We start from the raw sequence: 43,686 nt of genomic DNA on the forward strand, positions 1-43,686 counted from the left end.
GTATGTGGAGAATCATTATTCAATGATGAACCCATACAAAAACACCATAAAATACCTTTTTGTGATGGGGGTAACGAAAGTTACGCTAATTTAGAACTAGTGCATTATTACTGTCATCAACAAATACATTCTCATGCACAGAATCACCTTTCTGAAATTGAGAATGAATTGAGTCCTTGGTAGCTCTAGGATTTGCTAAAGCCGGATGCAGGGTGAACTTGCTTGTCCGGTTTGTCGGGGGGAAAGGGATAGCAATATCCCTGCCCTACCCAGTAAACAGTGATTACATACGATTTTCGAGAATCAAGCGGCAAAGTGGTTTTCAATTCACTTCCCCTCACGGGGATGAAAACTTACATAAAAAATCCCCTGCTAGAGGGGATGTGATGGGATGTGATGAAGATAAATTATCCGTTCAGTAAACCTATCACTTTCTCCAGCGCTACTTCCGCTCCATAAAGGTTGAGAAATTTCTCTTGTTCATATCTATCGGGGATCGCCATCCTCTTACCTTCCAGTGAGATTCTAATCAGCGCTATCTGTTCATCAGTAGGAGTCTCCATCTCATCAATTGCTTTATTGATATTCTGGAAACTTTGAAATGATAGTTGCCTTAATCCTCTACCTTCATGAAACTGCTGCAAGGCTAATATCGGGAATGCCATTAAAGTGGTGATATAGCTTGTTTTGTAACCACGATTTCCGGTCGGTTTTACACCATACCTCTGACACAATTGGCTGAGTTCCTGAATGGTTTTGATTTCCAGTTCTGACCTTGTAAACATAAAATAGAGTTACCCATTTTTAAAAAAGTGGTATCAGTGGTGAACCGTTTCCGAGACTGGAGTCACCACTGATTTAAAACTCTATTTCGCTGTGTACACCGAAATAAAGTTATATTCATAGTTCTCAACAATGCCTAACCCTAAGGGTAATCCTCAGAATTTTGACAATCAACCGAGCAAGGAATTAACAACTACCATCAGTTTTAGATGTACTGAAGAGATGAAAGAGGCAGTGAAAGCACAAGACGATCCTCCGGAATTCTGTCGTCAAGCTATCCAAGAGAAGTTGGATAGACAAAAGACGTAGTTAAAAGTTTTCTCAGTAAATTACCGCCAATAAGCTATTACGCTTTGAAATTGCACGATTGTTCATCAGCCTCCAACGAAGGTGCACCTACAGGAAGGGTGAAACAAACAAGTCAAATCCTCTTTCCTTCTGGAGACACTTGCGTGGGCGGGTTTCCCACGCAAGTCCGCACAACGGGGGGAACCCCCGCAAGCGGCTGGCTCGACTTGAGCAAAGTGTCGTCCTTCTACCTCCTGCCTCCTGCCTTATTTCTTAGGAGGTTCATTGACCGCTGACAGTCAACAGTCAACACGAAAAGATGTGCAAATTAAATGCGCGACAGCTTAACAGCGATATTGCTTCTCGATTCAGCATTCGTCTTTGGCTTGATGCAAAATCAGACGATTGCCATCGGGATCGTAGGCGTAAATTTCTTTACCGTGGGAAGCAATTGAGATTTCTCCAGGTGGGGGATAGCCTAGATTAGTGAGGTGGGCGATCGCATCTGATAAATTACTTACCTCTAAACACAAACTTAGCTGACTTTTAGCTGAGTTTTCAAATTCAGACTCGTGGCTTTTTTGAGGTTGAAAAATCCCCAACTTCAGACCAGTAAGTTGAAATTCCGCATACACATTCGGGATAAAGCTAGCTGGTTTTTGTCCGAATAACTTGGTATAGAAATTCACTAAATCGTCGAGATTGATAGTTGCTAAAGTAACAATAGCATCCGTATATTGGAAAACCATGTTTACCAGATATTAACTTTGATAAGATGTTCGGTCATTTGCTGATAATGCGAAATCTGTATAAGATGTTTCAATAAATTCGGCTCTTTTGTATGTCTGCATTAGTAAGCGCGATCGCTCAGTCGGCAAGTCAATTAGGATAACTATCTAGCCAGCTGCTTCTAGCGATAGTTCCATTTTGACGGCTATATCTTATACTTATTGTAGAAATAGGGTAACTGTATTAGAAAAATAATTATAGCGCAAACGCTTCTTTGTGTGCGATCGTGGTTGGGGTAGAGTTAAACCGTACTTCATCCAAACAAGAACCGCTATATTACCTGATTTTTATCCAAATCGCCACTAAAAGCATATTTATATACAGAAAAACTTAAGTAAAATACCAAATTTTTCACAATAACGCTACACCTTCGTAACAAAACTGCCATAAACGCTGTCTACATTAGTAATACATTTAAATATCTTTCCAGACGGCGATGAAAAACCAAATACGCGACGAAAATCAACCTTTAATTAATGCCAAACATCATAAAAATGCACCTTTGAAAAAAGCAGCGGCTTCTCTATCTTTGGTGCTGTTGGGATCGGGTATGACATTGGCTGGTGGTTATTTAGCCGGACATCAGCAGCAATTATCTGAGAATGCTTCTAATTTAGCAGTAAGTCGAGTCAGTGCCGCTCCCCCAATACCAGCCGCCACAGATCCTAACTTTGTGATCCAAGTGGTGCAAAGGGTCGGCCCGGCTGTAGTCAGAATTGACTCTTCTCGAACAGTCAAAAGCAAGCTACCAGAGGAATTTAGCGATCCGTTTTTCCGTCAGTTCTTTGGTTCTCAAATACCAGAACAACAGGATCGAATAGAGCGGGGTACTGGTTCGGGTTTTATTATCAGTGGTGATGGACGTATTCTTACCAACGCCCACGTTGTTGATGGTGCTGATACAGTAACAGTTACCTTGAAAGATGGGCGTACCATGCAAGGTAAGGTATTGGGGAAAGACGAGTTAACAGATGTCGCCGTTGTTAAAATTCAGGCAGACAACTTACCTACGGTGGCTTTGGGTAACTCAGACCAACTGCAACCGGGAGAATGGGCGATCGCGATCGGTAATCCCCTCGGTTTAGATAATACTGTTACAACAGGCATCATCAGTGCTACCGGACGCACTAGCAATCAAATCGGTGCTCCTGATAAACGAGTAGAATATCTTCAAACTGATGCAGCTATTAATCCTGGTAACTCCGGCGGGCCTTTGCTAAATTCCCGTGGACAAGTAATTGGTATGAATACAGCTATTATTCAAGGCGCACAAGGATTAGGCTTTGCTATTCCCATTAACACAGCACAACGCATTTCCAGTCAATTGATAGCCACAGGGAAAGTGCAGCATCCTTATCTGGGAATTCAAATGGTTGGGTTAACGCCTCAGTTAAAACAAAGTCTTAACTCTGACCCCAACAGTGGTTTGAGTGTGAGTGAAGATAAAGGCGTTTTAGTAGTGAAAGTTATGCCTAATTCACCAGCCGCCAAAGCAGGAGTGCGTGCTGGTGATGTGATTGCCAAGCTAAATGGCGAAGTAGTTACAGATGCTAGTGGTGTCCAAAGAGCGGTAGAAAATAGCCAAGTTGGCTCGGAGTTACGCATAGAATTGCGTCGCAATGGGCAAAATCTCAACTTACCTGTAAAACCTGGTGCTTTTCCCACTCAACAAGTGCAATAGACTTTCTTGAACAAGAAACTGAGGACTGAGGATTAAGAAGAATTTCTTCTTGTATAGCTCCTCAGTCCTTCTGCATTTTTTAACGTCCTACTAAATACCGTAGACCGATTAATAATAAAAAGATTCCGTATAATTTCTTCATTGTTTCACTGCTAATAAATGGCTGATTAGCAAACAGCGCTCCAAATAAATTACCAATCACCAGACCAACAGCAATTAGTACAGCATATTTAATATTAATATTGCCATTACGATAGTAAACAGCCGCTCCTAAAATCCCAATTGGTAAAACTTGTGCCGCAAGAGAAGTGCCAGTAGCAAACTTCTGATCCAAACCAACTAGCAGCACCATTGCTGGAACCATAATTGCACCGCCACCAATCCCGAACATCCCACCGGCAACGCCAGCAACAAGACCGATGAGCAACATTTGAATAAGTATATTAGACATAAAAAACTGTTATTTTCCTGCTAACTATAGACTAATTTGATTTGGCAATATTGCCTTTGGTAGCATACCATGAACCCCTTTTTGGGGACTATTAACAACTTGGGTGATGCGAAAGTTCACAGCTAAACTACACAAAACATAAGCCTCTTCCGCAGATAAATTTGTGAACTGTTTCAGAAAGTCGATTGTGTTTTTGACAGCTATTTCTAAGGCTTCATCTAAAGTTTGAGCAAAGCCCATTGTGATAATATCAGTAGATGTTTCGGCAATGGGTGTTGTTAGTTGTAAATCCTTGCGAAGTTTGAGCATAATTCTACCGTTCATCGAAGTTTCAATGGCGGTGACATTAACTTCGCCATCTCCTTGGGCTGAATGCCCATCGCCGATAGAAAACAACGCACCTGGAACGAAAATTGGCAAAAAGATGCGAGAACCTGTTTGGAGTTCGCGGTTATCGATGTTACCACCATAAGAGCCGGGCGGAATAGAAATTCGGTCATTTTCTGGCGTAGCGACACCAAGAATCCCAAAAAAAGGTTTGAGGGGAATTTTAATGCCACTATTTTGGGGAAATTCGGCGATATTGTTGGCTAAATCCAAAGGAATGAATTTTAGCGCAGGTTGCACAAATAAGTGTGGTAAAGCACCCCAACCTGTCCGAATGGCATTGAAGCCGACGGGTAAACTAGGTGCGATCGCTTCTAATCTTACTTCCAAAACATCCCCAGGTTCCGCATCCCGCACATAAATTGGCCCTGTCAGTAAATGCGGCCCCGCTGCAATTTGGCGTTCTGCTGCAAGATTTTGGCAGATATCGAGAAATTCTGGTGTCAGAAACTCTGGCGGTGCTTTGTCGTAAACGTAATAACCACTGTAAGTTTCTACATCAATTGTGTCCCCCGAATCAATAGTGAGAGCTGGTTCTAGGAGGTGCGAGAAACCACCTAGATGCACGGTTTTTGAAGTAGCTTTTAATATGTGATGAGTCATTATGCAGTAAAATTTAAAATGAATTTAAAGTACGGTGAATTCGATATATTGGAGCTAGAACTAGAAGCTCTTGCGCCTATGCATCGAGTGGCGTTTGCGGCAGCTTGTTGCGAGAGATTGTATCCACACTATGATATTTACTTGCGAGCAGCTAGAGAAGAAGGCTGGGATGGAGAAGATTTATTTAGAGTAGCACTCGATGAAATCTGGCACTTTTTGGCAGGAAAAAAGATTGATGTGGCAAGATTTCGTCAACTGTATTCTGATTGCGACCAAAGCTACCCCGACCATGAAAACGTAGAAACTCCACAAGCACAGAGAGCCGCAGATGCAATTCTCAATACTTTAGAACTTTGTTTAGATCCAAGCGTACAATAGACTATTTCAGTAGCAGAAGAAATACACGAAACTCTTTTTGAGTATATAGATTATTTATGCCAGTGTGAAGACGAATACTCAGAAGATATGTCCCACGAAGAACTAGTAGAAATAGTTTCCAACCATCCGTTTACAGTACGAGAAATGGCAAAACAAAGCGAAGACTTGCAGCGCTTGCGAGAAACTCCTACGTTAACTGCTGAGTTTTTACAGTGGCTGCGCACTTCTTCTGAAAATGGTGGTAAAAGTCTGCTAGATTTAAGCTGAAAAAACTCGTTCCAACGACTATTGACCTTTGACTTCTGCTGTAGGATGGAAGTGTGAGATTTTAATAGCTTGAAGAGAGAGAGCGCGCCCATGTCCTATCCCACTCTCGACGACGAAGAAATTGCTCGACGTGGCAAAGAGGTTTACGAGACTCAAATCCGCGCCCAAGTGGAAATAGCAGAAAACATTGGAAAAATCATTTCAATTGATATTGAATCAGGTGATTACGAGATTAATGACGATCTGCTTACAACCTGTCGTCGTTTGCAGATGCGGCACAATAATCCAATTCTCTGGACAGAAAGGATTGGATTTAACGCGGTTTATGCAGTCGGAGGAACGTTGACAAGGACTGCATTGTGATAAATGGGTTTGTCGTTGGGCTTCAAGCTAGAGTTAATATTGTTCTTTGCCTTGCGGGGCGACCCGATGTAGAAATAGAGTGTGTCGTCGATACAGGGTTTGAAGGGACTTTAACCTTGCCCCTTGATATTGTTGATGCTCTCGATTTACCGTATATCACTCGCATCAGAGCTAATCTCGCTGATGACTCCAATGTAATGACGCGAATTCATCTTGCGACAATAGTTTGGCATGGAATAGAGCGTGAGGTTGTGGTGCTAGCGATGGGTCGTCGTCCACTACTAGGAACTGCACTAATCGAAGATTATCACCTCAGTGTAGATTTCTATGAAGGTGGTTCAGTTGTGATTGATGAGATTTTGTAAGTCCACTAACGTTAAATTCTCACAGGCTTGTTTAATTCTCTACGTAATCTTGTCCTGTCAGCTTGAGGACTGGTTTTCGTAGAGCTTTGACTACTCCTAAATCTTGATTCTCTTTGGCAGCAAAGTATTTAATTGGGCGATAAGTGTTGCCTATGACAAAGGCAACACTAAAATAATAATGACCTCGATAAATCATCTCTAAAGAAATGCTGCTCAAGTACCGTCAATTCCATATATTGGAACGAGAAATAGAAGCTCTTGCGCCTATGCATCGAGTGGCGTTTGCGGCAGCTTGTTGCGAGAGATTGTATCCGAACTATGGTATTTTCTTGCGAGAAATAAAAGAACAAGGCTGGAATGAAAAAGATCCTATAAGAGAAGCACTTGACGAAATCTGTGAATTTTTGGCAGGTAAAAAAATCGATGCGGCTAGATTTCGTGAGTTATTGTCTAATTGTGAAGAATATCCCTACGAGTATGAGAACGAAGAAACTCCGGAAGGACAGAGAGGCGCGTGGATTGTCTGTGAGACTATAGAACTTTGTTTAGATCCAAGTGTACGACAGACTATTTCAGTAGTAAAACAAATACATGAAACTCTTTTTGAGTATATAGATTATTTATGCCAGTGTGAAGACGAATACTCAGAAGATATGTCCCACGAAGAACTAGTAGAAATAGTTTCCAACCATCCGTTTACAGTACGAGAAATGGCAAAACAAAGCGAAGACTTGCAGCGCTTGCGATAAACTCCCACGTTAACCCCTGAGTTTTTACAATGGTTGCGTACTTCTTCTAAAAATGATGGTAAAAGTCTACTAGATTTAAGTTGAGAAAACAATCGTGAAGGGTGCGACTAAAGAACCTCAAGAAAACGCAGCGTCAAATTTGGATGCCGCAAAAATTAAATGGTTTCGCCACCAACTCTCTACATGGGGAACGCAAAATTTACGCGATTTTCCTTGGCGGCAGACTTGCGATTCTTACGCAATTATTGTTGCAGAATATCTGCTACAAAAAACAGACGCAGCTACGGTTGTTCCTATTTACAAAGCATTTCTCTTGAGGTATTCTACCCTCGAAAACTTAGCCAAGGCAAACATTAATGAATTGAGCGAACTGCTCGTGCCTTTAGGTCTTTACTTCCGCGCTGAAAGATTACAAAAGTGCGCTCGCATCATCTTAGAGCAGTATGGAGGAAAAATCCCCGATTCAGAACAGCAGTTACTTGAATTACCTGGAATTGGTAAGTATACGGCTCGTGCTATCTGTTCTCAAGCCTTCAATCAACCGTTAGCCGTACTCGATACTAACGTAGCCCGTATCCTCGAACGCTTCTTTGGCTTGCAAGGGGAAAGAGTTAAATCGCGCTGTAAGATTCTTTGGAGTGCAGCAGAAATAATTGCTCCCGAGAAGGAAGTTGGCAAGTGGAATCTCACCTTGCTAGACTTTGGAGCTATGGTTTGCAGGGCAAAAAATCCTCTTTGTAATGATTGTCCGCTTTCGGCAAAGTGCGATTATATGCAGACACAACCAAACGACAGTAAAAAAATACTTCTATCTGGTGGTTTAAAATAGCACTTTGTTCGGATAATTACCTTTTGCATATCCTTTACAATAGCAGTCTGTTTAATATACCTGATTTTACTTTAGTTCTAGACTATAACTAGTCTTTTGTGAAAGTATCATATTCTACACAGAATTAAATTTTTGTTTTACCCCATTAACTAAATTAAAAAGTTTTGTACAAAATGTTTATTTAATGAGCCATCTATAAGTTTGATTGCTATATTGTATTAAACTAATTATTCTGGCAAAGATGGGTAGGTCTGTGCGTAATGATTTACATGGCTTGGAGATTAGTCAAAGAGAACTACAAAATTTGACTAATTTGCCTGTTAAAGATGAACTCATAATTATTAGTAATCCTATCAATCAATTAGGAAAACAAATTATCAAAAAAATTAAAGGCTCTGAGGGCGCTACTGTAGTTTTTTTGGTTTTTTCTGCATTCGTATTTGGATATCTTGTTTTTGATATTATTATTAAGCTATTTGCTAATTGGATTACAATTCCATCCTGGGTATTATTAATTGTATTATGTTTATGGGGGGGAGGATTCACACAAATATTTTTATATTTTTGGTGGAAAAAAAGGCTAAAAATCCTAAAAAATAATCTCACAAGCTCTCTGCAAATTCTTTTGCATGATGTTGATAGATACAATTCAATTATTAAAGCAATAGATATCAACGATCAAATAGAAGAAGCAGGAAATCCAACAGTTATTATCAAAGAAAGAGAAAGAGTAATTGAAGCACTCAAACTGACAAGAAACGATTTAGTACGTGCTTTGAAAACGGAAAGAATTTTAAGAGAGAATAAAAATTTTATTCTCAGAAATACAGAGTTATTTGTCAATAATTTAGCAACTTTAACAGCAATGCAAGTTACCGAACAAGCTACCGAACATGGACGGTTACTCAATGAAGCATTGCAGATTGCACTAGATGTGCAATATGAAATGAAAAAATTGCAGAGTCAAGAATAGTTAGAAAGGGATGTGGGGCAGAGGGGCAGAGGGGCAGAGGAGAAAAGATAATATAGAAATTAGTCTTGAGCGTCTGTACTCTTAACTCAGCACTCTTTACTACTGACCACTGACAGCTGACTCCCAACTGATAGCTTTTGTGGCAAACTAACCCAACTCTGCAATCTACGGTCTAACATAAAGTAATGTAAATTAAGCGATCGCCTGTAGGCATGGACTGGAAAGAAATTAGAGGTAATTGGGTCATCATTCCCCCAAATCCCATCGGTATTATCCATTTTTTGGGAGGTGCATTTGTCGCCACTGCACCCCACTTAACTTACCGCTGGTTCTTAGAACAGTTGGCAGCTAAAGGTTATGTTGTAATTGCCACGCCGTTTGTCAATACTTTGGATCATATTGCGATCGCAAAATCCGTACTGCTGAACTTCGATCGCACCCTAGAAAGATTACATGACTCTATGGCTCTACGCAAGCTTTATCTGCCTACATACGGTATCGGCCACAGTATGGGTTGTAAACTCCACTTGCTCATAGGCAGCCTTTTGCCTGTAGAACGAGCAGGCAATATTTTAATATCCTTCAATAACTATGCTGCCAAGGATGCTATTCCTTTAGTGGAGCAGTTTAATTCTACTTTTGCAATTGAGTTTACCCCCTCCCCATTAGAAACCAATCAGCTTGTCCTAGAACGCTACAATATTCGTCGCAACTTATTAATTAAATTTAGTAACGATACTCTCGATCAATCAGCAACTTTAACCAAAATCTTACAAGAACGCTTTTCTGATATGGTGACAGCACAAACTTTACCAGGAACTCACACCACACCCCTTGGTCAAGACATCAAATGGCAAACAGGAACGTCTTTCACTCCCTTTGATGCCCTAGGGCAATGGTTCAAGCAAGAAGTATACCGCGACCTCAACCAACTAAAACGCGCCATTCTCTTATGGCTGAATCCTCTTTCACCTCCATAATATTTTGTTGATTACTGGCAAAAGGTTATAAAGTCGAGAGACAATTGAGAATGGGTTATAGCAACTTGTAATTCGCAATCAAGGGCACAAAGTCTTTTATCCGTAATCTGATTAAATTTGCGTTTATTTATTTGATGCTGCCTTGTTTTAGATAATTAAGGTTAGTACTATGTTTGCACTCATAGCGCGAACTCATTAGCTATTTAAATATTTTTATTTTTCTATCTAATTTTAATTAAAATTTAATATCAAATTTTATGTTTCAAATACTAGTAATAGATGACGACATTTCAATACAAATATTTCTGAAAAGACTTTTGGAAAAGCAGGGTTATCAGGTAGTTGTTGCCAGCGATGGAGATGAAGGAATTACACAAGCTATTGCTTACCGTCCAGCACTGATTATTTGCGATTGGATCATGCCTGGTTTGAACGGTCTGGAAGTCTGTCATCGGATTAAAACCGATGAAAATTTATCTACAACCTTCTTTATTTTACTAACATCTTTGGATTCGGTTGCCGATCGCGTTAGAGGTCTAGATGCTGGTGCTGATGATTTTATCACTAAACCAATCGAGCAAAATGAACTCAAAGCAAGAGTCAGAGCCGGATTGCGCCTACACCAGTTGAGCCGGGATTTGCAGAACCAAAAGCTACTTTTAGAAACAGAACTAGCACAAGCAGCAGAATATGTGCGATCGCTGCTACCTTTACCTATGACTGAACCCTTCACCATTAATTCCCAATTCATTCCTTCTCGGCAACTCGGAGGCGATTGTTTTGATTACTACTGGTTAGATCCCGATTATCTAGCAGTATATCTATTAGATACTGCTGGACATGGACTCAAAGCTACTCTTCCCTCTATTTCGGTGCTGAATTTGCTACGCTCTCGCGCTCTCAAAAATCTAAATTACTATCAACCTAGCGACGTACTTAGAGGACTAAATGAAACCTTCCAAATGAATTATCAAAACGACAAATACTTTACTATCTGGTACGGAGTTTATAACCGAGCCAAACGGCAGTTAATTTATGCTAGTGCAGGTCATCCACCAGCAGTATTAGTATCTGGTACATCTCATAAAAATACTCAAGTTCAACTATTAAGAACCCCCGGTATGCCAGTTGGCATGTTTCCGGAGGCAAAATATGTTGATGCTAGTTGCAATGTGGATAAATTTAGCAGCCTTTATATTTTTAGTGATGGTGCTTACGAAATTACTAAGTCAGATGGTACGCTTTGGAGTTTAGACGCTTTCATTCAAATACTTGCGAGTTTACAGCATACCGTTGGATATCAACTCGATCGGATATTGAATTATCTCATTGCCCTGAATGCTAAAGAAGCTTTTGATGATGATTTATCAATCCTACAACTTAAATTTGATTAGTTAATTTTTGGATAGTAAAACTTCATTAAAATCATCTTGAGTAGGAAATATTTCAAAGACTTTATCCATTCCTGTCAGCTCAAATAATATTCTTACTTGTTCGTTAATTGAGCAAAGAACTAGTTTTGTATCCGCCGCCCGTAATGTTTTGAATGCTAATACCAAAGCGCCCAGAGCAGAACTATCCATAAAAGTCACATCTTGACAATCAACTAGCACAGTTTTTGCACCGCTTTCTAAAAGATCGGTTATATTTTGTCGCAATTCCTGTGAATTTGTGGTGTTAACAATTCCACTGAGCTTAATAACTTTAACTTTCACTTGCTGATTCATAATATTTCCAACTGATTTTTTGCAAGAGGGTGTGCCGATTTTGCTAGTATTATATACTAATACTCATACTTTGGAAAAAACTGAAACTATCAAAGGTATGAATTATTTAATCTATAAAAATATAATAAATTCTAATCAATAGATAATCAAATATTAATAACTTTATTGAATAGAGTTATACTATTATTTTTTAAATAAAACTTTAGCTGATTTATACAACTATTTACATTTCATAATCATCTTTTAAAGAAATATTATATTTTGCTTTTATCCTTCAAAAATAATAACTTTGATATCAATTATTTTAAAAATAATTGAACAACCTATTAGTTGACTTAAGCATAGTTAATGGTTTGGAAAAACTAATCATATTATTTACCAGTCAAAATCTTATATGAGACTTCAGCAATAATTGAAATCGAAATGTATGAAAAAATCAGATAAAGGTTAATAAGATAGATAGATAAACATAACCTAAAGCCGCAAATATTTTTTGTATCCGTTGCATCAAAACACTTTTAATCAAACTAATTTAGACTTAGTAAGTAGCTAATCCTTTTTCAAGAGAGTAGAGTTTAGTATACAACTTCACATTTGAAATTAACATAAGGTTATCAAGCATATCAGCCAGATAAAATCTACAAGACTAGAAGAAAGCTCGAACTTTTGGGCTGTGGAATACAAGCTCATAAGGATAGGTTTGTTTCATTTGTTTTGAATTTTACACGTCCAAGGAAAAAAGAATTAACTTATTCTTGACGAAGGGGAACAGTAATTACAAACTCAGTGCCACCTCCTAGTGGGGAAATACATTCTAAAAAACCACCATGTTTTTGAGTAATAATCTGGTAGCTAATAGATAACCCCATACCAGTACCTTTACCAATTGGTTTTGTAGTAAAGAAAGGTTCAAATACTCTATTTTTGAGTGCCTCTGGAATTCCAGGGCCATTATCAGTAATGCTAATTGTTACTTTGTTTAGCTCTAGTAGTTGGGTACGAATGCGAATCTGTGGATGGTCAGTAGTCAGTTGTCCGTTGTCAGTTGTTTTTCCACTAACCACTGATTGCTGACCCTTCGGGTTCGCTACTTTGCCATCGTGACGGGAATCGTCAAGACGGCAAGTGGACTCACCGCGCTGACTCACCTGGGTCGTGAAACCCTCCCGCAGCGCTGTCTCATCATTGACTAATGACTCTTCTAAAGCATCGATCGCATTTGTCAAAATATTCATAAATACTTGGTTAAGCTGCCCAGCATAACATTCCACCAAAGGCAAGTTGCTATATTCTTTGACCAATTGAATGGCACAACGCTCAGGTGTAGCTCTAATGCGATGCTCCAAAATCATCAAAGTGCTGTCAATTCCCTCATGGATATCTATCTCTTTCATCTCAGCTTCATCCAGACGCGAGAAAGTGCGTAGAGATATTACAATCTCCTGAATGCGCTTTGCCCCAACTTTCATCGAATTCAGGAGTTGAGGTAAGTCCTCAATCAGAAATTCTAGGTCTATCTCTGTTGCAAAGTCTTGAATTTGCAGTATGGGATCGGGATAGTGTTGCTGGTAGAACCGCACTAATTCCAGTAGGTCTTGAATATAGTCGTTAGTATGGATGAGATTGCCATAGATAAAATTAACAGGATTATTAATTTCATGGGCAATACCTGCTACTAATTGACCCAGACTGGACATTTTCTCACTTTGCACGAGTTGCATTTGAGTCTGCTGGAGTTCTTGAATGGCTTTTTCTAAGTCTTCTTTTTGCTGCTTTAACTGAGTTTCTGCCTGTTTGCGCTCAGTAATATTAAATGTTGTTCCCACCAATCGATAGATTTTACCTTCACTGTCTTGGAGTGGATTAATCGTAGTTAGCCACCAACTTTCTTGACAGTGGAAAGTTAGACACTCTTCGTAGCTAATAGGAGTATTTGCTTCTAGGCATCTTAAATATCTTTGTCGTATTGCTGCACCATCAACTGCACCACGCACATCCTCTGGTTTTTTTCCAATCACTTCTATGCTGCTTATAGCAGTAGCACGTTCTGTAGCAGGGTTCCAACCTGTAAAGCAAAAATCACCATTTTCTAGAACATCCACAACAAATATGGCATGTTCAGATCCATCATAAACACTACGTAAAAACTGCTCTTTTTCTAACAGTTGAGCTGCTGCTCGTTTCAGCTCTGTGATGTCAGTAATTGCACCAACTAAACCGATGTTTTGACCTGTAGAATCTTTGATAGCATACGATCTCAAGAAAGTCTGCATAATCCGACCACTGCGAGAGCGTTGTTCAGCCTCACCTATCCAGGATTGGCCTGAAAGAGTAGTCTGCCAAACCTCTTGAGCAATTGCTGAGTTCGTGAAAGTAGCAGATACACCACCAAATTCAATGAAGTCCTGCACAGTTTCGCATTCATACAATTTGCAAAACGCTGGATTCTGGTAAATATGATTGCCCCTTGCATCGCCTATGCCAATGGCATCACTTGAGCTTTCTAAAGCTTGCTTATAAAGCATCAAGTTCTGTTCAGCTTGCTTGCGTTCTGTGATATCTAGCACCATTGATGCTATGGCAATAACTTCGCCATTATCAGCCACTAAAGGGCTGTTATACCATTCGCAGAAAATTATCCTAGTATCTTTTGTCAGGTTCTCGTTAACACTAAAAGTTCCTCCTCGCTGCTGCAAAAGAGCAATCGTTACTTGCTTCACATGTTTTCTAGCAACTTCAGGAACTAAAAACTCAAGATAACTACCTAAAACTTCACTTTTGCTATATCCAAAAATTCTTTCTGCTGCCGGATTCCATTCTTGAATCTCAAATTTAGTATTCCATTCAATCACACCTACTGGTGTTTGTTGAATCAAAAGTGCTAGTCTTTGCTGCGAAGTTGTTAATTCTGCTTTTGTTTGTTGTCGTTTGGCAATCTCAGCCTGTAAAGCTTGGTTAGCGTGTGCCAGTTCTTGAGTTCGCTCTTCTACCCGTTTTTCCATTTCTGCATAAGCTTGCTGGAGTGCTAACTCTGTCTGCTTACTGTGGGTTATGTCCATTATTAGACCATCCCAAAGAATCGACCCATCCGCTTGCAGTTCTGGACGAGATACCGCCCGTAGCCATTTGACTTGTTCGGTAGGCAAAACAATTCGCCCTTCCCAATACCAGGGTTGCAAGGTTTGGGCAGAAACAGCGATAGATTGTTCAACAGCCTCACGTTCATCTGGGTGGACAAGTGAAATTAGCAAACTGGCATCAGCTTGAATTTCTTCTGGCGTTAACCCATAAATTTCATAACAACCAGAACTAACATAAGGACAAGAAACTGAACCATTGGAATGCAGCATAAATTGATAGAGCATTCCTGGCACATTTGCCGATAGCTTTTGCAATTTTGCTTGACTGTGACGTAGGGCTTCTTCAGTTCGTTGGCGCTCTGTGATATCTTCGTAAGTGCCAAGAATACCTACTACATTGCCCTGAGCATCGCGCAACGGAATTTTATTGGTATCTACCCAATGCTGCTTGCCATCGGCCTTTTGTTGGGTCTCAATAATGTGTAGTTCTGGTTTGCCCGATTCCATGATGCGGCGATCGCATTCTCGATACCATTCAGACTCTTCTTTTGTCCAAGGCAAATCGCAGTCATTCAACCCGACGATATCATCTGGTGAATCCACACATGCGTCACGGGCAAAATTCTGATTACAGCCTAAATAAACTGAATTAAGGTCTTTCCAAAAAATATACTGAGGTATGTTGTCCATCACCAGTTGCAGTAGCTGTTTTGACTGCCGTAGTTCGGTTTCCACCCGCTTATATTGTGTGATATCTCGAATACTACCGACTACGAACTTATTACCCTCACTATCCTCAAACAAACATTTTTTGGTAGAAATAAAGCGCGTTAATCCGCGATTGTCAGTCAAAACTTCTTCATTTTCATTGCACATACCTGTAACAAAAACAAGTTCATCTTTTTCCCAAAAAACATCAGCTTCTGCTTTGGGAAACAAGTCATAGTCTGACTTGCCAATCAATTCTTCTCGGCTACGCCCCAACAATTTGCAAAAGGCATCATTGAGCAGTACCCAGCGGTGTTGGCGGTCTTTGACAAAAATCGGGTCATCCGTACCATTAATAATCTGTAGTACAAAGGCTACAGAGAAATTTTCTTGCTGATTTTTGCGCGGACAATTGCTAGCGAGTTCCCGTAGTTCGTCGCGGGACTCGGATGTTTTGCTGTCCTTTTCCATGCCCAAATTCCTGTTTGTAAGCGTTTCAGCCTGCGATCGCCCGAAATCAGATGCACCAACTCTGAGAAAAATTCTCTAAGGCTATTACCTCTGCTGTTTTAGTATTCCCAATGACCGTGATTTCTCAACAAATAGTATTTGTGAAAAGAACAGGGCAGACGGGCAGAGGGAGATGAGGGAGATGAGGAATAATAACTTCCAACCTCCGACTTGCAACTTGCGACTTGCAACTTCTGCCTTCTGACTCAGCACTCAGCACTCAGCACTCAGCACTTAAAACTCTCTCACAGGACTGACTTTAGCTCGATAAAGTAGTTTGTCGCCTTGAAGGTAGCCAGTGTAGCGGACTTTGACTATTTCACCTGGTTGTGCAGTTCCTTCCAACAATTGGTGCAGTTGGGGATTGTAGGGTACTTCAGCTCCTACGGGTGCGATTGCTTCTACCCCCCATGTTTGTAAGATTCTTTCTAGGGGTTTTTGCACCAAGGGTACTATTTTGATTGCTGCTAGCTGGGGATTTTCTTGTGCTTTGTAGGCTGCTGTCGGCCATTGCAGTAACAAAGATTCTAGTATCTGTAAACTCGACTGCTGGAACTCTTGCAACAATAGCTCTCGCTGCTGTTCTTGTTGCAGTTGCGATCGCTGGTACTCTATTTTTAAATCTGCAATCTCTTGTAACAATTCTTGAGTAGTTGCTGCTTTCTCTTCGATCGCATCTACTCGTGAAAATGTTGCCACTAATTCACTCAAGGACAGTTGCAAAACTGAGGATAGTTTGAGCAGCACATCTACCCGCATTTGCTCTAACTTTCCCCGCCGTAGCTGTAAAATTTGATGCGCTGAGACACCTGTAGCGTGACTCAGCGCTTTAAAACTAGAAATACCCACCCGTTGCATCAAATCTTGCAACTTTTCAGTGAAATCAGTCTGAGGCATGAGATTAAGGATTGAGATTGAAATAATTTATAAATGTATCTCTTTCCCAATCCCCAATCGCCAATCCCCAGTCCCCAATCCTATTCTTCCAGCAAACTTCTCAACATCCAAGCTGTTTTTTCGTGTACTTGCATCCGTTGAGTCAATAAATCGGCAGTGGGTTCGTCGTTCACCTCTTCCACGACAGGAAAAATAGACCGTGCGGTTCGCACTACTGCTTCTTGTCCTTCCACTAGTAAGCTAATCATTTCCGTAGCTTTAGGAACTCCAGGAGTTTCTGGAATCGAACTCAGTTTGGCATACTCGCTGTAGGTTCCCGGTGCAGGATAGCCCAGTGCTCTAATTCTTTCAGCTATTAAATCGACTGCCAAGGCTAGCTCCGTATACTGAGTTTCAAACATCAAATGCAATGTCTGGAACATCGGCCCTGTGACATTCCAATGGAAATTATGAGTTTTCAGATACAGTGTATATGTGTCAGCCAACAGACGAGATAGCCCTTCGGCAATTTTTGCCCGACTAACTTCGTCTATACCAATATTTACATTTTTAACTGTTGCTTTAGATGACATAATTTTCTCCTAATTAGGTTATATGTAGTTGGGTGTTGGTCAGTTGTCAGTTGTCGTAGAGACGCGATTAACCCTTGTCTGTACAAGAGTCAATTGTCAAGAGGCAGGAGGCAGGAGGCAGAAGGCAGAAGGCAGGAGTAATTATTATTTCTTGTCTCCCTCATCTTCGCCTTCTGCTGGTGCTTTAATTCGCGGCATTGCTAAAGGAGTAATTATTATTTCTTGTCTCCCTCATCTTCCCCATCTCCCCCATCTCTCTTGTCACCTGCCTCCCCTGCTCTCCTATCCCTATTGTCTATGCCAAGTGCATTTTCAGAACGCTGCGAGGAGCTTTGCGAACTCTGGCTAAAATCGTTTCTTTGCCTAAACGCTGGCAAGCTTCATAGCGATGGCAACCAGAAAAGCCAAAATACTGTCCATCTACTTCTAGGACATCAATGGGTTCTTGCTGCCCAATCGCTGCAATTGATTCCATTAAGGCTTCTACCTTATTTGGATCGTTGGCACGGGGCAACGGACGCTGAATTTGATTTAATGGAATTTCTTGGATTCTCACCATAAGGAGTTGACCCAACTAGTTCTGTTTTGTGTCTTTATATAAATCATAGTCATTATGACTTCGTTTTGCAACTAATTTTGGTAGCAAAACTGGTAATGGTATCATTGGAGCGCTCATGCGACAAAACCACTACACTAAAACGCAACTGGAAAATCTGCAAGGACAGTCGCCTGAGGGAAGCTCTCCCCTAGCGCCGACTCGCCAACGCCGCATTAAGGGTCAGAATCTGATAACCATGAAATTTTCGGTTTGGCGTTTTTCCTATAAAGTCTTGACGACATTTTGTTTGTTAGGGCTGACGGCAGCATCAGGACCGCAAGGTAACATCAAAGATATAGAACTGAAAATTGGTATTTTACAGCGATTTGGAGAAAATCCTACAGCCAAGCTGCAACTAGAACCGACAAAAGGCGATCGCTTAAAATTAAGATTCAAAATAGGCAACAAGCAGCAGACCCTCATCACCCAAAAACCCGTAAAGCTGGAAACAGTAATGCAAGCTTTACCGAAACCTGTTGTTGAGGAAGTAGTAGTTTTGGGTACTTATCGTACCTTTGAAACAGCTGAAGATAGCGCCAACAAATGGCGTTCTCAAGGAATAAAAGTGGAAATAGCCCAGCCAGAACGCTGGCAAGTTTGGGCAAAACGAGATGTCTACAATACTCCCTTACTGCGACGCTTGCTGTTCCAGAGCATACAAGCTACTGATGAGAATACAGCATACATTGATACTAAAATCAAAAAACAAATACCACGAATTAGTTGGGTAGTAAATGGTCAGCGTTACAGCTTGAATTCTCTGGAAATTAGCACAGACAAAAACTTAATTCGGGTGAATAAAACTGAAAAACCAGAGAATGCCCAACTTTACGCAGGGCAGCTAAATTTACAGCCTAATGCTTACGGTACTTATACTTTAGTTAACCAAGTACCCCTAGAAACTTATTTACGTGGCGTTGTACCTTACGAGATTGGCACAAATGCGCCAAAGGCGGCGGTAGAAGCCCAGGCAATTATCGCCCGGACTTATGCTTTGAGAAACTTACGTAGGTTTGCCGCAGATAATTACCAATTGTGTGCCGATACTCATTGCCAAGTTTATAACGGGCTGAATGGAACCGCTGCTAACACAGACAAAGCGATCGCGGCCACCAGGAATATGGTATTAACTTATAAAAACCAGCTAGTAGATGCTTTGTATTCTTCTACTACTGGTGGTGTTACTGCTTCATTTAGTGATATTTGGAATGGTGAAGATCGTCCTTATTTGCGCCCAGTGGTTGATACTCCTACTAACTTTTGGAATTTATCACAGCAGAGTTTAGCAGATGAAAATAACTTCCAAAGGTTTATTAGTTTACAACAAGGATTTAATGAAAGCAATTGGGATATGTTTCGTTGGCATAAAGAATCTCGCATAGAGGATATTGCTAAAGACTTGCAGAAATTTTTGCGGGTGAAAAATAGTCCCTATGCCAAATTTAAAACCATTAAAGCGATGGCTGTAGTTAAGAGAAGTGAAAGCGGACGTATTCTCGAATTTGCTGTTAAAACTGATATTGGAACTTTTACTTTACATAAAGACGAGGTTCGTAGTGCCTTTGCTGCTCCTGTAAGTACGCTTTTCTATATAGAACCTTTAAATAAAGGTAAACCCGATCTGTGGGGATATGCTTTTATTGGGGGAGGATTAGGACATGGAGTTGGCTTGAGTCAAACAGGCGCTCAAAATTTAGCCAAGTTAGGCTGGTCGAGTCCCAAAATTCTCCAATTTTATTATCCTGGGACTCAAATTAAAATTCTCAGTAACGAGATCGCGTTTTAGAAACATGCTAATAAAGCAGGAACATAAAATTTTATGTTCCTGCTTAACTTGTTAATTTAGACTTTTTGCCAAAGCATCTCGAACAAGCACATTCTAGAGATGTGCTGTTCCTATTTCTACGACATCTGTAACTCTTGCAAGAGGTTTATTGTTGAGATGTCTAACTTTTAGTAGAGTTCTTCTTCCTTGTGAGTTTCTATTTTCACATTGGAGGTTGGGTAGGCAACACAGGTTAGTACATAACCTTTTTCAATTTGCTCGTCGTCTAAGAATGACTGGTCAGACTGGTCAACAGTACCTTCAAGTAGTTTACCTGCACAGGTCGAGCAAGCACCAGCACGACAAGAGAAGGGTAGGTCAATACCCTCTTCTTCGGCAGCATCTAAAATATACTCATCATCAGGAACGTCAATTGTGGTTTCAGTTCCTTCTGCATTGACTAAAGTCACTTTATAGGTGGCCATTTAGTATTCCTCTCTTTTGCAAACGGCAGTATAAGTTATCCTAAAGCAAAGCCCACGGCTGTTGTTTTCGTTAGCCGCTGGTTCTAATTCACTTCAATTCTGATACTACGAGAAAAACTTAGAGGTTGTAACCAGAAATCGACCCCGATTAGTAATGAAATTTAGTTAGTTGTCAATAATAAGTTTTCTTAATACATTAACCTACCAAATGGTGGTGTTATGAGAAAAAGTTATATGTTTAATGCTGAGTACAGACGCGATTAATCTGGAAAGTACAGACGCGATTAATCGCGTCTGTACAAGAAGCAGAAGTATGGATTCTTCCTCCGTGAATTTTGAATTGATTTGTCTCCCCTAGCTCATTCCCTCTAACTCTTAGTAAAAGACTGTTTCAATGAGGATAGTGTATAATTTCAGAGGCAGTTTGGAAAAAAGCAACGTGCGCGTAGGCTTGGTTGGTACGGGATATGCGGCAAAACTACGAGCAGAGGCATTAGTACAAGATGAGCGATCGCATCTAGCAGCGATTGTTGGTCATACACTAGAAAAAACAGAAGCCTTTGCCAAAGAATACGAAACTGAAGCCTTAAGTTATTGGCAACAGCTAATAGAACGAGAAGATGTGGATCTGGTGGTGATTTCGACAGTGAATCGAGATCATGGTGCGATCGCTAAGGCCGCACTTTCTCAGAACAAACATGTAGTTGTAGAATATCCTCTGTCTGTAGATATCGTAGAAGCTGAAGAACTCATCGCCTTAGCTAAAGCAAAAAACAAACTGCTGCACGTCGAACATATTGAACTCTTAGGTGGTTTGCATCAAGCTTTGAAGCAACACATAGCCAAAATTGGTGAAGTATTTTACGTTCGCTATAGCACCATTAATCCCCAGAATCCTGCGCCCCGCAAGTGGACTTATAACCATGAGCTTTTCGGCTTTCCTTTAATTGGCGCACTATCTCGATTACATCGTCTCACCGATTTATTTGGTAAAGTCTTGACGGTAAATGGTCATCAACGATATTGGGAAATCGAACCAGAATATTACCAAACCTGTTTTTGCATGACTCAACTATGCTTTGAGAGCGGACTGTTAGCTCAAGTAGTCTACGGCAAAGGCGAAACCATTTGGCAGCCAGAACGTAAGTTTGAAGTTCACGGCGAAAAGGGTGGTTTAATTTTTGATGGCAACGCCGGAATTTTTATCCAGCCGGAAGAAACAACACCTATTGAAGTTGGCACTCGTCGGGGTTTGTTTGTCAAAGACACTACTATGGTTTTAGACCATCTTTTTCATGGTATTCCTTTATACGTTACCCCAGAAGAGAGTTTATATACCCTAAAGGTTGCTGATGCCGCAAAAAGAGCTGCACAATCGGGGTTGACTATATTTATGGCAGATTAAAGAAGGCAGGGGAGATGGAGGAGATGAGGGAGATGAGGGAGACAAGGGAGACAAGGGAGACAAGGGAGAATAACTTGCGACTTGCGACTTCTGCTTTCTGCCTCTTGTAGAAACGCGATTAATCGCGCCTATGCGACAATTAACTCTTGTACAGACGCGATTAATCGCGTCTCTACGACAACTGACAACTGACAACTGACTTTAGACAAAATTGTATGAAAACTGAACTCATCGTTATTTTATCCTCACGAGAAATAGAAAAAATGCGTCAAGCAGGGCGCTTGGCTGCCAAACTTTTAGAGCATCTTGAGCCGCTAGTGAAGCCAGGGGTTAGTACTCTCGAACTGAATGATGAAGCCGAACGTTGGACGCAGGCTCACAGAGCAAAAAGCGCGCCTCTAGGTTATAAAGGTTATCCCAAGTCGATTTGCACGAGTGTGAATGAGGTAGTCTGTCACGGAATTCCTAATGCCAAGCAGATTCTCAAAGAAGGTGACATCATCAATATTGATGTAACGCCGATTGTTGGTGGCTACCATGGCGATACATCTAAGACGTTTATTGTGGGTACTGCTTCCTTGAAGGCGAAAAAGTTGGTGGAAGTGACCCAAGAGTGTCTGCATCGAGGTATCGCTGAAGTCAAGCCTGGGGCACGTATAGGGGATATTGGTGCTGCAATTCAAGAGTATGCCGAAGCTCAAGGCTTTTCTGTGGTGCGAGATTTTGTCGGACACGGCATTAGTAACATTTTCCACACTGCGCCGGATATTCCTCACTACGGTACGCGCGACAAAGGCAAGCGTTTGAGGTCTGGAATGGTTTTTACTATTGAGCCAATGATTAACGAAGGTACTTATGAAGTTGAAGTTCTACCTGATGGCTGGACTGCTGTAACTCGCGATCGCAAGCTTTCGGCTCAATTTGAGCATACTATAGCTGTAACAGAAGACGGCGTTGAAATCCTGACTCTACCTGAAGACTAGTACAACAAGGCAAAAGTAAAAGGAAGAGTACTTATACCACAGGCTTTTTACTAATTCCCAATGGTAGGTTTATTTCCGCCGGCCTCTACTAATATGTCAAATAACAGCAAAATTTTTCATCGAGGTTTTCACTATGCAATCTATAGAGAAATTAGATGAAATATGGCAAGATAAAGCCATTGAAAGTATTATCAATTTTGTCAAATCGGCTGATGGAGACTTTGACTGTATTGCAGAACTGCTAAATGCTGTCAGCGATAGCGATAGTTTGCAGAAAATAGTGGAATTTCTCTCTAGCACTCCCCAAGGAAAACAAGCTTTTCAAAAGCGCCCGCTATTGGGTAATATTGATTTACAAAAACTCCATCGCTTGCCAATTAACAGCTTAGGTTATAGTTTTGCTAACCATCTACTGACAAATAATTTGCAGCCTTTACAGGCAAAGTCAGTAGAGAATGATTACGATTTTTTTGCCGCGCATATTGCCGAAACTCACGACATTTGGCATATCGTCACTGGATGCAATACAAATGTATTGGGAGAAATCCAATTAGAAGCATTTTATGTTAACCAGTTATACGCTTCTCGTTTTTGGCTGGCATTAATTGCTAAAAATTTACTTAAGGCTGTTATTTACGATATTGAGCTTTCTACAACATACATGGATGCGATCGCCAAAGGCTGGACAATGGCAAAACAAGCTAAACCTCTATTTGGTATCGAATGGAATTTGTTGTGGGAAACTCCTTTAGAAGATGTGCGGAATTCTTTAAACATCATTCTTCCTAATGGCTAAATGCTGGTACGCCGAAGTTTCAATATCTAATAGGGAGTAAAAGAAATTTCAATCTAGAACTGCGCTGGAAGGGAAAACGCACTGTAAGTTTCAATCCCTAATAGGGAGTAAAAGAAATTTCAATCCCAACCTGTCTCAGGATAATAAGTCTTAAAGGAGTTTCAATCCCTAATAGGGAGTAAAAGAAATTTCAATTTTGTTTGGAGTCAAATTTGCGTTTCCTTCGCTATCAGTTTCAATCCCTAATAGGGAGTAAAAGAAATTTCAATAATTATATGAACTATAGCTACAGCCAAGCTATCAAAGTGTTTCAATCCCTAATAGGGAGTAAAAGAAATTTCAATACTCTGTAAAGAGTTTGTCGTATTTCTTAGCAAAGGTTTCAATCCCTAATAGGGAGTAAAAGAAATTTCAATAAAATAGCGCAGTTTGTCAGCTTCCATGACTTTTGTTTCAATCCCTAATAGGGAGTAAAAGAAATTTCAATTTTCTAGCATCAGCGATCGCTACTGCTGGCAACCCGTTTCAATCCCTAATAGGGAGTAAAAGAAATTTCAATAAGTAGAGTAGCCAATACTTTGAAGCGCGATCTGCTCGTTTCAATCCCTAATAGGGAGTAAAAGAAATTTCAATTCGTAATGGTGGAGTACTTGATTTAGAAATAGCTAGTTTCAATCCCTAATAGGGAGTAAAAGAAATTTCAATTTGCCGACGCGCTCGGTTTCAATCCAGTGAGGGGTTTCAATCCCTAATAGGGAGTAAAAGAAATTTCAATACCACTATTTACTATTTATCAGAAGTTAAGGGAAATAGGTTTCAATCCCTAATAGGGAGTAAAAGAAATTTCAATTTGACTACAAATGGCCCTGCAATTTCAGACAGTAAATTGTTTCAATCCCTAATAGGGAGTAAAAGAAATTTCAATTACGGTTGCCTTAGCCGTATCAATACCAGTCTGGTTTCAATCCCTAATAGGGAGTAAAAGAAATTTCAATATATATGAAATAGCTTATCAGCATTATCTTGATGTTTCAATCCCTAATAGGGAGTAAAAGAAATTTCAATAATTTGCTTTTATCCAGTTCTTGCACTCAAGAAGTTTCAATCCCTAATAGGGAGTAAAAGAAATTTCAATGGCGGGAGCTGGAAAGCTAATCTGTATTTAGTTTTCGAGGTTCAGTTTCGCGAATGGTTAGATTATAACAGGATAAAATGTCAGTTGATTGAAGTAAAATCGCTGAAACTACGATATGATAAGGCGCGCGGCTGATTTTCATTTAATTTTTCTGCAAAACCCTGTACTAAAAGGAATGCAGCCATTTTTACTCAACGCCCGATTTTCTACACCTACCCATCCGCGCATTTGGCAAAGAAAATAGAATCATCGCGTATTGGTTCGTCACTGATACTTCCTACTTTACTAAAACAGCGATCGCACAGAAAAAGCGAATATTATCAGTGTCAGGTTTAATCAGTAAATCGCTTCCTTTATGGCTCGATAAGTGCGATATTTCAGGCTTTAGACTTGATTTTAAGCTAATAATAATTATTCAAATTGCATCTCCCTGCCTCCCCTTCTCCGCGTCCTCGCGTCTTTTTTTAACGTCCGAGTAAGTTGGGAATATCTTCACAACCACCGGGAATAGTCACTCTAGTTTTTTCGCCACCCCAAGCACAACAATAGTAGCGGGTAGTATCAGACATCCGCTGTACATTACTAAAATCGGCATTTTGGATAACAGCGCCGGTTTGTTCGCCAGTTTCGTAGTTTGGTGGTTCGGTGCGACTGCGAGGTGATGCTTTGTCTACTGAACCATAAAATAAGCGAATTCCATTCAAGTCAGCACCGCTGAGATTGGCATCATATAAAATAGTGCGCGAAAGGTTGGCTTTTACCAAGTCACAACCACTGAGATTGGCACGGACAAGGTTAGCTTCACTGAGGTCAGTCCAACGTAAATCTGTGCCTGCAAGGTCGGCGGCGGCTAGCATCACTCCTAAATCAATGACGCGCACACCTGCAACTCTGTCTTCAGCGTAACCGCCAAAACCGTTAAGAATGGCTCGACCTAAATGGCGATCGCGTTTTAGGGGTGTCAGCAACTTAGAACGGGAAAGAAAGCGGAGAATTTTTGCTTTGCCACTACCATCAACACTACTAAAAATTGCCGCTGTGCGTCCTTCTGCGATCGCTCTTTCTTGCGGCCAGTCTTCTAATAATCCTTCTTCATCTAATACTAAGTCTGAGATGCCTTGAAAATAAGAATCAATCGTCTGCTGCTGCGTAATCACATTTTGTTGAACTGTAAGCAGATTTTGCTGAATTGTCAAGTCTTTGGAAATAACATATTGTCGCCACGCCACGTAAACGGCAATAATGGCGATGAGAATTTGCCCTAAAGCGCCAAACCATTCTGCTAAAGTCCCGGCAACATCCCAATTAATCTGGCTTCCCCACAAGACCAAACGGGAACCTACACCGCTAAACTTCAACAAGCCGATGCAGGCAGATAATAGTCCCACAAAAGCAACAAATATTGTTCTATCTTGGGGCGAAAACCACTCAACTACTACATATTGCAACCAAGGCAACAGAATCACTAAGGATAAAACTAAAGTCACCAGCGTTCCGAAGATGCCGACGAACCAGTTATTGATGGCAACTCCGATAAAAGTAATGGCGATCGCGATTAAAGTAATCAGTAATGCCCTTGGCTTAACTGTTAACTGATTGGCAATACGTTGTCCGAAACTAGAACGCGCTTGCTGCAACGCAGTTGTATATTGCGAAGATTGCATCGATGAAATAGCAGCTAAGGCTTGTTGTGCGGTTAGCGCTTCCGAAGTTAAGTGATTCTCATTGGCACTAGCATCAAAGTCATCTGGTTGCGATTCGTTTTCGGGGCTAGATTCTGGGGTTGGTGGATTGGGGGAATTAGGTTCAATCGTCATGTTTTTATTTTGCCCCAGTAAATGCAGTTCAACAGCTGTTATATATTAACTGTCCCTGGGTAGGGTAAGGTAAGAATCCTAAGCTAATCTGCCTTTGCAGGTTAAAAACTATTAATTTTTTCTTAGTCCACGCAGGTGGACTTCGTTTGTGTAGTAGCGAATTATATTCGCCTCATACTTTTCAAACATCCTTTAAATTCAGAATTTTAAATTTTGACTTCCTACTGAAGATATATTGATTTTGGTAATAATTCTATTGCTGCTAATTCAAGCAGATTACCTTTAATAAATTTGGTTTATTGGTCAAGTCTCTATTAGGAATTAGCCGCTTGGATTTTTACCAATATTTATTTTTTTTATACTTAGTATATTCAGAGATTATATCGAACACTAATAAAAAGTATCATATTTTAGCACAGTATCTTAATGCTAATGGACGCGAAATAAAAAAGTCAAAGTTATTTGATAATATTATAAAATAAAAATACGTTTTAACATTGTATTGTGATTTTTGTAGGTATAGCATGGTCTTTTGGCGTTGCTTTATTGCCTCTGGTTTTATCGCTTTGTTGGCATATGGCTGTAGTTATGGGGCGAACTCATCAACAGAAAATACCAAAGAAGTAGTACAGGAAATTAATGTATCTCAATTATTCATCAAAGCGAAGGCTAGCCAAAAGGCAGGAGATTTATTTGCTCAAGGCAACTATTTTTTAGACACGCAACGTTACCAAGAGGCACTAGGATCGTACAACAAAGCGATCGCACTTGAGCCTAACAGAGCAGATGTTTGGATTAATCGGGGAAATGCGCTTACATCATTGCAACGCTATCAAGATGCACTAATATCATATAACAACGCGATCGCCATCAATTCCCATAAAGATGAAGCTTGGTATAACCGAGGCAATGCCTTAACATCATTGCAACGCTATCAAGACGCAATAGTGTCGTATGATAAAGCGATCGCCATTAAAAAAGACAAGCCTGAAGCCTGGGTTAATCGAGGTATAGCCTTAACAAAGTTACGGCGCTTCAAAGAAGCACTCTTATCATATGACGAAGCGATCGCCCTTAAGCCGAACAAGCATGAAGCCTACTACAACAAAGCTTGTTCTTATGCATTACAAAGCAATATAGAATTAGCAATTGAAAACCTACAAAAGGCTATCCAGCTTGCTCCTAAGAAATACCAGCAGTTAGCAAAAACTGACCCCGATTTGAACAAAATACGTAATGACAAGCGTTTTCAGGAATTAATTAAATAGTCTATTATTCCGCAGATAGTCAGATATGCCCCCAATCAAGGCGCAGTGTATTATGTGAGTTAACTGTAAAAAACTGCTTTAAGCAATTCACTTTCTGCGTTTCTCAGTGAGACATGAAAAAACTATTAATTACTGGTGCTAGTGGTTTTTTAGGATGGCATCTTTGCCAACTAGCAAAGCAAGAATGGGAAGTTTATGGCACTTATTGCTCCCATACTTTAAAGATTCCTGACACCAAATTAATGAAAGTTAACTTAACAAATTTTCAGGAACTCAAGCGCATATTCAGTTATATTAATCCAGAAGCTGTTATTCATACAGCAGCACAATCGCAGCCTAATTTTTGTCAAACTCATCCACAAGAATCATACGAAATTAACGTCAGAGCATCTAAGAATATTGCTGGACTTTGTGCAGATTATTCTATTCCTTGTGCTTTCACATCAACCGACTTAGTTTTTGATGGCTTAAATCCTCCGTATAAAGAAACAGATCCTGTTAGTCCTGTGAATATTTACGGCGAGCAAAAATTCATTGCTGAAGTAGGAATGTTAGAGCGCCATCCTCTGACAGCAGTGTGTCGGATGCCGTTAATGTTTGGCATGGCAACACCCACAGCAAAAAGCTTTATGCAACCATTTATCCAAACTTTGAAAGAGGGAAAAGAACTAAGTTTATTTATAGATGAATTTCGCACACCAGTAAGTGGAATAACTGCTGCTAAAGGACTGTTATTAGCATTAGAAACAGTTAACGGACACATCCACTTAGGCGGAAAAGAGCGAATTTCTCGTTATGATTTTGGAAAACTTTTAGTAGATATCTTTCAACTACCTGCAACTGGACTCAAAGCCTGCAAACAACAAGATGTGAAAATGGCAGCACCTAGACCAGCAGATGTTTCCTTAGATAGTTCCAAAGCTTTTGAACTAGGCTATCAACCTTTATCCTTGCGAGAAGAATTGCAGAATTTCTTGTCTACCTAACTAGTGGGAGAAACTGGGAGTCTGGGTGGTGAATTCATAATTATGAAATCAAAGATAAGGTAACAGAGAGGTAATCATAACTGTGCAGTTATTAAGACGGAAATTCACAGTTGAGCAATATCATAAGATGGTTGAGTCGGGGATTCTCAAAGAGGACGAGCGAGTAGAATTAATTCGGGGAGAGATTATTGAGATGTCGCCTATTGGGACAAAACATGCTGCTTGTGTAAATCGACTTGTTAATTTATTGGTGCAGCTGTTGGGTAAACGCGTTATAGTTGCTGCTCAAAATCCGGTTGCGTTGAATAATAACTCAGAACCTCAGCCAGATGTGGCATTACTTAAACCCCGTGATGATTTCTACGCCACAGCACACCCCCAACCCCAAGATATTTTTTTACTAATTGAAGTGGCTGATTCGACAATCTTGTATGACCGAGAAGAGAAAATTCCTTTATATGCAAAAGCAGACATTATTGAAGTTTGGTTAGTAGATATTAACGAGCAAATTGTCGAAGTTTATCAACAATCAACAGCCACAGGATATCAGCATATGCAAAAGTTTACTAGCGGTCAAAGTTTATTAATTAAAGCCTTTCCCAATGTAAATATTACCGTCAACGAAATCTTTGGCAGGTAAAATTATTTATTGTTAGAGTCAATGAATTAGCTTTTGCACATAGCTTTTTGCGCTTTCCTATCCGTCGAACTCATGTTAAGAAGGGTACGAGAATTTCGTACCCTTCTGAGCTAAAGGCTTTATATGAAAGCTTTTTGTATTACGCCGATCTTAATAACTGCGTAGAATTGAAGACAAAGAATTCTGTTTACGAATATCCATTAAGTCAGCTAAAGATTCTTTGCTTTTATCGAATGGATGCCTGTGTTCTGGAGGCAGAACTGTCACTAGAGGCTTTGTTTTAGCTTGCATTGGAACAAAAGGTTTCAGTGGTTGCAACGGCACAAACACTGGCAGATTCTTGAGAGTTTGTGGTTCCAATCTTTGAGGACGGCTTGGTGTTACATGTGTAGGATAGTGGTTGATATGTTTGCGGACTTTTTGATGCTGCTTTGGACGGTTCAGTAATTTGAGAATTATCAAGCAACCACTCCCGCAACTGAGAGCGATCGCAAGTACCATCCATAAAGGTGTAGGATTGCTAGTCTCAGAGGGTGTTTTGATTGGGTTTTCAACGACAGCTGGGATTTCTGCTGGTTCTACCTGTTCTGTGCCTCCAGCATTACCGAGGCTGTACAAAGCCAAGGCAGCACTCCCCAACAGCATTGCTAACAAACCAGTTAACAATAACAAAGGATGCTGTGTAAGCAGATAGATAAAAAAGTTTGAGCCGCCTATTAGTCGCGACTTACTGTTTGTCGGTTCTAACATTGGGCCTGTTACTTGGATTGATTCATGCTGTACGCTCTGACTATTTTCCATGTTTACTTTCAGATTTGTACCCCTCTAGAACATGATTGTACTAAAAGAGCCAGCAATGAAGTATCCGTAGGCAGATTTTCGATTCTAGTAGCTTTTCTGTGCCATATCTGCTACAGAATCTTCTAATAATCCCATAAATCGTTGCTTTTGGTAAATCGATCGGGGAGATAGAGGGCAAAGGTGCGGAGGGGCAGGGGGAGATGAGGGAGATGAGGGAGATGAGGGAGATGAGGGAGACAAGAAATAATAATTACTCCTGCCTTCTGCCTTATGACTCAGCACTCAGCACTCAGCACTCAGCGAGAAGTTGTAAGGAGGGTCTTCCTCCGGGCAAACTTCGGTGACTCAGCACTCTTTAGACTCTCAACAAGGTTAATGGTGTTGCAGTGGTCGGAATCGTTATTGTATCTCACAGTAAACAACTAGCGCTTGGCGTGCAGGAACTTGCAGCACAGATGGTTCAGGGCAATATCCGCCTTGCTGTTGCCGCAGGTATTGAAGATGATGACAACCCACTGGGTACAGATCCGATCCAAGTGTATGAGGCGATCGCTTCTGTTTTCAGCGATGATGGCGTTCTGGTATTAATGGATTTGGGTAGTGCTTTGATGAGTGCGGAGATGGCTTTAGAGTTTCTCGACGAGGCACAGCGACAGCAAGTACATCTGTGTGAAGCACCCTTAGTAGAAGGTGCGATCGCTGCGGTTGTTGCTGCTGCTGCTGGCAGAAACATTCAGCAAGTCATCGCCGAAGCCAGAGGTGCATTAACAGCAAAAGCAAGTCAATTGGGGGTTGTCAGTGGTCAGTTGGCAGTTGTAGAGACGCAATCGATCGCGTCTAGCGAAGACCAAACTCACGCAGAATATCCCACTAAAGAAATCCAGCTAATTGTTAGCAATCGATTAGGATTACACGCCCGTCCAGCCGCTCAATTTGTGGCAACCGCAGCTCGTTTTCAAGCTCAAATCCGGGTGCGGAATATCACGAGAAACACAGAGTTTGTTCGAGGCGACAGCATTAATCAAGTCGCCATTTTGGGAGTACGTCAAGGGCACGAACTAGCGATCGCTGCTACAGGTGTTGATGCAGATGAAGCACTGGCTGCATTACAAGCATTATTTGCTTCCAACTTTGGTGAAGATCGTACTAATTTTGAGCCTCCATCAGCAGTTCGTCAGGAAATTACTCCAGAAACAGACGGCGAACTTTCAGGAATTGCAGCTTCTCCGGGAGTTGCGATCGCGCCGATTGTGCGTTATCAACCCCCCGCTATTACAATTACAGAATACCACGTAGAAGATCCAGAAGCGGAGTGGCAAAGATTACAAACAGCAATTCACACAGCCCAACAAGAAATTCAAACGCTGTTCTCACAAGCAACTATTCAAATTGGAGATGCTGAAGCGGCAATTTTTGATGCCCATCTTTTATTTTTAGAAGATCCGGTATTGCTGGAAGCCGCTCGCCAACGCATTTGGGATTTTTATCTGAATGCTGAGGCTGCTTGGCAAGCTGTAGTCAATGAGGTGGCAAATTCCTACCGCACTCTGGAAGACTCTTATTTACAGGAGCGAGTTGACGATGTGGTGGATGTGGGACAAAGGGTGCTACGGCTGCTAGTTGGAAATACTCATAGTGAATTGCATCTGTCGCAACCAGCAATACTAGTAGCCACTGATTTGACTCCCTCGGACACTGCTGGACTAGATCCAAGTCAGGTACTAGGCATTTGTACGACTTTAGGAAGTGCGACTTCTCACAGTGCAATTATTGCCAGGACATTAGGCATTCCGGCCGTCTTGGGTGTAGATGCAGAGGTGGTGCTGCATTTAGAAGATGGTACGCTCATGGCGCTCGATGGCGAGAGTGGTAAAGCTTGGGTAGAACCAGAACCAGATATCCTGAATCTATTGGCAGCAAAACGGGAGGCGTGGCAAAACGCTCAACAGCAAGCACGCGCAACAGCCCATCAATTGGCAATTACCCGCGATGGTCGGCAAGTCAGCGTTTTTGCCAATATTGGTAGTATATCTGATGTGCAAGTTGCGGTAGCTAACGGTGCAGAGGGAGTGGGACTACTACGCACCGAGTTTCTGTACCTCGACCGAGCAACCGCTCCCACTGAAGAAGAGCAATTTACAGTTTACCAAGCGATCGCTCAAGTTTTAGAGCGCCGTCCGTTGATTATTCGCACCTTGGACATAGGTGGTGACAAGCCGCTTCCCTATCTCAAAATCGGGGTTAGAGAAGCTAATCCATTCTTAGGTTGGCGCGGAATTCGTTTTTGTTTGGATAGTCCGGAATTGTTCAAAACTCAGTTACGGGCTATTTTACGAGCGAGTGCGGGACACAATATTAAAGTGATGTTACCGATGATTGCGACTGTAAGCGAGGTACGAGCTGCTAAACAAATTCTCGCTGAAGTCAAGGTCCAACTCCGACAAGCTGGTATTCCCTTCAATGAAGCGATCGCCGTCGGAATTATGGTGGAAGTACCTGCGGCAGTGGCGGTTGCCGAGCGGTTAGCTGCGGAAGTAGACTTTTTTAGTATCGGTACTAATGACCTCAGCCAGTATGTCATGGCAAGCGATCGCACCAACCCGCGAGTAGCAACTTTGGTGGATGGCTTGCATCCGGCGGTATTGCGGATGGTACAACAAACAATCCAAGCTGCCCAAACAGCAGGAATTTGGGTAGGATTGTGTGGCGAACTAGCAGCAGATCCCTTAGCAACAGCAATTTTAGTAGGTTTAGGGCTAAATGAATTAAGCGTCAACCCCCAAGCGATACCGATGCTCAAAGTGGCGATCGCGCAGTTAAGTCTAGCTGAAGCTGAGGCGATCGCGGCATCAGCATTACAACAAGATTCTGCAACTGATGTTAGAGCCTTAGTGCAACAATCGAGATCCTAATTCAGGATAATATCAATTCGTAATTAAGAAATTCAGATAGGGTCTGGGTTTGGGGGTTTGAATGTGTTGCCGGATTTTAGAGAATCATCATAATTTCCTCAGAAAGCTTTTAGATTTCTTCTCTATAGTGTCAACATTCAGCACTGGCACGATCGCAAGGCTGTTTGAGCGACTGACAAAAGCCAGTCTAAGGCTGAATTCTAAACACTCAAGTTCAGATTCGGAGACTGAAAATTATGGCACTCGTTCGTTGGGAACCTTTTCGAGAAATTGAAACTTTGCAGCGGCAGATGAACCGCTTATTTGATGAAATAGTACCGACATCCCGCACAGCAGAAGAAGGCATTGCTTTTATCCCCCCCGCTGAAATACAAGAAACCCCAGATGCAATTCATCTCAAGGTAGAAATTCCCGGTTTAGACCGCAACGACCTAGATGTACATGTATCGCCAGAGGCAGTATCTATTTCCGGCGATCGCAAGTCAGAAATCAAAACTGAAGAAAAAGGCATCACTCGTACCGAATTCCGTTATGGAAGGTTTCAGCGCGTGATTCCACTGCCTGCCCGCGTGCAGCACGACCAAGTGCAAGCAGAATACAAAGATGGCATCCTCAAGCTGAGACTGCCCAAGGCTGAAGAACATAGAAACAAAGTTGTGAAAGTAAACCTAGGTGACGGGCACAGGGGTAACGGTCAAAGACAATGACCATTCGGAAGGCGATCGCAAATTGATGGCGCTGGATGCAATACCATTTCCCAAAAATAATGATACAGATCCAAACCCAGGAACCTAGACCAAATGAGACTTTCTTAATTACGAATTACGAATTGCTACAAGTACAGCCGTAGTCACACCTTTTAGGACAGTGTTGATTGCTTAAAGCTTTGAAACAACTGGATTTCAACTCAGCACTCAGCACTCAGCACTCAGCACTTTGCTATACATTGATTGCCAAAGCTGAATTTCGGGGAGTAAAGAACGCCTCAATTAGTAATTATTCATTGGTCATTAGTGTTTCAAAGGACAAATGAGAGTCTTCATTAATACATTTTGGAAAAAGCTATGACTTCTGAAAATTTGAGAGAAACGAGAACAAATTTAGGATGGCCGATTGTCTTAGGAATTTTGATGGTTTTGCTAGGAATTGCAGCGATCGCAGAACCATTTATTGCCACTATTGCCATCACAATTGTATTCTCGTGGACTTTAATTATTGCTGGTATTGTCCGAGTTATCCATGCATTGCAATCATGGCGAAAACGAGGCTTTTGGGTAACATTATTGGTTGGTATTCTCTACTTAATTACCGGAATTCTGCTGATTAGCAACATTTTTGGAGCTGCGCTCTCCCTCACCTTAGCCTTTGGAATTGTCATTTTTGTTGAGGGTATATTGGAGGTGATTGCAGCATTTCAAATTCGTCGAGATCCAAACTGGGGCTGGGTACTTTTTAGCGGCTTCATGGCTATTATTCTGGGGATTTTGATTTTGTACCAATGGCCTGTGAGCGCAGTTTGGGTACTGGGAGTATTCACAGGTATTAATTTTTTGTTAACGGGTATTTGGATGATCGCGCTGCCATTGTCTATCCGTAGGGTTTCTAATCCTAGGGTGAGAGTTTAACGACTTTTTCAACCAGCCTCTTTTGTGGGGAAAGCTTTTGGTCTGATGACGATCGCTCGTATTTGGCCGTTGCGATTGATGGTAATTTGCAAAGGATTGCCGATTTTGACTGTTTCCAGTTGTTGTTGCACTTGCTGTGTATTTTTAATGGCAACCCCATTCATACTTTCAATGATGTCACCCGGACGCAAAGAGACACTCGCCGCAGGTGAGTTCGGGACAACTCCTACAACGATTACGCCCGTATCTTGGTTCACTTTCAAACCAATTTGGCTTTGATTGATTTTGGCTCGCAACTCTGGACTCAACTGCGCCATTTGAACGCCGATGTAAGGATGATCTACTCGTCCTTTAGCGATTAATTGTGCTGCAATCCTTTGAGCGGTATTGATGGGAATGGCAAAACCTAACCCTTGCGCTCCCTGAATTACGGCGGTGTTCATCCCAATCACTTCGCTTTCCGTATTTAGTAAAGGCCCGCCAGAGTTACCCGGATTAATTGCTGCATCAGTTTGGATAAAGTCAACTCGCTCTGTTGGCACGCCTAAATCTGCAATAGAACGCTGCGTGGCGCTGATAACTCCTTGAGTAACAGTATTATCGAGTCCTAGAGGGTTGCCAATAGCGATCGCCCACTGTCCTACTAATAAATTATCTGAGTTGCCGATTTTGACTACTGGTAGTTCCCTAGCTTTAATTCTAACTACGGCAACATCAGTAACGGAATCAGAACCTACCACATTACCAGGAAGACGGCGACCATCTTTCAATATCACTGTGACATTATCCGCTTGTGCCACTACATGAGCATTAGTTAAAATTAGCCCATCAGCACTAGTAATAAATCCAGAACCGATACCTCGTTGTACTCGTTCTGGAGGAGGTAAGCGTCTGCCAAAAAAACGTTCCAACAAAGGATCTTCAACGGGGGATGCTTCAACAGTACGCGTCGAGTCGATTCGCACTACTGCGGGGCCTGCCTGCTGTACAACCTGCGTCACATAATTTACATCACTGGTTGAATGTGTTGGCAATAATGAATTGAGTACGGGTTTTGGTTGAGCATTCCTAACATTGCTAGTGGAGATGCATCCACTTATTAGTAAAACTAGATAAAGCGCAGGTTGCTTAAAAAGTAGTTTCATGTGTCATTGCGATCGCCTTGATAAAGTATGAAGTTTTATCTGTTTTTCATTTACTCAGGACGAAAGCGTTGTTTCAAGAATCTTTTTCACAAGAGGTTCCTGTAATCATGGGGCTATATTTGCTGACTTTTCACGGTATGTGGACGCATGAGCGAGGGTGTGGGGTGTAGTCCGGCTTTCTTGTTTTCCCTACACCCTACCCCCTACCAAGAGCCTTAACGAGAGTTTGAGGACTTCCCGTGAAAAGTCAGCTATATTTGCAGTTTAGGTGGGGGCTGCGATCGCTGCACCTATCCTAAGTCTGTGGTCTGGATAATTTCTTTATGCAAGAATAGACCTTTTGCAAAAGTTATTTTTGTGCTCTTACGGATTAAGGGAAAGGTTTTTTCTTATTCCTTTCCCCTTACCCTTTTCCCGATTTCTGCAAGAAGTCTAATTTACCCTGGTCTACGACTTTCTACGAAACTTCTACACAGCAATTTCCGCATCTTCTAAGGAGTATTAGGAATCAATCTACCGCAGGGATAAGTAGCTGCTTCCTTAGAACCACTGTCAGCCACAGCAGCAGGGATTTTATCGGATGGTTGGTTTTTAGCCGCTAAATAATCTGTTTGCAGTTTCTCTAACATTGCTTCTCGCTTGTCATACAACCGTTTCAGGGGACGAGGCTGGCACTGGTTGAGAACGTATGCTGTGACTAATGGTAAAGCGATCGTGCTATCGGTATAACAAACAATCGTGCTAGGCAATTCTTCCGGGTCAATCTTACCCCAACTAACGGCTTCTGAGGGTGTTGCCCCTGACAAACCACCTGTATCTGGACGAGCATCAGTAAACTGGATAAAGTAGTCGTGGCCCCGTTCTTCTAATCCTAAGACCTCGTGAATTTGCGGTTGTGTTTGTAGCAAAAAGTTTTTGGGACTGCCACCACCGAGAATTACAGCGGCACTTTTACCTTCTGATTCTCGCGCAGAGTAGGCGATCGCAGCTGTTTCATTCACATCAATTGCAGGATCTAAAATTAACTGCGAACCTTCCAAAGCTAAGGCTGCTACGTTCATCCCAATTGAACTATCTCCAGGAGAAGATGTATAAATGGGTACGCCAAACTCATAAGCTGTCGCTAGTAAACTAGAATGTTTTACTCCTAATTGCTTTTCTACTTCCCAGACATACTTGCCTAGTAAATGGTGAAACTCAGCGGTTCCCATCCGCTTTTGAAACGGTTCTGCTTGGAGAATCTTGCGGATGAAAGCGTCAGTTTCTAGCAACACATCGTAGCCAAAAATAATGTCATAAATCCGAATTGTGCCTTCTTGACGCAGCTTCACATCATCCAAAAACGGATTACCAGCAAATAGTTCAAAACCTAACCCATAATGCATATCATGATAAAGATTAGCGCCGGTGCTAATCATCCAGTCAATAAAACCATTGCGAATTAAGGGTGCAAGCGCTGAGACTCCAAATCCTGCTGGTGTCATTGCACCGGAAAGACTAACGCCTACCGTAACGTTTTGCGTAAAGACATCCCGACTCAGTAATTGGCAAATTTCCCGTAATCGTGCTGAATTGTAAGCAGTAAAATAATTATCAATCAAATCCACTAGCCCGATATCGGTTGATATGGGTGTGGGTGCAATTTTTTGACCCAGCTGTTTTGACATTGTTGCGCTCCCAAACAGTAGACACGCATATTACTTTAACTAAAATCCAACAAATACAGATTAAGAAATACAGACAACAAAAAAGCATCCTTTTGAGGATGCCCTAAAAATGATGGCAGGAATTAGCTGTGATTATTCTCCTAGCGCATTAACTTAGTACAGCATTTTACTAATTCATAGCGAATTAAATTTGCCAGTACCCTGCAATGTTAATGCATCCCACTGCAATGCCAATGCATCCCAATGCAATGTTAATGTATCCCGATACAATGCCAATGCATCCCAATGCAATGTTAATGTATCCCAATGCAATGCCAATGCATCCCAATGCAATGTTAATGTATCCCGATGCAATGCCAATGCATCCCGATGCAATGTTAATGTATCCCGATGCAATGTTAATGTATCCCGATGCATTAAAATTTGTAAATTGACATTTGGTGGTTGTACTTCCGGCAAGTTGTGACACCCACCAAATCAACACTATCATCTAATGCGCTTCCACATTAGTCTAACTTTATTAAGTAACATAAAGTGCCCAAAGATAATCGCGGCAACCCGAACATAAAAAATTATGGGTTTACAACCGACCGGGATGAACCTCTAACAGAAAAGTTAAATATCAGACTTACTAAATCAATGATGGCTAAATTAAAAAGCTTAGAAAATGTCCCTGAATTCGTTAGGCAATGTATTCAGGATGGATTAGACAAGCTTGACCAGTCAGATAGCGGGGAAGCATAACGGTAATTCATGAATTGCTGCTACTATTTTTCAGTAAATTCTTGCATTACCCGCAAGTAACAATCATAAGCACTTTGTCCAAAACAAACGAAAATCACCTGTTCTGGCGAGTTATGGTCGTGTAAAAACTGATGAACTTCAGCGATCGCAATTTTACTAGCCCGTTCCATCGGAAAACCATAAACACCCGTACTAATAGCTGGAAAAGCAATAGTTTTAATTTGATATTGCTCTGCCAAAGTCAAGCTGTGGCGATAACAACTAGCTAATAATTCATCCTCTCCATAATTTCCACCTTTCCACACCGGGCCAACGGTATGAATTACCCATTTAGCAGGAAGATTATAACCTTTTGTAATTTTCGCTTCACCAGTTTCACAGCGTCTCAACTGCCGACATTCTTCGAGCAATTCCCGTCCTGCTGCACGGTGAATTGCACCATCGACACCGCCACCACCTAGTAAAGAGCTATTAGCAGCATTGACTATTGCATCTACCTGTAACTGAGTAATATCGCCTTGAATAATTTCAATTTGCTGCATCATATTTGACTCATCACTTATGTCAGTTTTTTCTAAAATTATATTTGTGCGGATTACTTGCAGTCGCTTCAAAATTGCTAAAAAGTGACCATTTTCAATCATGTTGGCCATGTATCCGCTACAAAAGCGTTCCTTACGAACGTGGGTTGTTAACAATTTTTGCAATGTAGAAATGTCAGCTAAAGTTAATAATTCTGGATAAGTTATAAAACGATTAGCTTCATTTTGCCAAGATACCCAATCAAAAGAAATGACAAAATTTTCTTCGGAAAGGGTGGTAATGAATCTATGAAATTTTTCAGAATAGCAAAAGGGATCTAAAGTTAATGGTTCAGTTTGGATTTCATAGAGTTTTACTTGATGATTTAATAATAATGATAAAAAAGCTCATACAGTATCAATATTTTTCAAATTGATATTGCTGGACATTTACAAAAAATACTTTATGTAAAATTGTATAAACAACAAAATTTTAGTTGCTTCTGTTTAGTTGTAAAAGTTATTTTCAGTATCCCCATAGATTCATGAAAAGCGATACACCAGAAGAGTTAAACTCAGATAAAGAAATTGAGCGCTTAATTGACGAAGTAATGTCCTCAAATCTACCTGAGTTAACTAACGAGCAGTACCGCCAGAAAATGCAGCGGCGTAAAGAGGTGCAGGATCGGCGCATATCACAAGCTGTACCAGAAAAAGGATTAATTATTGTAAATACTGGTAACGGTAAAGGTAAAACCACTGCCGCATTGGGGATGGTGTTACGATCGCTTGGTCATGGATATAAAGTAGCGATCGTTCAATTCATCAAAGGAGGCTGGGAACCTGCGGAAAAAGAGGTTTTCAGTCATTGGTCAGACCAACTAGAGTTTCACGCGATGGGTGAAGGCTTCACCTGGGAAACTCAAGACCGCGATCGCGACCTCGACAAAGCCAACGCTGCTTGGGAAAAATCACTAGAATACATTCGCAACCCTGACTTCCAGCTAGTGTTGTTAGATGAAATCAATATTGCTTTTAAAATGGGTTATTTACAAGTTGAAGAAGTTTTAGCGGGTTTAGCAGAAAAACCACCTAATAAACACGTTATTCTCACAGGTAGAGGCGCACCACCCGCCATCATCGATCGAGCCGATTTAGTCACAGAAATGACCCTAATTAAGCATCCTTTCCGCGATCAAGGTGTTAAAGCACAACCAGGAATTGAGTATTAAATTATTAAGTGGATTAAACAAGTACATCAATAATCCATAACAGCACGCTCTAGACTTATTTTGGCAACTAGCCGACATAAGTCGGGAATTAGTATTATCGATCGTTACGTAGCAATTGTGTCTTCCTTGATTGGTATTGCTTAGTGGCGATCTAACTAAAAATCTCAGGACTTTCTGAGGAAATCATAAAAATATAAATTCATAAATGAGTGCTTTTTATATCCTTTATACATAAGTACTAGCACGGTATAACACTAATATACTCTATATAAATTAAGACATTCTATTAAATAGAAGGTGTTATTTTAGACACCTTCTACTTTAAACATTTCTTATTTTCCTCTGCTGAGAGTCATGAAAGAGCAGTAAATTCAGTAAAAATGTCAATATTTTTTTAAAAATCAAAATACAAAAAATCAGAAATTTAAACTAATGACAATGATGAATTCTTTATTTACATCACCCATTCGGGTGAATCTAATGGGTGAAGAGCGAATCACTTTATTGATGGTAATGTGAGCTTATCGTCCAAAATTCAGCAAAAACTTGAGTTTTGAACTGCTTTTATTCCAAACAATATATATCAAACCTTTGAGAGAGCCTTAAACGATACATAGTTGGTTATGGTTTAAGTAAGTCGTAGAGGAAGTAGTTAATTTTCTAACAGGAGTGGTAGGGTGCTTAACAACATTTTCAGATTATTTACCGCACGTCAGTTGCCAGTTACCTTTTTTGGTTTGCTTTTCACTCTTGGTGTTGTAGGCGAACAAGCCAAACCCGTACTGAGTAACGAAATACAACAAGTACCTACATCTACCACATTAGCTACTAATTATCTCGAATCGACGAATCAAAGTGATAATAGTCACAAAACTCCTCTGTTAGGGCAGTTAAAAGAAGTTCGAGAACAGAGAAGTCAACTATCGGCAACATCTGTCGATAGTGACGCTTATGCGAATCAGGGTTTAGAACAGAACTTTCACCAGCCAGAACTAACTTCTTCTACAACCTCATTGAAGAATGTAAAAGCAATACCTACAACTACGACGGCAATGGTTGTGGACAATCAAAAAGCTGCAAAACAACCAGGAGTTCAGCCAACAGAGAATTTCCTGACAAGAGATGGGGTTTATCTCTACGGTCAATCACCAAAGCCAAACCAGCTTGGACAAGGATATGTTTTATTTCACAACCAGCAGGGTAGAGTAGTAGGTGCATTGTATATGCCCCAATCGGAATTTAGTTGCTTTCAAGGCACACTTGACAAATCAGGAGCTTTGGCAATGACGGTTACTGGTTCGCCAGATGAAAGCGGTTCTAATGAGGTAGCTACAGCGAACAGACTACCTAACCTCAATGAAGATGAGCCAAACGCCTATGCTTACTCGATAGCACTACAAGATTATCATCGGGTCAGTTCCATTAGTGCTAATGACCAACGCATTTTGCAAATGTGTAATCAATCTGCCGCAGATGTCTACACAAAGTTAGTCAAATAAAAATAATTGGTGTTGCTAAATAAGGGGATGATTGAGGCTGACGCAGGGACGTGGAGACACGGAGACGCGGTGAGATAGAGCTACAGGAGGGTTTCCCTCCGGAGCGACTGCGTTAGCGAGCCTGCGAACGTCACCCGAAGGGGGATTATAGTTGATGCAAATTCCAAAATCATCCCGCAATTATGCAACGCTAAATAATTTAAACATCTTGATGATGAATAATGAATTGTGAATCTTAAAAAAGAGCGATCGCAAGTTCAATAAAGCCCGGATGCTTTTGGACAAACAACTCGCGGAAACTGGGGATGTAGGGTGAGGGCGATGCCGAAGGCGGCAAGCTACGCAAGTAGTAATCAGGATTCTCGCCGAATTTGGCTTCTGATAAAGAGTTGTTCTACACTAATTAGGATGAGCAGTGGCCCTACAGATGCTTTCGCGATCGCCTCCATCGACCAGTTGTGATTTACTAGGTCGGGGATTGTTATAACAAGCATTACGACAATGAGAAATATTGGTAGGAACATGACAAAATTCCGATCCCAAGCAGGTTTATCGCGTAGTCTTGCTTCGCTCCGTAGTACACCTTGCCGCCAAAATCGAAAGGTACTGAGGACAGCAGCAAAGTATAACAGTCCAGCATTTACTAGCAGGCTTATTTTATGGTTTGGAGCGATGTCAGGATGCTCAAGTATGACCACCGTTAGGCAAACTCCTGCTGCTAGATACAGAAAAGTAAACACAGTAAATCTCATTAGTTTCTCCTTGGCTTCAAGGAGGACATACTCTAGGGCAAATGCATCTAAATTATACTTGCTCAGAATAGCACGCTCGTTAACTACAAACCTAAAATTATTAGAGACATAGGACAATACTTTGGTAGTCTTTAATCAGTGGAGGACAGAAGCCCCCACTGATGCTAACTAGAAATTACGAATTACTTTGATTCACCATTCTCAACTTTTGCCACTTCCAGCATTGTCTTTAAAACCGAATCTGGATTTAAACTAATAGAATCTATTCCCTGTTCAACTAAGAACCGAGCAAATTCTGGATAATCGCTGGGTGCTTGTCCACAAATGCCTATTTTGCGCTGACATTTTTTCGCAGTCTGTATTACCATTTTTACCATTTGCTTAACAGCAGGACTGCGCTCGTCAAATAATCGCGCTACTAGTGCTGAATCCCTGTCTAGACCTAGTGTTAGCTGAGTTAAGTCATTAGAACCAATAGAGAAACCATCAAAGACTTCAGCAAATTCTTCAGCCATAATTACATTACTGGGCAATTCGCACATTACATAAACTTGCAAATCATTGATACCTTGCTTTAAACCATTGTTTGCCATCTCTGCTAACACCAAACGTCCCTCATCGGGGGTGCGACAGAAGGGAATCATCGGAATAACATTAGTCAAACCCATTTCTTCCCGTACTCGCTTGATGGCATGACATTCTAAAGCAAAAGCTTCTCTGTAGCCTTCATCATAGTAACGTGCTGCCCCTCGCCAACCTAACATCGGGTTTTCTTCATCGGGTTCAAACTGTGCGCCACCTAATAAATTGGCATATTCATTACTTTTGAAATCGGACATTCGCACAATTACTGGTTTGGGATAAAATGCCGCCGCAATTCTGCCAATACCTTGGGCTAATTTATCTACAAAATACTGGGGTTTCTCGTTGTAGAGTGAAGTTATTTCGCTAATTTTAGCTTTGACAAATTCATCTTTTAACTTGTCAAAATAAATCAATGCCATCGGATGAATTTGGATTTGGTTAGCAATAATAAATTCTGTGCGTGCTAAACCTACGCCATCGTTAGGAATGGCAGATAAACTCAAGGCTTCTTGAGGATTTCCCACATTCATTAAAATTTGGGTATGGGTGCGGGGCAAATTTTCTAAGGGAACTTCTTGAACTTCAAAAGGCAATAACCCTGCATACACTTTTCCTTCTTCCCCTTCAGCACAAGAAATTGTAATCTCTTGACCAGTTTTCAAGACTTCCGTAGCATTACCGCATCCCACGATCGCAGGTACGCCCAATTCTCGTGCGATAATCGCTGCATGACAGGTGCGTCCGCCAGAGTTGGTAATAATGGCACTGGCGCGTTTCATAATCGGTTCCCAATCAGGATCGGTTCTTTCTGTCACCAACACTTCCCCAGGTTGGAACTGATCGAGTCTGTGTACATCTAAAATCAGATTTGCTTTCCCTTGACTAATGGCTTCCCCAATTGCACGTCCTGTTACAAGAGGGTGTGGGGTGTGGGGTGTGGGGTAT

The 43,686-nt window shown here is 41.1% G+C and carries 42 protein-coding genes, 2 pseudogenes and 1 CRISPR repeat array; of the genes and pseudogenes, 24 read left to right on the top strand and 20 right to left on the bottom strand.

The features are described from left to right. A partial coding sequence (locus I8752_RS09215; protein WP_214432012.1) for an HNH endonuclease signature motif containing protein occupies nucleotides 1–183 on the top strand: 183 nt, incomplete at its 5' end. A gap of 224 nt (nucleotides 184–407) precedes the next feature. On the opposite strand, the gene I8752_RS09220 is transcribed toward I8752_RS09215, so the two are convergent. Beyond that, nucleotides 408–785, bottom strand: coding sequence for a hypothetical protein (locus I8752_RS09220; protein WP_214432013.1), 378 nt, complete (start codon nucleotides 783–785; stop codon nucleotides 408–410). Nucleotides 786–915: 130 nt separating this feature from the next. Here I8752_RS09220 and I8752_RS09225 point away from each other — a divergent pair, with 130 nt between their 5' ends. Continuing rightward, the gene (locus I8752_RS09225) at nucleotides 916–1,092 is read left to right on the top strand and encodes a hypothetical protein (RefSeq protein ID WP_214432014.1); all 177 of its coding nucleotides are present in this window, start codon (nucleotides 916–918) and stop codon (nucleotides 1,090–1,092) included. Nucleotides 1,093–1,439: 347 nt separating this feature from the next. On the opposite strand, the gene I8752_RS09230 is transcribed toward I8752_RS09225, so the two are convergent. Continuing rightward, nucleotides 1,440–1,820, bottom strand: coding sequence for a VOC family protein (locus I8752_RS09230; RefSeq protein WP_214432015.1), 381 nt, complete (start codon nucleotides 1,818–1,820; stop codon nucleotides 1,440–1,442). A gap of 476 nt (nucleotides 1,821–2,296) precedes the next feature. Here I8752_RS09230 and I8752_RS09235 point away from each other — a divergent pair, with 476 nt between their 5' ends. Further along, on the top strand, nucleotides 2,297–3,541 hold the full coding sequence (locus I8752_RS09235) for an HhoA/HhoB/HtrA family serine endopeptidase (protein ID WP_214432016.1): 1,245 nt from the start codon (nucleotides 2,297–2,299) through the stop codon (nucleotides 3,539–3,541). 79 nt (nucleotides 3,542–3,620) lie between these two features. On the opposite strand, the gene I8752_RS09240 is transcribed toward I8752_RS09235, so the two are convergent. Both I8752_RS09240 and I8752_RS09245 read right to left on the bottom strand, forming a co-directional pair. Beyond that, nucleotides 3,621–3,992: a sulfite exporter TauE/SafE family protein gene (locus I8752_RS09240; protein ID WP_214432017.1), complete on the bottom strand. Its 372-nt coding sequence runs from the start codon at nucleotides 3,990–3,992 to the stop codon at nucleotides 3,621–3,623. Nucleotides 3,993–4,016: 24 nt separating this feature from the next. Then, nucleotides 4,017–4,982, bottom strand: coding sequence for an acetamidase/formamidase family protein (locus tag I8752_RS09245; protein ID WP_214432018.1), 966 nt, complete (start codon nucleotides 4,980–4,982; stop codon nucleotides 4,017–4,019). Between the two features lie 18 nt (nucleotides 4,983–5,000). Here I8752_RS09245 and I8752_RS37240 point away from each other — a divergent pair. The 3 genes and pseudogenes from I8752_RS37240 (at nucleotide 5,001) to I8752_RS09265 (ending at nucleotide 6,355) form a co-directional block, all read left to right on the top strand. Further along, a pseudogene (locus tag I8752_RS37240) lies at nucleotides 5,001–5,627 on the top strand (DUF416 family protein). Nucleotides 5,628–5,717: 90 nt separating this feature from the next. Beyond that, the gene (locus I8752_RS09260; RefSeq protein ID WP_214432020.1) at nucleotides 5,718–5,990 is read left to right on the top strand and encodes a hypothetical protein; all 273 of its coding nucleotides are present in this window, start codon (nucleotides 5,718–5,720) and stop codon (nucleotides 5,988–5,990) included. Further along, nucleotides 5,987–6,355: a clan AA aspartic protease gene (locus I8752_RS09265; RefSeq protein ID WP_214432021.1), complete on the top strand. Its 369-nt coding sequence runs from the start codon at nucleotides 5,987–5,989 to the stop codon at nucleotides 6,353–6,355. The genes I8752_RS09260 and I8752_RS09265 overlap by 4 nt, the downstream gene beginning before the upstream one ends. A gap of 58 nt (nucleotides 6,356–6,413) precedes the next feature. Here I8752_RS09265 and I8752_RS09270 read toward each other — a convergent pair. Continuing rightward, a pseudogene (locus tag I8752_RS09270) lies at nucleotides 6,414–6,566 on the bottom strand (IS4 family transposase); the annotation flags it as partial. Here I8752_RS09270 and I8752_RS09275 point away from each other — a divergent pair. From I8752_RS09275 to I8752_RS09295, 5 genes are all read left to right on the top strand, one after another. Continuing rightward, complete coding sequence (locus I8752_RS09275; RefSeq protein ID WP_214432022.1) at nucleotides 6,562–7,104, top strand: DUF416 family protein; 543 nt, start codon at nucleotides 6,562–6,564, stop codon at nucleotides 7,102–7,104. The pseudogene I8752_RS09270 and the gene I8752_RS09275 overlap by 5 nt on opposite strands. Before the next feature lie 94 nt (nucleotides 7,105–7,198). After that, nucleotides 7,199–7,933, top strand: coding sequence for a helix-hairpin-helix domain-containing protein (locus tag I8752_RS09280; RefSeq protein WP_318780826.1), 735 nt, complete (start codon nucleotides 7,199–7,201; stop codon nucleotides 7,931–7,933). Nucleotides 7,934–8,174: 241 nt separating this feature from the next. Further along, entirely contained in the window at nucleotides 8,175–8,906 is a 732-nt protein-coding gene (locus tag I8752_RS09285) for a hypothetical protein (protein WP_214432023.1), read from the top strand. Between the two features lie 212 nt (nucleotides 8,907–9,118). Beyond that, a complete protein-coding gene (locus I8752_RS09290) occupies nucleotides 9,119–9,886 on the top strand; it encodes a DUF1350 family protein (protein ID WP_214432024.1) in 768 nt (255 codons plus the stop codon). A gap of 257 nt (nucleotides 9,887–10,143) precedes the next feature. After that, on the top strand, nucleotides 10,144–11,280 hold the full coding sequence (locus I8752_RS09295; protein ID WP_214432025.1) for a PP2C family protein-serine/threonine phosphatase: 1,137 nt from the start codon (nucleotides 10,144–10,146) through the stop codon (nucleotides 11,278–11,280). Here the strand turns inward: I8752_RS09295 and I8752_RS09300 are convergent, their stop codons facing one another. From I8752_RS09300 to I8752_RS09320, 5 genes are all read right to left on the bottom strand, one after another. Beyond that, nucleotides 11,281–11,613 (bottom strand): STAS domain-containing protein, encoded by a 333-nt coding sequence (locus I8752_RS09300; RefSeq protein WP_214432026.1) that lies wholly within the window; start codon nucleotides 11,611–11,613, stop codon nucleotides 11,281–11,283. 749 nt (nucleotides 11,614–12,362) lie between these two features. Then, on the bottom strand, nucleotides 12,363–15,872 hold the full coding sequence (locus tag I8752_RS09305; protein ID WP_214432027.1) for a PAS domain-containing sensor histidine kinase: 3,510 nt from the start codon (nucleotides 15,870–15,872) through the stop codon (nucleotides 12,363–12,365). 273 nt (nucleotides 15,873–16,145) lie between these two features. Next, nucleotides 16,146–16,808, bottom strand: coding sequence for a nucleotide exchange factor GrpE (gene grpE / locus I8752_RS09310; RefSeq protein ID WP_214432028.1), 663 nt, complete (start codon nucleotides 16,806–16,808; stop codon nucleotides 16,146–16,148). 80 nt (nucleotides 16,809–16,888) lie between these two features. After that, complete coding sequence (locus I8752_RS09315) at nucleotides 16,889–17,380, bottom strand: Dps family protein (protein ID WP_214432029.1); 492 nt, start codon at nucleotides 17,378–17,380, stop codon at nucleotides 16,889–16,891. Nucleotides 17,381–17,675: 295 nt separating this feature from the next. Further along, nucleotides 17,676–17,939, bottom strand: a complete 264-nt coding sequence (locus I8752_RS09320; RefSeq protein ID WP_214432030.1) for a sulfiredoxin — start codon at nucleotides 17,937–17,939, stop codon at nucleotides 17,676–17,678. Nucleotides 17,940–18,054: 115 nt separating this feature from the next. On the opposite strand from I8752_RS09320, the gene I8752_RS09325 reads away from it, so the two are divergent. Further along, nucleotides 18,055–19,764, top strand: a complete 1,710-nt coding sequence (locus I8752_RS09325; protein WP_214432031.1) for a SpoIID/LytB domain-containing protein — start codon at nucleotides 18,055–18,057, stop codon at nucleotides 19,762–19,764. Nucleotides 19,765–19,931: 167 nt separating this feature from the next. Here I8752_RS09325 and I8752_RS09330 read toward each other — a convergent pair whose 3' ends face one another. Continuing rightward, nucleotides 19,932–20,228, bottom strand: coding sequence for a ferredoxin (locus tag I8752_RS09330; RefSeq protein ID WP_214432032.1), 297 nt, complete (start codon nucleotides 20,226–20,228; stop codon nucleotides 19,932–19,934). A 394-nt stretch (nucleotides 20,229–20,622) separates the two neighbouring features. Here I8752_RS09330 and I8752_RS09335 point away from each other — a divergent pair, with 394 nt between their 5' ends. The 3 genes from I8752_RS09335 to I8752_RS09345 all read left to right on the top strand — a co-directional run bounded on the left by I8752_RS09335 (nucleotide 20,623) and on the right by I8752_RS09345 (nucleotide 23,412). Next, on the top strand, nucleotides 20,623–21,633 hold the full coding sequence (locus I8752_RS09335) for a Gfo/Idh/MocA family protein (RefSeq protein ID WP_214432033.1): 1,011 nt from the start codon (nucleotides 20,623–20,625) through the stop codon (nucleotides 21,631–21,633). A gap of 215 nt (nucleotides 21,634–21,848) precedes the next feature. Then, on the top strand, nucleotides 21,849–22,616 hold the full coding sequence (gene map / locus I8752_RS09340; RefSeq protein ID WP_214432034.1) for a type I methionyl aminopeptidase: 768 nt from the start codon (nucleotides 21,849–21,851) through the stop codon (nucleotides 22,614–22,616). Between the two features lie 133 nt (nucleotides 22,617–22,749). Beyond that, nucleotides 22,750–23,412, top strand: coding sequence for a Coq4 family protein (locus I8752_RS09345; protein ID WP_214432035.1), 663 nt, complete (start codon nucleotides 22,750–22,752; stop codon nucleotides 23,410–23,412). 16 nt (nucleotides 23,413–23,428) lie between these two features. Next, nucleotides 23,429–24,547: a CRISPR direct-repeat array (repeat unit 37 nt; unit sequence GTTTCAATCCCTAATAGGGAGTAAAAGAAATTTCAAT). 464 nt (nucleotides 24,548–25,011) lie between these two features. Here I8752_RS09345 and I8752_RS09350 read toward each other — a convergent pair. Continuing rightward, a complete protein-coding gene (locus I8752_RS09350) occupies nucleotides 25,012–26,364 on the bottom strand; it encodes a pentapeptide repeat-containing protein (RefSeq protein WP_214432036.1) in 1,353 nt (450 codons plus the stop codon). Nucleotides 26,365–26,888: 524 nt separating this feature from the next. On the opposite strand from I8752_RS09350, the gene I8752_RS09355 reads away from it, so the two are divergent. From I8752_RS09355 to I8752_RS09365, 3 genes are all read left to right on the top strand, one after another. Then, on the top strand, nucleotides 26,889–27,632 hold the full coding sequence (locus I8752_RS09355; protein WP_214432037.1) for a tetratricopeptide repeat protein: 744 nt from the start codon (nucleotides 26,889–26,891) through the stop codon (nucleotides 27,630–27,632). Nucleotides 27,633–27,745: 113 nt separating this feature from the next. Continuing rightward, nucleotides 27,746–28,618 (top strand): SDR family oxidoreductase, encoded by an 873-nt coding sequence (locus tag I8752_RS09360; protein ID WP_214432038.1) that lies wholly within the window; start codon nucleotides 27,746–27,748, stop codon nucleotides 28,616–28,618. Between the two features lie 76 nt (nucleotides 28,619–28,694). Continuing rightward, nucleotides 28,695–29,258, top strand: coding sequence for a Uma2 family endonuclease (locus I8752_RS09365; RefSeq protein ID WP_214432054.1), 564 nt, complete (start codon nucleotides 28,695–28,697; stop codon nucleotides 29,256–29,258). Between the two features lie 150 nt (nucleotides 29,259–29,408). Here the strand turns inward: I8752_RS09365 and I8752_RS09370 are convergent, their stop codons facing one another. Next, a complete protein-coding gene (locus I8752_RS09370) occupies nucleotides 29,409–30,059 on the bottom strand; it encodes a hypothetical protein (protein WP_214432039.1) in 651 nt (216 codons plus the stop codon). A gap of 84 nt (nucleotides 30,060–30,143) precedes the next feature. Next, the gene (locus I8752_RS09375) at nucleotides 30,144–30,341 is read right to left on the bottom strand and encodes a hypothetical protein (protein ID WP_214432040.1); all 198 of its coding nucleotides are present in this window, start codon (nucleotides 30,339–30,341) and stop codon (nucleotides 30,144–30,146) included. Between the two features lie 104 nt (nucleotides 30,342–30,445). On the opposite strand from I8752_RS09375, the gene ptsP reads away from it, so the two are divergent. From ptsP to I8752_RS09390, 3 genes are all read left to right on the top strand, one after another. Continuing rightward, the gene (gene ptsP, locus I8752_RS09380) at nucleotides 30,446–32,971 is read left to right on the top strand and encodes a phosphoenolpyruvate--protein phosphotransferase (protein WP_214432041.1); all 2,526 of its coding nucleotides are present in this window, start codon (nucleotides 30,446–30,448) and stop codon (nucleotides 32,969–32,971) included. Nucleotides 32,972–33,207: 236 nt separating this feature from the next. Beyond that, nucleotides 33,208–33,678 carry an Hsp20/alpha crystallin family protein gene (locus I8752_RS09385; RefSeq protein ID WP_214432042.1) on the top strand — a complete coding sequence of 157 codons (471 nt, stop codon included), beginning with the start codon at nucleotides 33,208–33,210 and terminating at the stop codon, nucleotides 33,676–33,678. Nucleotides 33,679–34,035: 357 nt separating this feature from the next. After that, entirely contained in the window at nucleotides 34,036–34,596 is a 561-nt protein-coding gene (locus tag I8752_RS09390) for an HdeD family acid-resistance protein (protein WP_214432043.1), read from the top strand. An 8-nt stretch (nucleotides 34,597–34,604) separates the two neighbouring features. Here the strand turns inward: I8752_RS09390 and I8752_RS09395 are convergent, their stop codons facing one another. The 3 genes from I8752_RS09395 to I8752_RS09405 all read right to left on the bottom strand — a co-directional run bounded on the left by I8752_RS09395 (nucleotide 34,605) and on the right by I8752_RS09405 (nucleotide 37,867). Beyond that, entirely contained in the window at nucleotides 34,605–35,741 is a 1,137-nt protein-coding gene (locus I8752_RS09395) for an HhoA/HhoB/HtrA family serine endopeptidase (protein WP_214432044.1), read from the bottom strand. Nucleotides 35,742–36,232: 491 nt separating this feature from the next. After that, a complete protein-coding gene (locus tag I8752_RS09400) occupies nucleotides 36,233–37,408 on the bottom strand; it encodes a homospermidine biosynthesis protein (RefSeq protein WP_214432045.1) in 1,176 nt (391 codons plus the stop codon). A gap of 174 nt (nucleotides 37,409–37,582) precedes the next feature. Beyond that, entirely contained in the window at nucleotides 37,583–37,867 is a 285-nt protein-coding gene (locus I8752_RS09405; protein ID WP_214432046.1) for a hypothetical protein, read from the bottom strand. Between the two features lie 75 nt (nucleotides 37,868–37,942). Between I8752_RS09405 and I8752_RS09410 the strand changes: the two genes are divergently transcribed. Beyond that, nucleotides 37,943–38,152 carry a hypothetical protein gene (locus tag I8752_RS09410; RefSeq protein ID WP_214432047.1) on the top strand — a complete coding sequence of 70 codons (210 nt, stop codon included), beginning with the start codon at nucleotides 37,943–37,945 and terminating at the stop codon, nucleotides 38,150–38,152. Nucleotides 38,153–38,175: 23 nt separating this feature from the next. On the opposite strand, the gene I8752_RS38355 is transcribed toward I8752_RS09410, so the two are convergent. Next, nucleotides 38,176–39,036 (bottom strand): O-acetyl-ADP-ribose deacetylase, encoded by an 861-nt coding sequence (locus I8752_RS38355; protein ID WP_318780827.1) that lies wholly within the window; start codon nucleotides 39,034–39,036, stop codon nucleotides 38,176–38,178. Between the two features lie 182 nt (nucleotides 39,037–39,218). On the opposite strand from I8752_RS38355, the gene cobO reads away from it, so the two are divergent. Beyond that, nucleotides 39,219–39,905 carry a cob(I)yrinic acid a,c-diamide adenosyltransferase gene (cobO, locus tag I8752_RS09420; protein WP_214432048.1) on the top strand — a complete coding sequence of 229 codons (687 nt, stop codon included), beginning with the start codon at nucleotides 39,219–39,221 and terminating at the stop codon, nucleotides 39,903–39,905. Nucleotides 39,906–40,582: 677 nt separating this feature from the next. Beyond that, the gene (locus I8752_RS09425) at nucleotides 40,583–41,404 is read left to right on the top strand and encodes a hypothetical protein (RefSeq protein WP_214432049.1); all 822 of its coding nucleotides are present in this window, start codon (nucleotides 40,583–40,585) and stop codon (nucleotides 41,402–41,404) included. A gap of 353 nt (nucleotides 41,405–41,757) precedes the next feature. Here the strand turns inward: I8752_RS09425 and I8752_RS09430 are convergent, their stop codons facing one another. Both I8752_RS09430 and ppsA read right to left on the bottom strand, forming a co-directional pair. Further along, nucleotides 41,758–42,156, bottom strand: a complete 399-nt coding sequence (locus I8752_RS09430; RefSeq protein WP_214432050.1) for a hypothetical protein — start codon at nucleotides 42,154–42,156, stop codon at nucleotides 41,758–41,760. A 182-nt stretch (nucleotides 42,157–42,338) separates the two neighbouring features. Then, nucleotides 42,339–43,686, bottom strand: a 1,348-nt coding sequence (ppsA, locus tag I8752_RS09435) for a phosphoenolpyruvate synthase (protein ID WP_214432051.1), incomplete at its 5' end; no start/stop codon positions are given.

Source organism: Dendronalium phyllosphericum CENA369 (genome assembly GCF_016056275.1).
GTDB lineage: Bacteria > Cyanobacteriota > Cyanobacteriia > Cyanobacteriales > Nostocaceae > Dendronalium > Dendronalium phyllosphericum.

Excerpts from the sequence above, each read along its gene's own strand:
- I8752_RS09220 (WP_214432013.1), bottom strand. The coding sequence starts at position 785 with ATGTTTACAAGGTCAGAACTGGAAATCAAAACCATTCAGGAACTCAGC.
- I8752_RS09225 (WP_214432014.1), top strand. The coding sequence starts at position 916 with ATGCCTAACCCTAAGGGTAATCCTCAGAATTTTGACAATCAACCGAGC.
- I8752_RS09230 (WP_214432015.1), bottom strand. The coding sequence starts at position 1,820 with ATGGTTTTCCAATATACGGATGCTATTGTTACTTTAGCAACTATCAAT.
- I8752_RS09235 (WP_214432016.1), top strand. The coding sequence starts at position 2,297 with ATGAAAAACCAAATACGCGACGAAAATCAACCTTTAATTAATGCCAAA.
- I8752_RS09240 (WP_214432017.1), bottom strand. The coding sequence starts at position 3,992 with ATGTCTAATATACTTATTCAAATGTTGCTCATCGGTCTTGTTGCTGGC.
- I8752_RS09245 (WP_214432018.1), bottom strand. The coding sequence starts at position 4,982 with ATGACTCATCACATATTAAAAGCTACTTCAAAAACCGTGCATCTAGGT.
- I8752_RS09260 (WP_214432020.1), top strand. The coding sequence starts at position 5,718 with ATGTCCTATCCCACTCTCGACGACGAAGAAATTGCTCGACGTGGCAAA.
- I8752_RS09275 (WP_214432022.1), top strand. The coding sequence starts at position 6,562 with ATGCTGCTCAAGTACCGTCAATTCCATATATTGGAACGAGAAATAGAA.
- I8752_RS09285 (WP_214432023.1), top strand. The coding sequence starts at position 8,175 with ATGGGTAGGTCTGTGCGTAATGATTTACATGGCTTGGAGATTAGTCAA.
- I8752_RS09290 (WP_214432024.1), top strand. The coding sequence starts at position 9,119 with ATGGACTGGAAAGAAATTAGAGGTAATTGGGTCATCATTCCCCCAAAT.
- I8752_RS09295 (WP_214432025.1), top strand. The coding sequence starts at position 10,144 with ATGTTTCAAATACTAGTAATAGATGACGACATTTCAATACAAATATTT.
- I8752_RS09300 (WP_214432026.1), bottom strand. The coding sequence starts at position 11,613 with ATGAATCAGCAAGTGAAAGTTAAAGTTATTAAGCTCAGTGGAATTGTT.
- I8752_RS09305 (WP_214432027.1), bottom strand. The coding sequence starts at position 15,872 with ATGGAAAAGGACAGCAAAACATCCGAGTCCCGCGACGAACTACGGGAA.
- grpE (WP_214432028.1), bottom strand. The coding sequence starts at position 16,808 with ATGCCTCAGACTGATTTCACTGAAAAGTTGCAAGATTTGATGCAACGG.
- I8752_RS09315 (WP_214432029.1), bottom strand. The coding sequence starts at position 17,380 with ATGTCATCTAAAGCAACAGTTAAAAATGTAAATATTGGTATAGACGAA.
- I8752_RS09320 (WP_214432030.1), bottom strand. The coding sequence starts at position 17,939 with ATGGTGAGAATCCAAGAAATTCCATTAAATCAAATTCAGCGTCCGTTG.
- I8752_RS09325 (WP_214432031.1), top strand. The coding sequence starts at position 18,055 with ATGCGACAAAACCACTACACTAAAACGCAACTGGAAAATCTGCAAGGA.
- I8752_RS09330 (WP_214432032.1), bottom strand. The coding sequence starts at position 20,228 with ATGGCCACCTATAAAGTGACTTTAGTCAATGCAGAAGGAACTGAAACC.
- I8752_RS09335 (WP_214432033.1), top strand. The coding sequence starts at position 20,623 with ATGAGGATAGTGTATAATTTCAGAGGCAGTTTGGAAAAAAGCAACGTG.
- map (WP_214432034.1), top strand. The coding sequence starts at position 21,849 with ATGAAAACTGAACTCATCGTTATTTTATCCTCACGAGAAATAGAAAAA.
- I8752_RS09345 (WP_214432035.1), top strand. The coding sequence starts at position 22,750 with ATGCAATCTATAGAGAAATTAGATGAAATATGGCAAGATAAAGCCATT.
- I8752_RS09350 (WP_214432036.1), bottom strand. The coding sequence starts at position 26,364 with ATGACGATTGAACCTAATTCCCCCAATCCACCAACCCCAGAATCTAGC.
- I8752_RS09355 (WP_214432037.1), top strand. The coding sequence starts at position 26,889 with ATGGTCTTTTGGCGTTGCTTTATTGCCTCTGGTTTTATCGCTTTGTTG.
- I8752_RS09360 (WP_214432038.1), top strand. The coding sequence starts at position 27,746 with ATGAAAAAACTATTAATTACTGGTGCTAGTGGTTTTTTAGGATGGCAT.
- I8752_RS09370 (WP_214432039.1), bottom strand. The coding sequence starts at position 30,059 with ATGGAAAATAGTCAGAGCGTACAGCATGAATCAATCCAAGTAACAGGC.
- I8752_RS09385 (WP_214432042.1), top strand. The coding sequence starts at position 33,208 with ATGGCACTCGTTCGTTGGGAACCTTTTCGAGAAATTGAAACTTTGCAG.
- I8752_RS09390 (WP_214432043.1), top strand. The coding sequence starts at position 34,036 with ATGACTTCTGAAAATTTGAGAGAAACGAGAACAAATTTAGGATGGCCG.
- I8752_RS09395 (WP_214432044.1), bottom strand. The coding sequence starts at position 35,741 with ATGAAACTACTTTTTAAGCAACCTGCGCTTTATCTAGTTTTACTAATA.
- I8752_RS09400 (WP_214432045.1), bottom strand. The coding sequence starts at position 37,408 with ATGTCAAAACAGCTGGGTCAAAAAATTGCACCCACACCCATATCAACC.
- cobO (WP_214432048.1), top strand. The coding sequence starts at position 39,219 with ATGAAAAGCGATACACCAGAAGAGTTAAACTCAGATAAAGAAATTGAG.
- I8752_RS09430 (WP_214432050.1), bottom strand. The coding sequence starts at position 42,156 with ATGAGATTTACTGTGTTTACTTTTCTGTATCTAGCAGCAGGAGTTTGC.